The organism is Roseburia lenta (assembly GCF_014287435.1).
Lineage (GTDB): Bacteria > Bacillota > Clostridia > Lachnospirales > Lachnospiraceae > Pararoseburia > Pararoseburia lenta.
Genome location: NZ_JACOPG010000001.1, coordinates 460,420 through 518,090, shown reverse-complemented (window position 1 = coordinate 518,090; position 57,671 = coordinate 460,420). Strand labels below are relative to the sequence as shown.

General features: G+C 45.5%; 48 protein-coding genes (2 of these 48 only partly in view). 42 read left to right on the top strand and 6 right to left on the bottom strand.

What is annotated here, in order from left to right; genetic code table 11:
• From H8R94_RS02565 to H8R94_RS02550, 4 genes are all read left to right on the top strand, one after another.
• Window positions 1-1,894, top strand: the 3' portion of a protein-coding gene (locus tag H8R94_RS02565) for a glycoside hydrolase family 2 protein (RefSeq protein WP_186853780.1). It extends 551 nt beyond the left edge of the window; 1,894 of the gene's 2,445 nt are visible here — the last part of the coding sequence; its start codon lies beyond the left edge, outside the window; the stop codon is at window positions 1,892-1,894.
• Window position 1,895: 1 nt separating this feature from the next.
• On the top strand, window positions 1,896-3,365 hold the full coding sequence (locus H8R94_RS02560) for a DUF6937 domain-containing protein (protein ID WP_178009585.1): 1,470 nt from the start codon (window positions 1,896-1,898) through the stop codon (window positions 3,363-3,365).
• Window positions 3,366-3,395: 30 nt separating this feature from the next.
• Entirely contained in the window at window positions 3,396-4,799 is a 1,404-nt protein-coding gene (locus H8R94_RS02555) for a glycoside-pentoside-hexuronide (GPH):cation symporter (protein ID WP_118280899.1), read from the top strand.
• Between the two features lie 100 nt (window positions 4,800-4,899).
• Window positions 4,900-7,233 (top strand): alpha-galactosidase, encoded by a 2,334-nt coding sequence (locus H8R94_RS02550; protein WP_186853779.1) that lies wholly within the window; start codon window positions 4,900-4,902, stop codon window positions 7,231-7,233.
• A 478-nt stretch (window positions 7,234-7,711) separates the two neighbouring features.
• Here H8R94_RS02550 and H8R94_RS02545 read toward each other — a convergent pair whose 3' ends face one another.
• Window positions 7,712-8,992: a chloride channel protein gene (locus tag H8R94_RS02545; RefSeq protein WP_118280901.1), complete on the bottom strand. Its 1,281-nt coding sequence runs from the start codon at window positions 8,990-8,992 to the stop codon at window positions 7,712-7,714.
• A gap of 126 nt (window positions 8,993-9,118) precedes the next feature.
• On the opposite strand from H8R94_RS02545, the gene H8R94_RS02540 reads away from it, so the two are divergent.
• The 9 genes from H8R94_RS02540 to rnhA all read left to right on the top strand — a co-directional run bounded on the left by H8R94_RS02540 (window position 9,119) and on the right by rnhA (window position 18,075).
• On the top strand, window positions 9,119-10,048 hold the full coding sequence (locus H8R94_RS02540) for a diacylglycerol/lipid kinase family protein (RefSeq protein ID WP_118280902.1): 930 nt from the start codon (window positions 9,119-9,121) through the stop codon (window positions 10,046-10,048).
• Between the two features lie 74 nt (window positions 10,049-10,122).
• Window positions 10,123-11,226, top strand: a complete 1,104-nt coding sequence (locus tag H8R94_RS02535) for a GGDEF domain-containing protein (RefSeq protein ID WP_186853778.1) — start codon at window positions 10,123-10,125, stop codon at window positions 11,224-11,226.
• Window positions 11,227-11,277: 51 nt separating this feature from the next.
• Window positions 11,278-12,756: a stage IV sporulation protein A gene (gene spoIVA, locus H8R94_RS02530; RefSeq protein ID WP_118280904.1), complete on the top strand. Its 1,479-nt coding sequence runs from the start codon at window positions 11,278-11,280 to the stop codon at window positions 12,754-12,756.
• Window positions 12,757-12,867: 111 nt separating this feature from the next.
• Window positions 12,868-13,053 carry a hypothetical protein gene (locus H8R94_RS02525; RefSeq protein WP_186853777.1) on the top strand — a complete coding sequence of 62 codons (186 nt, stop codon included), beginning with the start codon at window positions 12,868-12,870 and terminating at the stop codon, window positions 13,051-13,053.
• 301 nt (window positions 13,054-13,354) lie between these two features.
• Window positions 13,355-14,464, top strand: a complete 1,110-nt coding sequence (locus tag H8R94_RS02520; protein ID WP_118280906.1) for a DUF5692 family protein — start codon at window positions 13,355-13,357, stop codon at window positions 14,462-14,464.
• A gap of 117 nt (window positions 14,465-14,581) precedes the next feature.
• Window positions 14,582-15,418 (top strand): purine-nucleoside phosphorylase, encoded by an 837-nt coding sequence (locus tag H8R94_RS02515; RefSeq protein ID WP_186853776.1) that lies wholly within the window; start codon window positions 14,582-14,584, stop codon window positions 15,416-15,418.
• A 59-nt stretch (window positions 15,419-15,477) separates the two neighbouring features.
• Window positions 15,478-16,776 carry an amidohydrolase family protein gene (locus tag H8R94_RS02510; RefSeq protein ID WP_186853775.1) on the top strand — a complete coding sequence of 433 codons (1,299 nt, stop codon included), beginning with the start codon at window positions 15,478-15,480 and terminating at the stop codon, window positions 16,774-16,776.
• A 19-nt stretch (window positions 16,777-16,795) separates the two neighbouring features.
• Window positions 16,796-17,548 carry an MBL fold metallo-hydrolase gene (locus H8R94_RS02505; protein ID WP_186853774.1) on the top strand — a complete coding sequence of 251 codons (753 nt, stop codon included), beginning with the start codon at window positions 16,796-16,798 and terminating at the stop codon, window positions 17,546-17,548.
• Window positions 17,549-17,559: 11 nt separating this feature from the next.
• Window positions 17,560-18,075 carry a ribonuclease HI gene (gene rnhA / locus H8R94_RS02500; RefSeq protein ID WP_118280909.1) on the top strand — a complete coding sequence of 172 codons (516 nt, stop codon included), beginning with the start codon at window positions 17,560-17,562 and terminating at the stop codon, window positions 18,073-18,075.
• 16 nt (window positions 18,076-18,091) lie between these two features.
• On the opposite strand, the gene H8R94_RS02495 is transcribed toward rnhA, so the two are convergent.
• Together H8R94_RS02495 and H8R94_RS02490 are read right to left on the bottom strand one after the other, a co-directional pair.
• Window positions 18,092-19,420, bottom strand: a complete 1,329-nt coding sequence (locus H8R94_RS02495) for an MATE family efflux transporter (protein WP_186853773.1) — start codon at window positions 19,418-19,420, stop codon at window positions 18,092-18,094.
• Complete coding sequence (locus tag H8R94_RS02490) at window positions 19,417-19,884, bottom strand: MarR family winged helix-turn-helix transcriptional regulator (RefSeq protein ID WP_118280911.1); 468 nt, start codon at window positions 19,882-19,884, stop codon at window positions 19,417-19,419. Before H8R94_RS02490 ends, H8R94_RS02495 begins: the two co-directional genes overlap by 4 nt.
• A gap of 205 nt (window positions 19,885-20,089) precedes the next feature.
• On the opposite strand from H8R94_RS02490, the gene H8R94_RS02485 reads away from it, so the two are divergent.
• The 4 genes from H8R94_RS02485 to holA all read left to right on the top strand — a co-directional run bounded on the left by H8R94_RS02485 (window position 20,090) and on the right by holA (window position 24,339).
• The gene (locus H8R94_RS02485) at window positions 20,090-20,248 is read left to right on the top strand and encodes a vanadium nitrogenase (protein ID WP_118280912.1); all 159 of its coding nucleotides are present in this window, start codon (window positions 20,090-20,092) and stop codon (window positions 20,246-20,248) included.
• 19 nt (window positions 20,249-20,267) lie between these two features.
• Window positions 20,268-22,952 carry an alanine--tRNA ligase gene (gene alaS / locus H8R94_RS02480; RefSeq protein WP_186853772.1) on the top strand — a complete coding sequence of 895 codons (2,685 nt, stop codon included), beginning with the start codon at window positions 20,268-20,270 and terminating at the stop codon, window positions 22,950-22,952.
• A gap of 151 nt (window positions 22,953-23,103) precedes the next feature.
• On the top strand, window positions 23,104-23,280 hold the full coding sequence (gene rpsU, locus H8R94_RS02475) for a 30S ribosomal protein S21 (protein ID WP_118280914.1): 177 nt from the start codon (window positions 23,104-23,106) through the stop codon (window positions 23,278-23,280).
• A gap of 81 nt (window positions 23,281-23,361) precedes the next feature.
• Window positions 23,362-24,339, top strand: a complete 978-nt coding sequence (gene holA / locus H8R94_RS02470) for a DNA polymerase III subunit delta (protein WP_118280915.1) — start codon at window positions 23,362-23,364, stop codon at window positions 24,337-24,339.
• Window positions 24,340-24,411: 72 nt separating this feature from the next.
• Here holA and rpsT read toward each other — a convergent pair whose 3' ends face one another.
• Complete coding sequence (rpsT, locus tag H8R94_RS02465) at window positions 24,412-24,675, bottom strand: 30S ribosomal protein S20 (protein WP_118280916.1); 264 nt, start codon at window positions 24,673-24,675, stop codon at window positions 24,412-24,414.
• A 187-nt stretch (window positions 24,676-24,862) separates the two neighbouring features.
• Between rpsT and gpr the strand changes: the two genes are divergently transcribed.
• From gpr to H8R94_RS02420, 9 genes are all read left to right on the top strand, one after another.
• Window positions 24,863-25,768 carry a GPR endopeptidase gene (gene gpr, locus H8R94_RS02460; protein WP_178009302.1) on the top strand — a complete coding sequence of 302 codons (906 nt, stop codon included), beginning with the start codon at window positions 24,863-24,865 and terminating at the stop codon, window positions 25,766-25,768.
• Window positions 25,769-25,872: 104 nt separating this feature from the next.
• A complete protein-coding gene (gene spoIIP / locus H8R94_RS02455; RefSeq protein WP_330592969.1) occupies window positions 25,873-26,985 on the top strand; it encodes a stage II sporulation protein P in 1,113 nt (370 codons plus the stop codon).
• A 75-nt stretch (window positions 26,986-27,060) separates the two neighbouring features.
• Window positions 27,061-28,872, top strand: a complete 1,812-nt coding sequence (gene lepA / locus H8R94_RS02450; RefSeq protein WP_118280918.1) for a translation elongation factor 4 — start codon at window positions 27,061-27,063, stop codon at window positions 28,870-28,872.
• 5 nt (window positions 28,873-28,877) lie between these two features.
• Window positions 28,878-30,080 carry a radical SAM family heme chaperone HemW gene (gene hemW / locus H8R94_RS02445; protein ID WP_186853771.1) on the top strand — a complete coding sequence of 401 codons (1,203 nt, stop codon included), beginning with the start codon at window positions 28,878-28,880 and terminating at the stop codon, window positions 30,078-30,080.
• A gap of 202 nt (window positions 30,081-30,282) precedes the next feature.
• The gene (gene hrcA, locus H8R94_RS02440; RefSeq protein WP_118280920.1) at window positions 30,283-31,311 is read left to right on the top strand and encodes a heat-inducible transcriptional repressor HrcA; all 1,029 of its coding nucleotides are present in this window, start codon (window positions 30,283-30,285) and stop codon (window positions 31,309-31,311) included.
• 20 nt (window positions 31,312-31,331) lie between these two features.
• Entirely contained in the window at window positions 31,332-31,973 is a 642-nt protein-coding gene (grpE, locus tag H8R94_RS02435; RefSeq protein WP_186853770.1) for a nucleotide exchange factor GrpE, read from the top strand.
• Window positions 31,974-32,043: 70 nt separating this feature from the next.
• Entirely contained in the window at window positions 32,044-33,936 is a 1,893-nt protein-coding gene (gene dnaK, locus H8R94_RS02430; RefSeq protein ID WP_118280922.1) for a molecular chaperone DnaK, read from the top strand.
• Between the two features lie 5 nt (window positions 33,937-33,941).
• The gene (gene dnaJ / locus H8R94_RS02425) at window positions 33,942-35,111 is read left to right on the top strand and encodes a molecular chaperone DnaJ (protein WP_186853769.1); all 1,170 of its coding nucleotides are present in this window, start codon (window positions 33,942-33,944) and stop codon (window positions 35,109-35,111) included.
• Between the two features lie 77 nt (window positions 35,112-35,188).
• Window positions 35,189-35,728 carry a histidine phosphatase family protein gene (locus H8R94_RS02420; protein WP_118534647.1) on the top strand — a complete coding sequence of 180 codons (540 nt, stop codon included), beginning with the start codon at window positions 35,189-35,191 and terminating at the stop codon, window positions 35,726-35,728.
• A gap of 71 nt (window positions 35,729-35,799) precedes the next feature.
• Here H8R94_RS02420 and H8R94_RS02415 read toward each other — a convergent pair whose 3' ends face one another.
• Window positions 35,800-37,086 (bottom strand): helix-turn-helix transcriptional regulator, encoded by a 1,287-nt coding sequence (locus tag H8R94_RS02415; RefSeq protein WP_186853768.1) that lies wholly within the window; start codon window positions 37,084-37,086, stop codon window positions 35,800-35,802.
• Window positions 37,087-37,259: 173 nt separating this feature from the next.
• On the opposite strand from H8R94_RS02415, the gene H8R94_RS02410 reads away from it, so the two are divergent.
• The 9 genes from H8R94_RS02410 to thiI all read left to right on the top strand — a co-directional run bounded on the left by H8R94_RS02410 (window position 37,260) and on the right by thiI (window position 51,821).
• Window positions 37,260-38,732: an MFS transporter gene (locus H8R94_RS02410; protein WP_243238436.1), complete on the top strand. Its 1,473-nt coding sequence runs from the start codon at window positions 37,260-37,262 to the stop codon at window positions 38,730-38,732.
• Window positions 38,733-38,752: 20 nt separating this feature from the next.
• Entirely contained in the window at window positions 38,753-41,167 is a 2,415-nt protein-coding gene (locus H8R94_RS02405) for a beta-glucosidase (RefSeq protein ID WP_243238435.1), read from the top strand.
• Window positions 41,168-41,212: 45 nt separating this feature from the next.
• Complete coding sequence (locus H8R94_RS02400) at window positions 41,213-43,798, top strand: family 78 glycoside hydrolase catalytic domain (protein ID WP_456300140.1); 2,586 nt, start codon at window positions 41,213-41,215, stop codon at window positions 43,796-43,798.
• 166 nt (window positions 43,799-43,964) lie between these two features.
• Entirely contained in the window at window positions 43,965-45,311 is a 1,347-nt protein-coding gene (locus H8R94_RS02395; protein WP_186853766.1) for a glycoside hydrolase family 1 protein, read from the top strand.
• A 190-nt stretch (window positions 45,312-45,501) separates the two neighbouring features.
• On the top strand, window positions 45,502-47,544 hold the full coding sequence (locus H8R94_RS02390) for a methyl-accepting chemotaxis protein (protein WP_186853765.1): 2,043 nt from the start codon (window positions 45,502-45,504) through the stop codon (window positions 47,542-47,544).
• A 138-nt stretch (window positions 47,545-47,682) separates the two neighbouring features.
• On the top strand, window positions 47,683-48,639 hold the full coding sequence (gene prmA, locus H8R94_RS02385; RefSeq protein WP_178009960.1) for a 50S ribosomal protein L11 methyltransferase: 957 nt from the start codon (window positions 47,683-47,685) through the stop codon (window positions 48,637-48,639).
• A 29-nt stretch (window positions 48,640-48,668) separates the two neighbouring features.
• Window positions 48,669-49,403 carry an RsmE family RNA methyltransferase gene (locus H8R94_RS02380; RefSeq protein ID WP_186853764.1) on the top strand — a complete coding sequence of 245 codons (735 nt, stop codon included), beginning with the start codon at window positions 48,669-48,671 and terminating at the stop codon, window positions 49,401-49,403.
• A gap of 68 nt (window positions 49,404-49,471) precedes the next feature.
• Window positions 49,472-50,626, top strand: a complete 1,155-nt coding sequence (locus H8R94_RS02375; protein ID WP_186853763.1) for a cysteine desulfurase family protein — start codon at window positions 49,472-49,474, stop codon at window positions 50,624-50,626.
• Window positions 50,627-50,639: 13 nt separating this feature from the next.
• Window positions 50,640-51,821, top strand: coding sequence for a tRNA uracil 4-sulfurtransferase ThiI (gene thiI / locus H8R94_RS02370; protein WP_118280958.1), 1,182 nt, complete (start codon window positions 50,640-50,642; stop codon window positions 51,819-51,821).
• Between the two features lie 50 nt (window positions 51,822-51,871).
• Here thiI and H8R94_RS02365 read toward each other — a convergent pair whose 3' ends face one another.
• On the bottom strand, window positions 51,872-52,105 hold the full coding sequence (locus H8R94_RS02365; protein WP_118280959.1) for an HPr family phosphocarrier protein: 234 nt from the start codon (window positions 52,103-52,105) through the stop codon (window positions 51,872-51,874).
• A gap of 116 nt (window positions 52,106-52,221) precedes the next feature.
• Between H8R94_RS02365 and mtaB the strand changes: the two genes are divergently transcribed.
• The 7 genes from mtaB to H8R94_RS02330 all read left to right on the top strand — a co-directional run.
• Entirely contained in the window at window positions 52,222-53,610 is a 1,389-nt protein-coding gene (gene mtaB / locus H8R94_RS02360; RefSeq protein ID WP_186853762.1) for a tRNA (N(6)-L-threonylcarbamoyladenosine(37)-C(2))-methylthiotransferase MtaB, read from the top strand.
• A 100-nt stretch (window positions 53,611-53,710) separates the two neighbouring features.
• A complete protein-coding gene (locus tag H8R94_RS02355) occupies window positions 53,711-53,977 on the top strand; it encodes an IreB family regulatory phosphoprotein (RefSeq protein ID WP_118280961.1) in 267 nt (88 codons plus the stop codon).
• An 18-nt stretch (window positions 53,978-53,995) separates the two neighbouring features.
• Entirely contained in the window at window positions 53,996-54,421 is a 426-nt protein-coding gene (gene ruvX / locus H8R94_RS02350) for a Holliday junction resolvase RuvX (protein ID WP_186853761.1), read from the top strand.
• Between the two features lie 16 nt (window positions 54,422-54,437).
• Entirely contained in the window at window positions 54,438-54,695 is a 258-nt protein-coding gene (locus H8R94_RS02345; protein WP_118280963.1) for a DUF1292 domain-containing protein, read from the top strand.
• Window positions 54,696-54,722: 27 nt separating this feature from the next.
• Window positions 54,723-56,396: a ribonuclease J gene (locus H8R94_RS02340; protein ID WP_118280964.1), complete on the top strand. Its 1,674-nt coding sequence runs from the start codon at window positions 54,723-54,725 to the stop codon at window positions 56,394-56,396.
• 1 nt (window position 56,397) lies between these two features.
• Window positions 56,398-57,039 carry an O-methyltransferase gene (locus H8R94_RS02335; RefSeq protein ID WP_118280965.1) on the top strand — a complete coding sequence of 214 codons (642 nt, stop codon included), beginning with the start codon at window positions 56,398-56,400 and terminating at the stop codon, window positions 57,037-57,039.
• A 42-nt stretch (window positions 57,040-57,081) separates the two neighbouring features.
• Window positions 57,082-57,671, top strand: partial view of a peptidase U32 family protein gene (locus tag H8R94_RS02330; RefSeq protein ID WP_178009853.1) — the 5' portion only. The gene runs 640 nt beyond the window's last position; only the first 590 of its 1,230 coding nucleotides appear in the window; it begins with the start codon at window positions 57,082-57,084; its stop codon lies beyond the right edge, outside the window.

The window sequence follows — 57,671 nt, the reverse complement described above, 5'->3', positions numbered from 1 at the left end:
CGCACAGATGCAGGTATCCGGTATCTTGGCATCGGAAGTTACTTACTCGGTCAAAGCACAGGAAGCGATCAGTGCCGGTCAGGTCGGTATCCGTCAGATCGTGGATGATCAGGTCGTTTTGGAAGCCCCGATCGCAACGACATCCTTTAGCACACCAGTTGCGGATGTCATGCTCTGGGATATTGAAAGCCCAAAGGTCTATGAGGTGACCACCCAGTTGCTCTACCAGGGACAGGTCGTGGATGAAAAGAGGGTGACGGTCGGATTTCGGGAAGCCCTGTTTCGAAAAGACGGCTTTTACCTAAATGGCAGAAAGGTCAGGATCCGTGGTCTCAACCGCCACCAGTCTTATGCCTATGTCGGATATGCTATGCCGGAATCCATGCAGCGGCTGGATGCCAAGATTTTAAAGGAAGAACTTGCCGTCAATGCCGTGCGTACATCACACTATCCGCAGTCGCACTACTTTATGGATGCCTGCGACAGACTGGGACTTTTAGTCTTTACGGAAATGCCGGGCTGGCAGCATATCGGTGGTCAGGCTTGGCAGGATCAGGCAGTGGAAAATATCAAAGACATGATCGTGCAGTATCGCAATCATCCGTCCATTATCCTTTGGGGCGTGCGCATCAACGAGTCGCAGGACAATGATGCTTTTTACGAGAGAACCAATGCCACGGCACATGCCTTGGATGATACGAGACAGACCGGCGGTGTCCGTGCTATGAAAAAGAGTCATCTTCTGGAAGACGTTTACACCTACAACGATTTTGTCCACAGTGGTGCCAATGCCGGTTGTGAACCAAAGGAAAAGGTCACTTCCGATGTAGAAAAGCCTTATCTGATCACAGAGTACAACGGACACATGTATCCGACCAAGATGTTTGATTGGGAAGAACACAGACGCGAGCATATGATCCGCCATGCAAATGTCCTCGATGCTGTTGCAGGACAGGAAGATATCGCAGGTTCCTTTGGCTGGTGCATGTTTGACTACAACACCCACAAGGACTTTGGCAGCGGAGACCGCATTTGTTATCACGGCGTTTTGGATATGTTCCGAAATCCAAAACCGGCAGCTGCTGTTTATGCAAGCCAAGAAGACAGGAATCCGGTCTTGGAACTGTCATCGACTATGGATATCGGCGAGCATCCGGCTTGTAACCGGGGCGATACCTATCTGATCTCCAATGCAGACAGTGTACGGATGTATAAGAACAACATCCTGATCAAGGAATACAAACAGAGTGATTCTAAGTATCAGAATTTAAAACATGGACCGATCCTGATCAATGATTATGTGGGGGATGCCATTGCAAAAGAAGAAGGCTATTCCAAGAGACAGGCAAAGATCGTCAAGGATTGTATGAACCATGTGGCAATGCATGGTATGCAGATCACACCAAAACTTGTCTGGAATGCTTTTCAGTTGATTTGTATCTACCATATGAACCCAAACGATGCGGTAGGTCTTTACAATAAATATGTAGGCGATTGGGGAGGCGAGTCCAAGCAGTATCGCTTTGACGCGATCAAGGATGGCAAGGTTGTCCGTTCTCTGATCAAGACACCGATGAAAAAAGCATCTTTGGCGGTTAGCCTGTCGGCAACGACACTGGTGGAAGATATTACCTATGATGTCATAGAGGCGCGCGTGCGAGCCGTCGATGAATATGGCAATCAACTTTATTATATGCAGGAATCACTTTCTGTCACAATAAGCGGTCCGGTCGAACTGATCGGTCCAAATGCAGTGCCACTTCGCGGAGGAGCCACAGGGCTTTATATAAAATCCATGGGGGAGCCGGGAGAAGCATCTGTCACGATAGCGTGTGCAGGCTTGGATCCGGTCACGATCAAATTAGAAGTGCAAAGCACAAGGGAGGATAATTAATATGGAAGAAAAATCAAAAGTAATCTTTGGCAATGTCATGAGCGACAAGGTTTACAAGAGCGCTGTTAAATCTAAGAAAAAGTTTATCAAGAAGTTTGGAGATGACTCCAATGTAGATTACCCAATCTACATTCAGAAGAATGAGCATATCGGCGATTCACTTGGTGTCTATGACATCCTTTTAAAAGAGGGGGACAGCCCTGAAGAATTTGATCATGAAAAGGGTATCATTGTTGGGAATATCCGTATGGGATTCGGCCATTACCGTATTTCTATGGCAATGGCATCCGCTGCAAAAGCTATGGGATATACCCCGTACTGGATGGATCTCAACGGCTATCCACAGACCACCTGTACCAAGGTGATCAGTGCACAGAACGATCTCTATTCTTTGGGATCACGTCTTTCAAAAAATGCACTCTTTAACAAACTGGTCTGGGAGCCGACCAACTATGAGACCTTCCGTCAGTTGAAGTACAATGCATCCGATCAGAAGAATGCAGAACTGATGGCTCCGGTTTACCGCAATGTGCCAAAGGATATCCCGGTGATCGGTACACACGTATGGCCGGCACAGGCAGCCATTCATGCAGGCATGAAAAACGTTGTCAATGCCATTCCTGACAATTGGCCAATGGCACTGCATTTCGCAGAGGGAAGTGTACATACCATCCAGTGTAAAAATGCTTACATGGGCTACCTTATCTGTAACGGCATGAACGGCGATGAGGTCTGCAAGGAGATGCCAAATGAAGATCTGGTCTACACCGGACATTATATCGATCATGAACTGGTATCGAATATCGAGGCAGATTGCGATGCGAGAATGGCAAGAAAGGCAAAGGGAGCACCAATGCGTTTTCTTCTTACCATCGGTGGTGCAGGCGCACAGAAAGAGATCTTTGCAGCCATTATCAAATATCTGCTTCCGATGATCAAGGACAACAAGGCAGCCCTTTATGTCAATGTCGGAGATTACAAGAATGTCTGGGATGATCTTTCCAAGGATATCCCGGAAATGGCAGGCGTGGCAACCGAGCACTTTAATGAGTTTGAGGCAACAACAAAGTTTGCAGAAGAGGCACTGACCGGTGAGGTGACAGGCATCCATGCTTTCTATCATGAAAACATTTTTGAAGCCGTATATTGCACCAACCTTTTGATGCGCAGTGCGGATGTGCTTGTGACAAAGCCAAGTGAACTTGCTTTTTATCCGGTGCCAAAACTTTTTATCAAGCGTGTCGGAAAGCATGAAATGTGGGGAGCTATCCATTCTGCAGAGATGGGTGACGGAACACTCGAATGTCGCGATATCCCACATACTTTGCAGATGATCGACATCTTTATGAAGGATGACAAACTGCTGGGAGAAATGTGCGACAGTATCAGGTTGAACAAGTCCGTTGGTCTTTATGACGGTGCATATAAAGTAGTAGAGATCGCTATGGGCTTAAAAGAGAAGAATAAATAATCAAAGGGGTTTTTAAGGAGGTTTTCTAAAATGGAAGAAAAGAAGAACTTGAATGGCAAAGAGAAATTTGCTTACGGTATCGGTGCCGTTGGAAAAGACATGGTCTATATGCTGTCCGCGGCTTATATCCTTTATTACTATCAGGATATCATGGGCGTAAGTGCCATTGCCATGGGTATCATTTTGCTGGTGGCTCGTGTGTTTGATGCCTTTAACGATCCGATCATGGGCGTTATCGTTGCAAAGACCAAAACAAAATGGGGCAAATTCCGTCCGTGGCTGATGATCGGAACCCTTACCAATGCCATCATGCTATATCTGATGTTTGCAGCACCGCCTGCATTGAATGGTGGTGGACTCGTAGCATATGCAGCCGTTACATATATCTTATGGGGAATGACATACACCATGATGGATATTCCTTACTGGTCTATGATCCCGGCTTTCACCGAAGCAGGAAAGGAACGTGAAGGTTTATCAGCACTCGCAAGATCTTGCGCCGGTGTTGGTTCCGCATTGATCTCTATCGTGACAGTTATGGCAGTATCTGCCCTTGGTCATGCTTTTGGTACAGATGCAAATTATGAGCAGGTAGGTTACAAGTACATGGCACTTATCGTTGCAGTCCTGTTTGTTGTATTCATCACGATTACCTGTGTGACGATCAAGGAAAAGTCCTCTGTAGAAATGCAGTCCGCATCTGTTAAAGATATGTTCAAGGCTCTGATCCAGAACGATCAGGCAATGACCGTCGTTGTTGCGATCGTTATGATCAACACGGCACTTTACATTACCCAGAATCTTTTGATCTACTTCTTTAAGTATGATTTCAGCCCGGCAAACTGGGAAGCAAACTATACATTGTTCAATACCTGTGGTGGAGCATTCCAGATCCTGGCAATGATGATCCTCTTCCCATTGTTCCGTAAGTTCATGAACACAATGAAGATCTTTACACTGAGTTTTGCTATGGCACTTGCAGGTTACGTGATCATCCTTGGAATTTCTGCAAGCGGATCCAGCAATGTATATCTGTTACTGATCCCGGCATTCCTTATCATGGCTGCCATCGGTATGTTGAATGTCATTATCACGATCTTCCTTGCAAACACAGTGGATTACGGTGAGTTAAAGAATGATCGTAGAGATGAATCCGTTATCTTTTCTATGCAGACATTCGTTGTAAAATTAGCATCCGGTCTGTCAGCATTGGTAGCATCTATCGTTCTTGCCGTATTTAACATCAAGAAGAATGAAACCGGTACACTGACACAACTTGCCAGCGGTCAGAGAGTAGGACTCCGTGGCTGTATGACCCTGCTTCCGATCGTTGTTCTGATCATCGGTTATATCGTATATAAGAAGAATTACAAGTTGACCGATGAGAAACTGGAAGAGATCACCCAGGAATTAGAGGCGAAAAAGCAGGCATAAAACGAAAAAAAATAATTAAATTTTTGCAATCCGAGCGGCTTTCCTATTATAATGATAGGAGAGTCGTTTTGGACTAAAAGGATTAGGAGGTAGGAGAACTATGATAGAAATTCGGGATGGTTTTTATGCCCTGCACACCCTGCATACGACCTATGCCTTTCGTGTGATGGAGACAGGACAGTTAGAACATTTGTATTATGGCAGAAAGATTTCCTTGGGGGATGGCAGCAGCCTTGTAGAAAAGCATGCCTTTGCTCCGGGAAATACGATTGCCTACGATCAGGAACACTTGAATTTTACACTGGAAGATATGTGCCTGGAAGTTTCCGGCTACGGCAAGGGCGATATCCGCGAACCTTTTGTTGAGGTGATCTGTGACAATGGCAGTTCTACAACGGATTTTGTCTTTGTAGATGCGGCAGAAAAGAAGGGAAAAGCGGCACTTGAGACCCTGCCGAGTACCTATGACGTTTCCAAAGAAGCGGAACAACTCGTGGTGCATCTGCGCGATAAGAACGAGGGCTTTTTGCTGGAACTGGTCTATAGCGTATTTCCAAAGGAAGATGTCATCACGCGTTCCGCCAAGTTCATCAATAAATCAGATAAGCCGGTACGCCTGACGCGTCTTATGAGTATGCAGTTAGATCTCAACCAGTCCGGTTATGTCGTCACCTCTTTCCATGGCGGCTGGACAAAGGAGATGAACCGCTATGATACGACCGTCAATATCGGTAAGTTCGTCAATGCGTCCTATACGGGATCTTCTTCTAACCGTTGCAATCCCTTTATCATGGTAAGCGAGCCGGATACGTCAGAGACCATGGGCGATTGCTATGGATTTAACCTGGTTTACAGTGGAAACCACTATGAGGCTGTCGAGGTCAACAGTTTTGAAAAGACCCGTATCGTTACCGGCATCAATCCGACCAACTTTGCCTTTTTGCTGGCACCGGGAGAGTCTTTTGAGTCACCTGAGGCGGTCATGACATTTTCACACGAGGGATTTTCCGGCGTGAGCGCGCATATGCATCCTTTTGTCAGAGAGCATGTGGTAAGAGGAAGTTGGCAGCACAAGGAACGTCCGGTACTGCTCAACAGTTGGGAGGCTTCTTATTTTGATATTTCAGAGTCCAGTTTGCTTCGTCTGGCAAAGATGGGAAAAGACGTTGGCGTGGAACTCTTTGTCATGGATGACGGCTGGTTCGGCGAGCGTAACAACGATACACGTGCTCTGGGTGATTGGACACCAAATACCAAGAAACTGCCAAATGGTGTGGCAGGACTTTGCAAAAAGGTAAATGATCTGGGACTGGCTTTCGGTATCTGGATCGAGCCGGAAATGGTCAACACGGATAGCGACCTTTACCGTGCACACCCGGAGTGGAGCATGGAGATCCCGGGAAAGGACCATTCCGAAGGACGTAATCAGCGTGTACTTGATTTTGCCAATCCGGCAGTGGTAGATCATATGATCGAGCAGATGAAGCAGGTGATCGGTTCTGCAAATATTGCTTATGTAAAATGGGATATGAACCGTATTATCTCGGATTATTATTCGCAGTATCTGCCGAAGGACAGACAGCAGGAAGTAGCACATCGCTATATTCAGGGCGTCTATCGTCTGGCAAAAGAACTGACACAGGCATTCCCGGAGGTCCTGTTTGAGGGTTGTGCAGCAGGCGGCAACCGTTTTGATCTGGGGATGCTCTGCTATTTCCCACAGATCTGGGCGAGTGACAATACGGATGCCGTATGCCGTCTGAACATCCAGAATGGCTATTCCTATGGCTATCCGATGTCCTGTGTATCTGCCCATGTATCGGCATGTCCGAACCATCAGACCCTGCGTGTGACACCGCTGGAATCCCGTTTTGCAGTGGCATCCTTTGGGGTACTGGGCTACGAGTGCAATCTGTGTGATATGTCAAAAGAAGATCTGGAGAGCATCAAGGCGCAGATCGCACTTTATAAGGAATACAGAAAGGTATGGCAGTTTGGCGATTTTTACCGGGTAGAAAGCGGAAATCATTACCAGTGGAATGTGGTATCCCAGGATAAAAAGACGGCTATCGGTATGATCATGCAAAGAGAAGTGCAGCCAAATACCATGTTCAAGAAATATCAGGCAAGAGGATTAGATCCGGCAAAGACCTATCATTTTGTCGGGCTGCCGCGCAAGTATAATATCAAGGAATTTGGCGATCTGGTCAATACGGCAGCGCCGATCCATGTAAAACCGGATTCACTGGTACACAATGTGCTTGCTAAGTTTGTCAAGATGGATGGAGAGACAGAAGACTATCTGTGCAGTGGAGATTCCATCATGTACGATGGTGTGAAACTGAAGCAGTCCTTTGTGGGAACCGGCTACAGTGATGAAGTCCGTCACTTCCCGGACTATGCGTCAAGACTCTACTTCATGACAGAGGAGTAAACGCGGCAGGACAGATGTGGGATATGGTAAGAAGGCGGGAGGCACTCCGGTTGGCGCAGGCACGTAACAGGAGATAGAGGCACGGCACATTTTATCATGTAAAAAATTGGGAGCCAATTCGTCGCGTCTCTGAAAGAGGCAATTTGTTTGAATAGGAACTGTCTCTTGCACGGCTTCGACAGCCGGCAGGATGTGTCCGCCTGTGCCAGATATTCAGGGGCGCCACTTATAAGAGGTTCTAAGAACCTCTAATGCGTTTTGCATTCATATCTGTCAGCAGGCGAACATCATCCTAGACGGTTGTCTAACCTTGCAAAGACAGTTCTAATATAGAAAAACAAATGCCTCTTTCTTAGAGACGCAGAATTGCGCGACTTTTTATATGATAAAATGTGCCGTGCTGAATGTCTGCTGTTACGTGCCTGAACCAACCGGAGTGCCCCTACGAAATCTGCATGCATCCCGCGTCTGCCCTTGTCTACTTGGCACTCTTGTCGATGAAGTTGGATTTGTACTTGGAGTAGACGATCTTCTGGCTGCTGTAAAGGCTGTAGTAACCGGATACGGTATAACTAAAGCCGATGGCAAGCAGGAAGAAAGGTGTCCCTTCAAATCCAAACAACTCAAAGCATATGAGCAGGGATGTGATCGGACTGTTGGTCACACCGCAGAAGAGTGCGCCCATACCGACAGCCGCACACAAAGATGGAGAAAAGCCGATCAGGTTGCCAAACATAGATCCAAAGGAAGCTCCGATGAAAAAGGTCGGTACGATCTCGCCGCCCTTGTAACCGCATCCAAGGGTCAATGCTGTAAAGAGGATCTTTAGCAAAAAGGCGAGGGAGGAAATGTCTCCCGCCATACAAAAGGTGATCATGGATGTACCGGTGCCGTTATAGGTCTGGTTGTCAATGCCGCCAACGGCAAAGGACAGTGCCAATACCGCACAGCCACCGACAAAGGCACGCAGGTAAGGATTGGCAAACAATTTCTGATAGAGGGCGCTGGTCTTATGCAAAGAGACACAGAAAAAGATACTCAGCAATCCGCAAAGGATGGAAAAACCGGAAATGATAAGTCCGGTATTTAAGTCAAAGGCTGGCAGTTCCAAGATTTCATAGGACGGCGATGCAATGCCAAAGACATACAGGGCAATGGCGCGCGCAATGAGCGAGGAGATCGCGCAAGGAAGCAGGGCTGCATAATGCATGATTCCGACGCTGACGACTTCCATGGAAAAGACAGCGGCTGCGATTGGTGTTCCGAAAAGAGCAGAAAAGGCAGCACTCATGCCGCACATGATCATAATGTTGCGGTCTTCTTTTTCACGAAATCCCAGATATTCACCAAAGGCATTTCCGATACTGCCACCCAGCTGCAGGGCAGCACCCTCTCGTCCGGCAGAACCACCGACCAAATGGGTCAAAATGGTGCTGATATAGATGAGGGGAGCCATGCGAAGGGGAATACGGTCATCGGAATGGATCGCAGAGATGACAAGGTTGGTTCCGGGATCTTTTTCGTGCAGGATCAGATGGTACATGGCAACGATCGCCATGGCACCGAAAGGCAGTCCGAACAAGAGATAGGCATGGCTGAGACGAAAAGCCGTCACTGCCTGTAAGAGATAGCCGAAGGATCCGCTGATCAGACCGACAACGATCCCAATGAGCACAGAGACTAAGAGCCAACGCAAAGTAGAGTTGAAACGTCTGACATTGTGCTCGGATTTTTGAAAGAAAAGTGATTTATTAAACATAGTTTTATTCCTAACTTATTTATAGTAAAATGATAGTAACAAAGCAACTTGCGGATGCGAAGATGCATATGTATGTTATCACGTCTGGCACTATAATTCAAATGAGAAGATATAAGAGGAATACAAATGGATAAAACATACGATTTTATTGTCAATTTACATTCCAGGACAGGAAAGGCAAAGGAGATCTGGGAGTCTTTAGAGGAGATCTTAACCAAAGATGGGGTTTCCTACCGGGTCCACATTACAGAATATGTCGGTCATGCGACAAAGATCGCCGAAGATCTGACCGCAGATGATGCATATCATTTTCTGGTGGTTGCCGGAGGGGACGGCACGATCAATGAGGTCTTAAACGGTATCCGCGATCTTTCAAAGGTCAGTTTTGGCTATCTGCCGCTTGGCTCTGCCAATGATTTTGCCAGAGGCTTACATATTACGGCAGAACCGGAAGTGATCTTAAGACAGATTCTGGCATCGGAGACAGAGGATGCCTATGATCTGGGGCAGGTCTGCTGTGGCGGACAGACGAGACGCTTTGCCATCAGTGCAGGCGCAGGCATTGATGCCGCGGTCTGCAGGGAAGCACTGACCTCAAGGCTCAAGGTCTTTTTGAACCGTTTTCATCTGGGTAAACTGACCTATGGACTGCTTACCGTAGCAGAACTTTTCCGTGCGCCTTTTGTATCCGGTAAGGTAGAACTGACGGACGGCAGAGAGTTTCATATGAAGAATATCATTTTTACGGCAGCCATGAACTTCCCTTGCGAGGGAGGCGGTGTTCCCATGGCACCTTCTGCGGATGCGCATGACGGTAAGTTATCTGCCTGTCTGGTCTATGGCATACCAAGATTTCTTTGTCTGTGTGCCTTTCCATTTCTGATCGCAGGCAAGCATGAAAATATCCGCGGCTTTGAGATCGTAGAAGCGGAGGAGTTGCATGTCGTTTTTGACAAGCCTATGGTGGTGCATGCGGACGGTGAGGACTGCGGTGACCAGACAGATGTGACTTTCCGCTGTCTGCCCGGAGCACTTCACATGCCACATTTAGATTAGTTTTACATGACAAAAGACATCTTTAGATGTATGGTATAAGAATAAGGGAAAATGACATCAATAGGGGGAATTTGATGGAATTACTATATAAGATCAAGGATCGTGTGCAGCAGGAGAGCATTGATTACATTGAGGAAAACAGATCCAGTGTTGTCAAGAACAACCAAAAGACCCTGTTTGCACTGAATATTATTTATTTCGTGGTCGTTGTCGGATATCTTCTGGCATCACTGACCGTATTTTCAGAATGGCAGGTTACAGGCGTTTATGCCAGAGCCGTAGCCGTACATCTTGTTGTACTGCCGATCGTTATCATCCGTTATCGGAAAAAGACGAGATCCTATAAGGAAGTTTCGATCGTCTGCAAGGTCTTTCAGTTGTATGTGATGACCTTTGCCGGGATCATGAGTATCGTGCCGATCGAGATGAACCAGCCGGCAGTCTACTATATGCCGATGGCAGTAGCATTTGTCGTGGCATTTACTTATACCTTTTATCAGGCGCTGGGACTGGTACTTTTAGAGATGGCAGTCTATGTGCTGGCGTCCTTTTTGACCAAATCGATCGAGGTCTTTTCGGTTGACCTCTTTAGTTGTATTTTTGGTATTGTTCTTGCAGGCTATGTGGCAAAGATCTTGTATTCTTATCGCGCCAGCGAGAATGAGGCAAAACAGCGGATCCGCCGTATGGGTATGATGGATCGCCTGACCTCGACCTACAACAAGGCAAGTACAGAGTTCCTTTGCAAGGAGTTTATGCGTTCTCATCCGCAGTCGGATTGTGTTATGCTGATTTTGGATTTTGACAATTTTAAAATGGTCAATGATACTTACGGACATCAGGCAGGGGATGAGGTCTTACGCAGTTTTGGCAAGATCCTGCGCCATTCGATCGGGACAGATGATATCGCCGGACGTTTTGGCGGCGATGAGTTTTTTTTGTTTTTCAAGAAGAAAGATATTACGGATGCCTTGATGAGCGTGGAGCGTGTCATGGAGCAGACCAGAGCCATGCGTGCACCGGATGGCAGACAGCCGTTTTCCTGTAGTGTGGGTATCGCCATCCGCCGTGCGACGGACGATACCATGGAGTCTTACGACCAACTTCTCGCCAGAGCAGACCGTGCGCTTTATGATGTCAAGCGCAGCGGCAAGAATAATTACAAGATTGATTCATAAATATAAGCCTCATCCCATATATTAGAGTAAATATGGGAGGGGCTTTTTCTTATGGGAGAAACAAGGTTTTCTTTATATAACGATATACAGAGCAGGACAAACGGAGAGATATACATAGGAGTTGTAGGACCGGTGCGTACCGGTAAGTCTACCTTTATCAAACAGTTCATGGAGCAGATGGTGCTTCCGAATATCAAAGAGGAAAATGCCCTGCGACGCACGGTGGATGAATTGCCACAATCAGCACAGGGGCGTACCATCATGACGACGGAGCCTAAGTTTGTGCCAAAAGAGCAGGTAGAGATCGAACTGGAGCATGACCTGACCTGCAAGATCCGCCTGATCGATTGTGTGGGATTTTTGATCCAGGGAGCCAAGGGGGCCATGGAGGGCGATAAGGAGCGTATGGTAAAAACGCCATGGTCAACCCGCGAGATCCCTTTTGAAAAAGCGGCTACGATCGGGACAGAAAAGGTCATTTCGGATCATGCAACGATCGGGGTGGTCATCACCTGTGACGGCACCTTTGGAGAGTTGGATCGCGAGGCATTTGTGGAGGCAGAAAGACGCACGGTGGAAAAACTGCGTGCCATCGGAAAGCCCTATGTTATGATCATCAATTCCGGGCATCCCCACAGCGAGGAGACCAAAAAACTAGCAGAAGATCTGGAAGCGGAATACCGGTGCAGTGTGCTTCCTATGAATTGTCAGCAGATGGTCAAAAAAGATTTTGAAGAACTTTTGTCGCGTGTCTTATATGAATTTCCGGTCAGTGGCATCTCTTTTTCCATTCCAAAATGGGTGGAAATGCTGCCGGCAGATCATGAGATCAAGCAGAGCATTGCTTCTTATGCAAAGAGGATCTTAGCCGATACGACAAAAGTGCGGGATATTTTTGCCATTGATTTTTCCCAGCCGGAGGACTACATAGAAAAGACAACATTGACGGGTGTGGATCTGGCAACCGGACGGATCTCCATTTCCATCAGTCTGGAGGAGTCTTTCTACTATGAAAATATCTCGCAGTTAGCGGGCATGCCGATCACAGGCGAATATCAACTCTTATCCTACATTGGCAATCTGTCAAACCTGCGCAGATCCTATGAAAAGGTGGCAGATGCCATGCAGTCCGTGGAGCAAAAGGGCTACGGGGTGGTATCGCCGGAACTGTCTGATATCACCATGGAAGAACCGGTGCTGATTCGCCATGGTAATAAGTTTGGGGTCAAGATGAAAGCCTTATCGCCGTCCATTCATATGATCCGTGCCAACATTGAGACAGAGATCGCGCCGATCGTCGGCAGTGAACAGCAGGCGCAGGATCTGATCGACTATATCAAGGAGGGACAAAAGACCAAGGAAGGTGTCTTTGAGACCAATATTTTTGGTAAGTCGGTTGGTGAACTGATGGAGGACGGTATGCGCAGTAAGATCGCCGCCATGGATGATGAATGTCAGTTGAAGTTGCAGGATACCATGCAAAAAATCGTCAATGACAACAATGGTGGATTGATTTGCATTATTATATAGGTACAAATTCCAACTTTTGTGGTAATACGGATTTAATATATACTTTATGATACGGAATACAAATGAAAAATGCGTTCTCTTGTGCAAAAGATTGCGCAGGAGGATGACAAGATGGATCTGATGATCCGCGTTCATGACACCGGCATCGGTATGAACCATGAATTTATCACAAGGATCTTCCGTCCCCTTGAACAGGAGTCCATGGAGACGGCAAAGATATTATGTGCAGAGTGGATCGCTGATTGGAAAGGATGCATTTTCGGATGCCGGTCGTGTAAAGACATTGGTACTGCCTAAGAGTGCAGATGTGACATTGGAGAAAGCAGGATTTTTTGGAAAAGGGGTGCATGATCGTAAAATGTGGCTGAAATTGCGATACGCACCCATCGCTTATGTGTGCAAAAATTAGACATAAAACCCCGCGTGTCGTACAAAATTCGACAAATTATTACACAATTCTAAACGAATGAGGAAGATTGTTTATATTTATTAAAAAAGTTTGAAATTATATAAACTAAGTGTTAAAATCATAACGAAATGAGGGATAAGTCCTCAAGATAGAACAACGTATAAATACAAGTAAGGGAGGAATGTAATTATGTTGTTTCAGATTTACGGCAGCACATCTGCTACACAGCTTTTAGGCTGGGTACTTGTGTTTGCAGGACTCATTATCATGAATGAGATTGGTCGTCGTACAAAGGCCGGCGGAATTTTAATTTTCGTTATCATTCCAATCATTCTGACAGTTTACTTTATTGGTATGCATTTAGGCGCATTTGGCGGTGCATCCAATACAACTATGGAGTACATGGATGGATGGTTCCATTACTTCAAACTCTATGCAGCAGATATCGGATGTGTCGGCTTCATGATGATCAAGTACAAGTGGGGCATTGGTGCCAAAGATTGGTTCAAGCCATTCCCATGGTTGATCGTAGCAGCCAACATCATGATCGCAGTTGTTTCTGACCTTGAGTCAGCAGTACATGCTTTCGCAATCACAGGCGACCTTTCAGGTGCTTGGTGGGCATCCAACGAAGGTGTATTCCTTTATGGTGGATGGTGGAACGTACTCAACGCTATCGCTGGTCTCATCAACATCTTCTGTATGACAGGCTGGTGGGGAATCTACTCATCAAAGGACAAGAACACAGAAGATATGTTGTGGCCTGATATGACTGTATGGTTCATCGTTGCATACGATATTTGGAACTTCCAGTATACATATGCTAACTTACCTACACATACATGGTATTGTGGTGTTGCACTTCTTCTTGCTCCTACATTTGCTAACGCACTTTGGAACAAGGGTGGTTGGATTCAGAACCGTGCTAACACACTTGCAATCTGGTGTATGTTCGCTCAGGTATTCCCATTGTTCCAGTTGAGCAAGACTTTCTCAGTTCTTCCATCTGTTTACGGTGGAGCAGCAGCAAAGGGTTACTCAGCACTTGATCTTTATGACAAGGCAATCGCTGTTTACAACAGTGGCGTAAATACTTCTAACGAAGTTATCGCTGACATGGGAATCACAGCAAACCCAACAGCACAGGGTGTTGTCTCAATCCTTGCACTTGTAGCAAACGTAATCTGCATCTCTGTTATCATCAAGAGATCTATCGAGCAGAAGAAGAACCCATACAAGAACGATATCTGGGTTGGTACAAGAGATTACGAGCAGGCTATGGCAAGAGCAGCAAAGTAATTTACTTTGTATAAGATACGATAAGTATGACGAGAGGTCGGGCAGTATTGCCCGGCTTCTTTTTTTATGTTAGACTTAGAAGTAAATTTGAAGAAGATGGAAAGCGGAGGAGAAGGGATGAATCCAGTATATGAAAAACTATGTGCCTGCTATGAAAGTATCCGTGCGCGTATTCCGTTTACCCCGGAAATAGCATTGGTACTTGGCTCCGGGCTAGGTAATTATGCCAGCAAAATGGAAGTGGTCGAGCAGATCCCTTATGGGGATATTGCGGGATTTCCGGTATCGACAGCACCGGGACATGTCGGACAGTTTGTCTTTGGCTATGTTGAGGGGGTGCCGATCGTTGCCATGCAAGGACGTGTGCATTATTACGAGGGCTATGATATGACGGATGTGGTGCTGCCGATCCGTCTGATGAAGATGATGGGGGCAGAAATCTTATTTTTGACCAATGCAGCAGGCGGTATCAGACAGGGATTTTCTGCGGGAGATCTGATGATGATCACCGGGCAGATCGCGACCTTTGTGCCATCGCCGCTGCGCGGTGCCAATATCGCAGAATTGGGAAATCGCTTCCCGGATATGAGCCATATCTATGATGAAGACTTGCAGCAGATCATCCGCAAGTCCGCCTGTCAGTTGGATATTCCTTTGCGGGAGGGTACTTATATCCAGTTGCCGGGACCAAATTATGAGTCGCCGCAGGAGATCGGTATGTGTCGCGTTTTGGGGGCAGATGCTGTAGGTATGAGTACAGCTTGCGAAGCCGTCGCTGCCAATCATATGGGCATGAAGATCGCTGGAATCTCCTGCATTTCCAATCTGGCGGCAGGGATTTCACCACACCCTCTGACAGAGGAAGAAGTGATTGAAGCCGGTAAGATGGTTGAGCGTGATTTTTCTGCACTTGTGACCTGTGCCATCGGTCATATGCATGAAGCGGGTAAATAAGGACGGATCCGGTGGGGATTTAAGGATCCGATAAAATAGGAGAAAGGATATTTAGGGGAATGAATATACGTTTTTACAATGCAAAGATGCTCTTGCCGGGACAGGGGCACGGCTTTGAGATCAAAGAAGGGGAATTGTGGGTCAGGGACAATGCAATCTGCTATATTGGGGATGGCAAGGATCTGTCGCATGTCTTTTCAGGGGACGAGATCGTGATCTGGGATCGTGAGATCGATGCCAAAGGCAATCTTTTGATGCCGGGATTTAAGGATGCGCATACGCATACGGCAATGACCTTCCTGCGCTCTTATGCAGACGACCTGCCCTTACAGCGCTGGTTAAATGAGGCAGTTTTTCCAAGGGAGGGACAACTGACGGCAGATGATATTTACTGGCTGGATATTTTGGGTATCATGGAATATCTGACGAGCGGAATCACCGCGAATTTTGATATGTATTTCTTCCCGGAGTCAAATGCCAAGGCTTCGATCGATTGCGGTTTCCGGACGGTGCAGACCTCGGGCTTTAATAACTTTTCCAGCAGTCTGGAAGAACTGGAAGAAGACTATTACCGCGTAAATGAGATGGGAGAACTGGCTTCCTTTATCCTTGGTTTTCATGCGGAATATACGACTTCAAGAGACCGTATGGAGGGACTGGCGGCACTTGCCAATAAGGTCAAATCTCCTGTCTTTTTACACAATGCCGAGACGGCACTTGAGGTAAAAGAATGTAAGGAAAGATGGGGCATGACACCGACCGGTCTGACGGATGCCCTGGGTATGTATACTTACGGCGGTGGCGGCTATCATTGCATCCATATGGAGGATGGCGATTTTGAGATCTTTAAGAAGCGGCAGCTGACCGCGGTGACCAATCCGGCATCCAACCTAAAACTTGCCAGCGGCATTGCACCGATCAAGCGTTATCTGGATGAGGGGATCGCGCTTGCCATCGGAACAGATGGTCCGGCAAGCAATAATTGTCTGGATATGTTCCGGGAAATGTTCCTTACAACAGCACTTGCCAAGGTAAAGGAGCAGGATGCGGCTTGTGTCCCGGCAGAAGAGGTACTTTATATGGCAACGGCGGCAGGCGCGCAGTGTATGGGACTGGCGGATTGCGATAGTCTTGCCGTGGGCAAGAAGGCAGACATTATCATGATCGATCTGATGCAGCCTAATATGCAGCCGGAAAATGATATTGCAAAGAATATCGTTTACAGTGGCAGCAAGCAGAATGTGATCATGACTATGGTAAACGGACGGATTCTTTATGAAAACGGACAGTTTGAGATTGGTTTTGATCCAAAAGAGATCTACGCCAAGGCGAATGCCGTTATCGGGCGTATGAAATAAAGAAGAAAGAGGACAGATTATGTTACGGGTTACTTATGTTTGGCACTCGTGTTTTGTAGTGGAACTGGATAAGAGCATTCTGGTCTTTGACTATTTCCCCAAGGAAGCCGTAGAGACAGTGCACTTTGAGGGAAAGATGCCGGAACTGGATGCGAATAAGCATATTTATGTCTTTGCCAGCCACAGCCACAAGGATCATTTTTCTCTGGAGGTCTTGCGCTGGCGGGAAAAATATTCGCAGATCAGTTATATTTTTTCCAAGGATATCCGCTTGGGACGAGCATATCTTTTACGAAATGGCTTTGACCCGGAGATCAAAAAGCAGATCCATTTTGTATCGGTTATCGAGAAGTATGAGATCGGCGATCTGGTGGTAGAGACGCTGCGCTCGACGGATGCAGGCGTGGCATATCTGGTGCAGGCAGAAGGACTTAGTATTTATCATGCAGGCGATCTGCACTGGTGGAATTCCGGTATGGAAGGCGAACTTTACACCAAGACTTACGGGGATGCCTACAAGCGTGAGCTGAACCGCATCAAGAACCGTCACATTGATCTGGCATTTGTGGTTTTGGATCCGCGTCTGGGGGATGCCTATTATCTGGGCATGGAATATTTCCTTAAAAATATGGATGTGGATCTGGTATTCCCGATGCATATGTGGAAGCAGTATGACCTGATCGACCGCTTCAAGCGCAGACCGGAACTGGTAGGACTTTCACAAAAGGTTGTGGATATTGACCGGGAGAATATCATATTTGACTTGAATTAGGAGAAAAGAAAATGCATGTTACAATTTTTACAGACGGCGCAGCAAGAGGCAATCCTGATGGACCGGGAGGCTATGGTGCGATCTTACAGGTGAGAGACAGTGCGGGAAATCTGCATGAAAAGGAATTGTCCTGTGGCTACAAGAAGACAACCAATAACCGAATGGAACTTCTGGGCGTTATCCGTGCTTTGCAGGCACTCAACAAGCCTTGTCAGGTGACCATTTATTCTGATTCCAAGTATGTTGTGGATGCCTTTAACCAGCATTGGGTCGACAATTGGCTGAAAAAGAACTGGGTGAAATCAGATAAGAAGCCGGTCAAAAATGTCGATCTTTGGAAAACTCTTTTAGAGGCAAAAGCACCACATCAGGTGCAATTTGTCTGGGTCAAAGGTCATGACGGACATCCGGAGAATGAGCGGTGCGATCAACTCGCAACCAGTGCGGCAGACCAGCCGGAAGCATATTTATTAGATGATGTGCCACTCATTGCTGCAGATGAAAAACAGATGGCTCTGCCATTTTAAAGAAAAGATCCTGCTATCAGTAGTGATAGCGGGATCTTTTTGTGATAAGAAAGAAACTGGTCACACACAAAGCAAGTGCTTCGGCGACTAATACGGCAGACCAGATACCGTCGATGCCAAAGTAGACCGGCAAAAGCAGAATGCAGATGACTTCAAATACAAGCGTGCGCAGAAAGGATATAGTAGCAGAGACCATGCCGTTGTTCAGCGCTGTGAAGAAGGAAGATCCGAATATGTTAAAGCCGTTAAGCAGATATACAAAGGCATAGATGCGGAATCCGTGTATAGTCATGGCTAAAAGTTCGGAGTCGTAACCTACGAAGAAGCGGGCAAAAGGCAGGGCGAAGATATGGGAAATAATGGTCATGCCGATGCCCCAGACTGCGATGAGACGCAGGCTTTTTTTGCGCATATTTTTGAGTTCGTCGTGATTACCGGCACCATAATGGAAACTGATGATCGGCGCACTGCCGAGGGAGTATCCTAAAAATATGGCTACAAAGATGAAGTTGACATACATGATCGTACTATAAGCAGCAACACCATTTTCTCCGGCAATCTTCATCAACTGCGTATTGTAGAGTACAGTAACGACGGAGGAGGAGAGTTCTGTCATAAGTTCGGAGGAACCATTGGTGCAGGTCTTTAGAATGGATCCGGCATCAAAAGAAGTCCGTCCCAAGCGTAGAAGACTGTGATTTCTTCCAGCAAAATACAGGATAGGAACCAGTCCGCCAATAATCTCGCCGCAGACGGTTGCAATCGCAGCACCTTTTAAACCAAGTCCGAAAACAGCGACAAACAAAAAGTCTAAAACCATGTTGGTGATGCCGGCAGACAGGACGACGTCTAGTCCGAGTCGCGGCTTTTCAGCAGTAATAAAGAAACACTGGAAAACATTCTGCAACATAAAGCAGGGCATGGAGAGAAAGCAGATTCTTCCATATAAAATGCAGTAATCCAGTAACTGTCCGGAGGCTCCAAAGAGTCTGGATACTGTTGGAACCAGAAGAAAAGCCAGAGCGGACAGGAGAATGCCTGCTATGGCTGTCGTATATACAATGAGGGAGAAGGTCTTGTTGGCTTTTTCTTTTTCTCCCTCACCAAGCAGTCTGCCGACGAGAGCGCTGCCGCCGGTTCCCATCATGAAGCCGAGTGCCCCGACAGCCATGATAAAAGGATAGATGATATTGATGGCGGCAAGGGCGGTCTTGCCGGCAAAGTTTGATACAAATAATCCATCAATGACACTATAGATAGAGGTAAAGATCATCATGATGATGGATGGAAATGTAAAACGGAGTAATTTGCTATAAGTAAAATGTTCTGAAAGTTGAATCTTCATTGTTTCGTGTCCTTTCCTAATAGATCTGAAAAAGCGGCGCGCAGATGCGAAATATAGGTGTTACTTGATTGGAGCAGGACTTCTGCGTCCGCGGGTGTCATGGTATCGAAGGAGCGGTTCTCACAGTCGATGACAGGACGTATTTTTGCATAAATGATGTCCTGACCGAGTGGGGTGAGATAGATGTTTCTACTACGTCCCTTGCCCGGACGCAGGGTAATCAGTCCGTCTTTTTCCATCTGATGAATGGTGGAGTTGATGGTCTGTTTGGAAAGGAAGGTATGGTCTGCAATATCTTTTTGACGGCAGCCGTCGCCCAACTGGCAGATGGCATAATAGATATCAAAGGCACTGTGGGAAAGTCCAAGGCTTTGCGCAGTTTCCTGATAAATTAAATTGATCTCCCGAAAGATGCGATTGTATTCTTTGAGAGCAGTATTCATGGTTATAGATGAATTTTGCATCGTAGATCACTCCTTAAGTCTGATTTCGTACTTGGAAGATCATAGTCCGATTTCGTACTTATGTCAAGGAATTTTGATGCGATAGAAAAAATGGCAAAGACCAAGTTGGCAGAAGTAAAATAATGGATAGAGCATCTTGAAATGAAGATATGATTTCTATATAATAGTAATGTTACAAATACCATGTCATAAGGAGGCATAAGATATGATCGTAAGCAGTTTTTTGTCTTATCTGATATTATTCGTTATATTGGTAGCCATCGCTGTATGTGGAGCGATGCTTGGCGTTAAGTTAGCCAAGAGAAAAAATGCGAAGAATGCGCAGCAAAATACAGTAGCAGAAGATACAACTGCTCAAGAATAGAGTTTCGGAGGAAGATACGTTGAAGAAGTATGGAGTAAACGAATTAAGAAGAATGTACTTGGAGTTCTTCGAGAGCAAGGGACATCTTGCCATGAAGAGTTTTTCCCTAGTACCACACAATGACAATAGTTTATTACTGATCAATGCCGGTATGGCACCACTTAAGCCATATTTTACAGGACAGGAGATCCCACCAAGACGTCGTGTGACAACATGTCAGAAGTGTGTAAGAACAGGAGATATTGAAAATGTTGGTAAGACAGCACGCCATCTGACATTTTTTGAGATGCTTGGTAATTTCTCTTTTGGGGATTACTTTAAGGAAGAAGCGATCACATGGTCATGGGAGTTCTTGACAGAGGTTCTCGGCATGGAGCCGGACCGTCTCTACCCATCTATCTATGGAGAGGATGACGAGGCATTTGAAATCTGGAACAAAAAGATCGGTGTACCTGCAGAAAAGATCACTCGTTTTTATCGTGACCCGGAGACCGGAGAATGTGATAACTTCTGGGAGCATGGTGCAGGACCTTGCGGACCGTGTTCTGAAATCTATTATGATCGTGGAGAAAAATACGGCTGTGGCAAACCGGATTGTAAGGTCGGCTGTGAATGTGACCGTTTCATGGAAGTATGGAACAACGTATTTACACAGTTCTACGGCGATGGCAAGGGTGGCTACAGCGAGTTAGAGCAGAAGAATATTGATACCGGTATGGGACTGGAGCGTCTGGCAGTTGTTATGCAGGATGTAGATTCCGTATTTGATATTGATACCATGAAGGCTATCCGTGACCGCATCTGCGAACTCTGCGGCAAGAAATATCAGGTAGATGCCTTGGATGATGTTTCCATCCGTCTGATCACAGACCACATCCGTTCCTCAACATTTTTGGTATCTGACGGTGTTATGCCATCCAATGAGGGACGCGGCTATGTGCTCCGTCGTCTGATCCGTCGTGCAGCACGTCACGGCAGAATGCTTGGCATCAAGGATTCTTTCCTTGCAAATCTTTCCAATACGGTTATTGAGGAATGTAAGGACGGTTATCCGGAATTAGAAGAAAGAAAAGAGTTCATCTTCAAGGTACTGACCGAAGAAGAAGAAAAGTTCAATAAAACGATCGATCAGGGTCTTGCCATCTTAGCACAGATGGAGCAGGACATGGTCGCAGCGGGATCCAAGGAACTTTCCGGCGAGAATACTTTCAAGTTGTATGACACTTATGGATTCCCGGTAGATCTGACACAGGAGATCCTGGAAGAAAAGGGATTCTCTTATGATGAAGCAGGATTTCAGGCCTGTATGGAAGAACAGCGTCAGAAGGCAAGAGCCGCTCGTAAAGCAACCAACTATATGGGCGCAGACGCATCTGTATTTGAAAATGTAGACCTTTCCATCACATCCGAATTTACCGGATACGACAAGTTGGAGGATATCGGTAAGGTGACAGTACTGGCTACGGCAAAAGAAGATGCCGAGGGCAAGGTGGTATCTGAACTTGCAGACCGCATCGCTGAGGGCGAGAATGGAACCATCGTATGTGATGTGACACCATTTTACGCTACCATGGGTGGTCAGCAAGGTGACAAGGGCGTGATCTATACAGATGGCGGCAAGTTCATCGTAGATGACACCGTAAAACTTGTCGGAGGCAAGTATGGTCATGTCGGACATATGGAACAGGGCATGATCGAGGTTGGACAGGAAGTGACCCTGTCTGTGGACAAGACCAATCGTATGAATATCTGCCGCAACCATTCTGCAACACACTTATTGCAGAAGGCTTTGCAGGAGGTATTGGGCAACCATGTAGCACAGTCCGGTTCTTTCCAGGACGGTGAGCGCACCAGATTTGACTTTACGCATTTCTCTGCTATGACAGCGGAGGAATTACAACAGGTCGAGGATATGGTAAATGCCAAGATCGCAGAGCATCTGCCGGTCGTAACAGAGATCATGACACAGGAAGAAGCCAAAAAGACCGGTGCTATGGCACTCTTTGGCGAAAAGTACGGCGAGAAGGTCCGTGTGGTTTCCATGGGCGATTTCTCCAAGGAATTCTGCGGTGGTACTCATGTTGCCAATACCGGAGATATCATGGCATTCAAGATTCTTTCTGAAAATGGCGTTGCTGCCGGTGTCAGACGTATCGAGGCACTGACCGGAGATAATGTACTTGCTTACTATGCAAATATGGAAGCAGAGATGCAAAAGGCTGCCAAGACCGTAAAGGCGACTCCTGCAAATCTGGTAGAGCGTCTGGAAAAACTTATGGCTGAGGTCAAGGAACTCCAGAGCGAAAACGAATCCTTAAAGGCAAAGGCAGCACAGAGTGCTCTTGGTGATGTTATGGATTCCGTGGTAGAAGTATCCGGTGTGAAACTTTTAGCAACATCTGTTGACGGTGTAGATATGAATGGTCTGCGTGATCTGGGCGATGATCTTAAGAATAAACTGGGCGAGGGCGTGATTGTACTTGCATCTGCAAAGGACGGCAAGGTCAATCTCGTTGCTATGGCAACCGACGGTGCCATGAAAGCCGGTGCTCATGCAGGAAACCTGATCAAGTCGATCGCAGGTCTTGTAGGCGGTGGCGGCGGCGGTCGTCCAAATATGGCCCAGGCAGGCGGTAAGAATCCGGCAGGCATTCCGGATGCTATCGCAGCAGTAGCAGATGCACTTGCAGGGCAGTTGGGTTAAGGCTGATCTGCTGTTGAAGAAATTGACAGTTTCTGAAGAAAACTGTTGACGTGTCGCTATTTTATGCTATAATATTTTACTGTGCAAAGATATTTACCCAAACAGTTGAATATGCACAATACCCAACTGGAGGGAGGTTAGGTGTAAGACTATGTCAAGTGTAACAGTTAAAGAGAACGAATCTTTAGATAGCGCATTACGTAGATTTAAGCGCAATTGTGCTAAGGCAGGTATCCAGCAGGAGATCCGCAAGAGAGAGCACTATGAAAAGCCAAGCGTAAAGCGTAAGAAGAAGTCTGAAGCTGCTAGAAAACGTAAATACAACTAAAATTGAAATTGCGTTTAGTAAGAGATGTGATGCAAGTCACATCTCTTTTTTTTTCGAGCGTTATCGGGTATAATAATAATCATGAAAACAATCGATGAAGATATCAAAACAGGACAATTTAAAGCAGCCTATCTTTTATACGGAGATGAGGATTATCTTAAGAAGCAATATCGGGACAAATTAACCAAAGCCCTCATGGGGCAGGGCGATACCATGAACTTTGCCAAGTATGAGGGCAAGGATTCATCCATAGAGGAGATCATCAGTTTTGCGGATACTATGCCTTTTTTTGCAGACAGACGAGTGGTACTGGTTGAGGATTCCGGTTTCTTTAAGTCTTCACAGGAGACTTTGGCAGATTATTTTTCCAATATCCCGGAGACGACCTGCATGGTCTTTGTGGAGAGTGACGTGGATAAACGTTCCAAGGCTTACAAAGCGATCGCAAAGGCAGGCAGTGCGGTGGATTTTTCCATGCCGGATGAGAGGATGCTGACTTCCTGGATGATGGCGCGTGTCAAGGCGGCGGGAAAGACGATGACGCGGGATGCTTGGAATGAGTTTTTTGAGCGCAGCAATGATTCCATGGATCACATGGATATGGAAATGGAAAAACTTCTTTCTTATGTATATGATAAGGATGGAATCACTTTGGAAGATGTGGAGGCGATCTGTACCAAACAGGTGCACACCAAGGTCTTTGACATGATCTCTTTTGTGGCATCCAAGAATCTGCCAAAGGTATTGGATCTATATCATGATATGCTGGCAACAAAGGAACCGCCGATCCGTATTCTGGCGCTGATCATCCGACAGTTTGACCAGATGTACGTCATGAAGGATATGGCATCGCAGGGGATGAATGTACAGACGATCGCAGGCAAGATGGGCATCCGTGATTTTATTGTGCGAAAGAATCTGGGACTTGCAAGGAATTTTACCATGGAACAGATCCGGGCTTTATTGGAAGATGCGGCAGATCTGGATGAGAGAGCAAAGACAGGACGGATCAACGACCAGTTGGCAGTCGAGATGCTGATGATCAAATGGGCGGGTTGAACCGGGAAAATGCGTAAAGAAAAACACCAGTATGACGGTACTGGTGTTTCTTTTTGTTTATGTTCAAAAAAATTAAGCAATAGAATTAACAGCCTTGGTAAGACGAGATACCTTTCTTGCTGCATTGTTCTTGTGGTAGAGACCCTTGCTTGTTGCCTTGTTGATCTCAGAAATAGCAACGATGAGTGCTTCATTAGCAGCTTCCTTATCCTTGTTAGCAACGGCTGCTTCTACCTTTTTGATACAAGTCTTAACCTTAGACTTGATTGCTTTATTTCTAGCAGTCTTGATCTCTGTAACTAATACTCTCTTCTTAGCAGATTTAATGTTAGCCAATCTGTACACCTCCAATGTCTTGATATAAAAATAATAGTAACTCTGTTGTAACAAAGCCGGACACGGACAGTCTGTTACAAACATACTAGATTATTTTAGAGCAGTAAGCCTTGTCTGTCAATACATATTTCATAAAAAAGTGCAAACAATAAGGAAAAGATTTGAAGAAACGAGGGCATGATGCGGGATGTTTCAGATTCGAACAGACCTTGCGGTGGAAACATCGGAAAAACGACCGGATGGGAAGGAAGTATCCGGGATCCGGGTGGAGAAGAAAAAGAGAGGCGAGGATGTGGTCATCACAAAAGTATGCATTGACACACAAAAGGCGGCAAAGACATTGGGAAAGCCGCGGGGGACTTATGTCAGTATCGAAGCGGATCAGATGATGGAAGAAGACAGCGGCTACCATCGGGAAATCTCGGAAATCTTTTCCGAGCAGTTGAAGACCTTTTTGCCAAAAGATTATAGAAATGCCAAGATCTTAGTCATTGGTTTGGGAAACCGGGAGGTCACGCCGGATGCCCTGGGTCCGAAAGTGATCGATCATCTGTTTATCACCAGACATTTGTTGGAGGAGTTCGGAAAATATCTGGTGGAACTGGATCAGTGCTGCAGTATCAGTGGCATTGTGCCGGGGGTCATGGCGCAGACAGGCATGGAGACCGTGGAGATCCTGCGTGGAATTGTTGCCGAAACCAAGCCGGATCTGGTCATTGCAGTGGATGCGCTTGCTGCGCGCAGCATCAAAAGGCTCAACCGGACGATCCAGATCACAGATACAGGCATCATTCCGGGATCCGGTGTTGGCAATTACCGTAATGCCATTACCGAGGAGCATCTGGGCATCCCTGTGATCGCGATCGGCATTCCGACAGTCGTTGATGCAGCGACCATCATTGCGGATTTTTGTATGGGGCTCATGGAGGAAAACAAATCAGAACCGGAGGAGATGGAAGCCTCTGTGCGTAGCCTGATCTCGCCCAAGTTAAATACCATGTATGTGACATCCAAAGACATTGACGAGGCGGTCAACCGCCTGAGTTTTACGATATCGGAAGGACTCAACATGACTTTTGTCCCAAGAGTCTAGTCACAGGGACGTTCCTTTTGCCATAAGGAGCGTCCCCTTTGGCATAGGCAGGCATATCTCGAAAAAAAACGCATATATTGGTGCGTGGGGAAAAGGAGAGATTTGTGAGTGCCAAGTGGTCTTTGTATTATCAATTATTAAAATTATGTGTGCCGGTGTTCTGCTTTCAAACGACAGAGGCATCTTTGTCAGACCTGCTCTTACAGCAGATGGAATTGGCAACACCGGTCATGGCATATGTCTATGGGGAAGATGAGGCAAAAGATGAACTGACTCTGCTGGCTGCCATAGAAAATTCCGGCAAGCAAGAAGATACAAAAAATGCCGACATAGAAATCAGTGCGGATGCGCAAAAGGCAAATGGGGATGAGGAGGAGACACAGGATCCGATCGCTGCGGCCGGGGCAGAAAATGTGGCTGCTACAGCGACACCGGTTTGGACAAAGCAGGCAGAGGTTAATCGGGATAAACTGCTGGACTTTGATTATCTGGTCAAAAACTTTTATCGGATTGACCGCACAACGACGATCGATTCCTCGGAACTGAATCCGGGGCAACTTTTAGCAAAAGACCTGACCATTGATACAAATGTGGGAGGACCGGTCATTTTGATCTATCATACACATTCACAGGAAGGATTTGTGGACTCGGATGGATCGGAAGGGATGACGGTCATGGGGCTGGGGGATCGCCTGACAAGCCTTTTGCAGGATACCTATGGGATTCCTGTCTTGCATCATCGGGGCAAATATGACGTGGATGGGCGCGATTATGCCTATTCCAACGCGGAACCGGAGATCAGGCAGGTCTTGGCGGACAATCCGACCATACAGGTTGTGATCGATCTACATAGAGATGGTGTGGGGGATGATGTCCATCTGGTGACGGATATAGGTGGCAAGCAGACGGCAAAGATCATGTTCTTCAATGGGCTGAGCAGAACGACATCGACCGGTCCGATCGATTATCTGCAAAATCCGAATCTGCAGGATAATCTGGCAACTTCTCTGCAAATGCAGATCGCGGCGGCAGAACTGTATCCGGGCTTTACCAGACCGGTCTTTTTGAAGGGCTATCGTTATAATATGCATATGTGCCCCAAGTCCATGCTGATCGAGGTGGGGGCGCAGACCAACACCTTTGAGGAGGTCTATAATGCCATGGATCCGCTCGCCAATATCCTTGCCTATGTACTATTGGGACAATCGCACACTTGAGAAGACGCGTATTCCTATGGTATAATCTTACCAAATGAGCAAATTTTCGATAGGAAATGCGGAGGATAAATTTTCATGGCAATAGATCAGAGCAAAATTCGTAACTTTTGTATTGTAGCCCATATCGATCACGGCAAGTCAACACTGGCAGACCGTATCATTGAGATGACGGGCCTGCTTACCGATCGTGAGATGCAGGCACAGGTCTTGGATAATATGGATCTGGAGCGTGAGCGTGGTATCACGATCAAGTCTCAGGCGGTGCGTATCATCTACAAGGCAAAAGACGGGGAAGAATATATTTTCAACTTGATCGACACACCGGGACACGTGGATTTCAACTATGAGGTATCGCGTAGTCTGGCGGCATGTGACGGCGCTATTCTGGTGGTGGATGCGGCACAGGGAATCGAGGCACAGACGCTGGCAAATGTCTATCTGGCATTGGATCACGATCTGGATGTCCTTCCGGTCATCAACAAGATCGATCTGCCAAGTGCGGAGCCGCAGCGTGTCAAAGACGAGATCGAGGATGTGATCGGCTTAGAGGCGCAGGATGCACCGCTGATCTCTGCCAAGACCGGTCTGAATGTAGAGGAAGTCTTAGAGCAGATCGTTAGCAAATTGCCGGCACCGACCGGTGATCCAAAGGCACCGCTGCAGGCATTGATCTTTGACTCTTTGTATGATGCATACAAGGGCGTGATCGTTTTTTGCCGTATCAAGGAGGGAACGCTTCGTCCCGGAGATCAGGTGCTGATGATGGCAACAGGCGCGACAGCGGATGTTGTAGAAGTCGGTTATTTTGGAGCCGGACAATTTATCCCTTGTGATGAACTTTCTGCTGGCATGGTCGGCTATATGACAGCCAGCATCAAGAACGTCAAAGATACCCGCGTGGGCGATACGATCACACACAAGAAGCATCCGTGCAAGGAACCTTTGCCGGGCTATAAAAAGGTCAATCCTATGGTCTACTGTGGTCTGTATCCGGCGGATGGAGCCAAGTACCCGGATCTAAGAGACGCATTGGAAAAATTGCAGTTAAATGATGCATCTTTACAATTTGAACCGGAGACATCGGTAGCCCTTGGTTTTGGTTTCCGCTGTGGTTTCCTTGGACTTTTGCATCTGGAAATCATCCAGGAGAGACTGGAAAGAGAGTATAATCTGGATCTGGTGACAACGGCACCGGGCGTTGTTTATCGTGTGTATAAGACGGATGGCACCATGATCGAGTTGACCAATCCATCCAATCTGCCGGATCCGTCAGAGATCGAATACATGGAAGAACCTGTCGTAGAGGCGGAGATCATGGTGACGAGCGAGTATATCGGAGCCATTATGGATCTGTGTCAGGAGCGGCGCGGAACTTACATCAGTATGGAGTATATGGAAGAAACGCGTGCCCTGCTCAAGTACACCCTGCCTTTGAATGAGATCATCTATGATTTCTTTGATGCCTTAAAATCCAGATCCCGCGGCTATGCATCTTTTGACTATGAGATGAAGGGCTATGTCAAGTCTGATCTGGTCAAACTGGATATCCTCATCAATAAGGAAGAAGTGGATGCCCTTTCCTTTATCGTATTCAGTGGAACGGCATACGAACGTGGGCGCAAGATGTGTGAAAAATTAAAAGAAGAGATCCCGCGTCATTTGTTCGAGATCCCGATCCAGGCAGCGGTCGGCAGTAAGGTCATTGCCAGAGAGACGGTCAAGGCTATGCGAAAAGATGTGCTTGCCAAGTGTTATGGCGGTGATATTTCCAGAAAGAAGAAATTGCTTGAAAAACAGAAGGAAGGAAAGAAGCGTATGCGCCAGGTGGGCAATGTAGAGATCCCGCAGGAGGCGTTTATGAGCGTGTTAAAATTGGACGAGGATTAGTAAATATGAAAGAGGTCAGTCTTTATCTACACATTCCATTCTGTGTAAAAAAATGTGATTACTGCGATTTTTTATCAGGAGCCTATGATAATGACATACAAAAAAGATATGCCGAAAGCCTCTGTAAAGAAATCGCTTACATGGGACAGCAACTGCGATCAGTTGCTGTTTCTTCTATATATATTGGTGGCGGTACCCCATCCTGGCTGGATGCATCGGACATGGGAAAGATCATGGATGCCCTACATAAAAATTTTACTATCGGTCAGGATGCTGAGATTTCCATGGAATGTAATCCGGGAACGGTAACGATGGAAAAATTTAGTGCATACCGTAAGATGGGGATCAATCGTTTAAGCATCGGTCTGCAATCGGCTAATGATGACGAACTGCGTCTCTTGGGACGGATCCATAGTTACGAACAGTTTTTGCGGACTTTTGACATGGCACGCAAAAACGGATTTTACAATCTGAACGTGGATATTATGACAGGATTGCCGAGACAGACCCCGGAAAAATTGATGCATACTTTAGAGCAGGTCATTGCCCTGCGACCGGAACATGTCTCTGCCTACTCTTTGATCGTGGAAGAAGGAACCCCTTTTTATGATCGCTATAAATTTGATGCGGTCAAGCAGCATGCTGGGATGAAAACAGAATTTTTGCCGGACGAGGACGAGGAATACCGCCTGTCCAAGATGGCACAAAGCGTTTTGATCGCACACGGCTATCAGCAATATGAGATATCCAACTATGCCAGGGAAGGTTATGCCTGCTATCACAATACCGTTTATTGGCGGCGGGGCGACTATCTGGGACTTGGCATTGGAGCAGCCTCCATGGTAGGCGACCGTCGTATGGCAAATGTGCGGGACATCTATCAGTATATGGATCTGTGTGCGGACAAATTGTCTTCTAATAATATAGAAGAAACAGAAAATCTGACGTCGCCTTTATGGCAGGAAGTAACGAGTCTTTCTAAAAAAGATGCCATGGAAGAATTTATGTTTTTGGGACTGCGCATGAATGCAGGAGTTACCAGAGAGGATTTTGCCAAGTGCTTTTCCTGCTCGATAGAGTCCGTCTATGGCGAGACCATCAAACATTTGCGGCAGGAGGCTTTGCTAGAAGTGGCAGAGGGGCGGATCTTTTTGACCGACAAGGGAATGGATCTGAGCAATTATGCCCTGGCACAGTTCCTCCTGTAAGATCATCTGCGCCAAAGGGGACAGTCCATGTGGCAAAAGGAGCGTCCCTGCACCACAAAAAATTCACAAAAATAAATAAAAAAAATTGTGAGAAGTGTTGACAAAGCAAAAGGGCAGTGATACATTAGGTTTAAAGATATTAGCACTCTAAGTTAATGAGTGCTAACAATCTTAGAAACAAGGAAATCAGATGAGGTATCCGATGGACGAATTAGGTGAGAGAAAAGAGAAAATTTTAAACGCCATCATACAGAACTATCTGGAAACCGGAGAGCCGGTTGGTTCCCGTACCATTTCCAAGATGTCAGATCTGAATCTGAGTTCTGCTACGATTCGTAATGAGATGTCGGATCTTGAGGAACTGGGCTACATCGTACAGCCGCATACTTCTTCAGGGCGTATTCCTTCCGATAAGGGTTACCGTTTCTATGTAGATCACTTGATGGAAGTCAAGGATCGGGAAGTGACCGAGATGAAGGATCTGATGATCGAAAAGACGGAGAAGATGGAACAACTCTTAAAACAGGTCGTCAAGGTACTTGCCAACAATACGCAGTACGCCACGATGATATCTGCACCGAGTGTCCAGCGCAACCGTCTCAAGTTCGTACAGTTATCTGCCGTAGATGAACACCAGATCTTATCGGTGGTCGTTATGGAAGGCAACATCGTAAAGAACAAGATCATTCCGGTTGAGGAACCTCTGAGCAATGAGACTATGTTGAAACTCAACATGCTCTTGAACACCAACTTAAACGGACTTACCGTCGATGAGATCAACTTAGGGCTCATCACCAAGTTAAAAGAGCAGGCGGGTATTCACGAAGAGATCATTGCACAAGTCTTAAATACCGTGGCTGAGACGATTCACGAAGACGACGATCTGGAGATTTACACGAGTGGAGCAACGAATATTTTCAAATATCCGGAACTTTCCGATTCCCAGAGAGCGAGTGAGTTGATCAGTGCTTTTGAAGAAAAGCAGGCGCTGGCAGATCTGATCTCTGAGACACAGGGAGATGAAGAAACCGGCATTCAGGTATATATAGGAAATGAGTCACCGATCCAGACAATGAAAGATTGCAGCGTCGTGACAGCCACCTATGAATTAGGTGAGGGCGTGAAGGGCACGATAGGAATTATCGGACCAAAGCGTATGGATTACGAAAATGTCATGGATAACCTGAAAAATCTTAAGTCGCAGCTTGACAAGATCATGAAAAGGGAATGACATAGGAAGGAGATGTAAAAGTGGCAGAGGAAAAGAAGCAGGAAGATAGGGAAGAAGTCAAAGTAGACGAGACCGTCGAGACAGAGACTTCCGAAGAAAAAGATACAGAAAGTACAGAGGCAGGAGAAGCCGCTGCTACCAAAGAGGAGGCGGAGGAAAAAGAAGAATCCGCAGAAGAAGCTGAGGAAGAAAAAGGAAATGGAGGCTTTTTCAAAAAGAAAGAAAAGAAAGACAAAAAGGATGCACAGATCGAAGAACTGACCGACAAGGTCAGACGCCAGATGGCCGAGTTCGAGAACTTCCGCAAACGTTCTGAGAAAGAAAAATCACAGATGTATGAAGTGGGAGCAAAGAGCATCTTGGAAAAGATCCTTCCGGTCGTTGACAACTTTGAAAGAGGTCTTAAGGGCATGGAAGAGAGCGAAGATCCATTTGCACAAGGTATGCAGATGATCTACAAACAACTGATGACTTCCTTGGAGGAAGCAGGCGTGAGTCCGATCGAGGCGCTCGGCAATGAATTTGATCCGAATTTCCACAACGCAGTGATGCATGTGGAGGATGAAGAAGCCGGCGAGAGCGAGATCGTAGAAGAGTTCCAAAAGGGCTATATGTATCACGATACAGTGCTTCGTCATAGCATGGTCAAGGTTGCAAACTAGTCAAATTGGTAGCAATGCTAATTTAAAATAAAGACAATAACAATGTGATGATAAATAGGAGGAAAAAATCATGGGAAAAATTATTGGTATTGATTTAGGTACAACAAACTCTTGTGTAGCAGTTATGGAAGGTGGTAAGCCAACCGTTATCGCCAACCAGGAAGGTGCAAGAACAACACCGTCTGTTGTAGCATTTACAAAGACAGGAGAGAGATTGATCGGTGAGCCTGCAAAGCGTCAGGCAGTTACAAATGCAGAAAAGACAATTTCTTCTATTAAGAGAGATATGGGTACAGACAATGGTCGTACCATCGATGGTAAGAAGTATTCTCCACAGCAGATCTCAGCAATGATCTTACAGAAGTTAAAGAGCGATGCAGAGAACTATCTGGGTGAGCCTGTCACAGAAGCAGTTATCACAGTTCCTGCATATTTCAATGATGCGCAGCGTCAGGCAACAAAGGATGCCGGAAAGATCGCTGGTCTTGATGTAAAGCGTATCATCAACGAGCCTACAGCAGCAGCACTTGCTTATGGTCTTGACAATGAAAATGAGCAGAAGATCATGGTTTATGATTTAGGTGGTGGTACATTTGATGTATCTATCATTGAGATCGGTGATGGCGTTATCGAAGTTCTTGCAACAAGTGGTGATAACCGTCTTGGTGGCGATGACTTCGACCAGAAGATCACAGATTGGATGCTGGATGAGTTCAAGAAGGCAGAAGGCGTTGACCTTTCTACTGACAAGATGGCTCTCCAGAGATTAAAAGAAGCAGCAGAGAAGGCTAAGAAAGAACTTTCCGCTGCAACAACAACAAACATCAACTTGCCTTTCATCACTGCAACAGCAGAAGGACCAAAGCATTTTGATATGAACTTAACACGTGCTAAATTCGATGAATTAACACATGACCTTGTAGAAAGAACAGCCATTCCGGTACAGAACGCATTAAAGGATGCAGGTCTTACAGCAAGTGAACTTTCAAAGGTTCTCCTTGTTGGTGGATCAACCCGTATCCCAGCCGTACAGGATAAGGTAAAGGCACTTACAGGACATGAGCCAAGCAAGTCTTTGAACCCGGATGAATGTGTAGCCATCGGTGCTTCTATTCAGGGCGGTAAGTTAGCAGGTGATGCCGGTGCCGGTGAGATCTTGCTTTTGGATGTTACACCACTTTCTCTTTCTATCGAGACTATGGGTGGTATTGCAACCAAGTTGATCGAGAGAAATACAACGATCCCTACCAAGAAGAGCCAGATCTTCTCTACTGCTGCTGATAACCAGACAGCCGTTGATATCAACGTAGTACAGGGTGAGAGACAGTTTGCTAGAGACAACAAGTCCTTAGGACAGTTCCGCCTGGATGGTATTCCTCCAGCACGTCGTGGTGTTCCACAGATCGAGGTTACTTTCGATATCGATGCCAATGGTATCGTAAATGTATCCGCTAAGGATCTTGGTACAGGTAAGGAACAGCACATCACCATTACAGCAGGATCTAACATGTCTGATGAAGACATTGAGAAGGCTGTTAAGGAAGCTGCTGAGTTTGAAGCACAGGATAAGAAGCGTAAGGAAGCCATCGACACCAGAAACGATGCTGATGCATTTGTATTCCAGACAGAGAAGGCTTTGGAAGAAGTTGGCGACAAGATCGATGCGGCAGATAAGTCAGCAGTTGAGGCTGATATCGCAGCGATCAAGACAATCCTCGAGGCACATCCGGAAGCAGAGGCTATGGATGATGCAACCGTAGCAGAATTAAAGGCTGCACAGGAGAAATTGCAGGAGAGTGCACAGAAGGTATTCACCAAGATGTATGAACAGCAGGCTCAGGCAGCAGGCGCACAGGGTGCAGGTCCTGACATGGGTGCCGGTGCAGGCCCTGATATGGGAGCAAACACCACTTACAATGCGGCAGATGATGATGTCGTAGATGCAGACTTCAAGGAAGTATAAAAAACATGGCAGAACAGAAGCGAGATTATTATGAAGTCCTTGGCGTAGATAAAAATGCCGATGACGCAACGATCAAAAAAGCATACAGACAGTTGGCAAAGAAATATCACCCGGATATGAATCCGGGTGATAAAGAAGCAGAGGTAAAGTTCAAAGAAGCCTCTGAAGCCTATGCTGTTTTGAGTGATCCGGATAAGAGAAGACAATATGATCAGTTTGGTCATGCTGCTTTTGACGGCGGTGCCGGTGGCGGCGGATTTGATTTCTCAGGCATGGATTTTGGAGATATCTTTGGAGATATCTTCGGTGATTTCTTTGGCGGTGGCGGCAGCAGACGTACCAACAATGGACCGATGAAAGGGCAGAATGTCCGTGCAAGAGTCAATATCAAGTTTGAAGAGGCAGCATTTGGTTGTGAAAAAGAGATCGAACTGGTATTAAAAGATGAGTGTGCAACTTGTCATGGATCCGGTGCAAAGCCTGGAACTACAAAGGATACCTGTCCGAAGTGTGGCGGTAAGGGAAAGATCGTAGTTACACAGCAATCATTCTTTGGAACCGTACAGAATGTAACGTCTTGTCCGGAATGTCAGGGAACAGGGCAGATCATCAAAGAAAAATGTAGTGATTGCCATGGTACCGGATACATTTCCCGTAAAAAGAGAATTTCTGTATCTATTCCTGCTGGTATTGATAACGGTCAGAGTGTTCGTATCCGTGAAAAGGGAGAGCCGGGCATCAACGGAGGACCTAGAGGAGACCTTTTGGTTGAGGTTCGTGTGGCCCCGCATGCGATCTTCCAGAGAAGCGAATACGATATTTATTCTTCTGCTCCGATCTCATTTGCACAGGCAGCACTGGGCGGTGAAGTCATGATCGATACCTTGGACGGAAAGGTCGTATATGAAGTGAAGCCCGGCACACAGACCGATACCAGGATCCGCTTGCGTGGAAAAGGTATTCCGTCCTTGCGTAATAAGAATATGCGTGGTGACCATTATGTTACTTTGGTGGTACAGGTTCCGACTTCTCTTAGTCATGAAGCAAAAGAAACTTTGCGTAAGTTTGATGATGAGACAGGAAAGACCTTGAAAGCCGGAGGAACAGCGGTTAAGGAAGAAAAGAAGAAAAAAGGATTTATGGGCAAACTTAAGGATGCCGTAGACGATTTATAAAATGCGAAGAAGCGATGGCTTGGTATAGAAATATATCCCATCGCATTTTTGCGTATAAGAGAAAGAGGATAACATACATGAAAGTTTGGATTACAAGACATGGGCAGACAGATCTCAACAAAAAGCAGTTGATGCAGGGCGTTTATGACGAACCACTGAACGAAACAGGAATTGCGCAGGCAGAGGAAACACGGAAAAAGATTGGTGATATGAAGTTCGACGCTGTTTACTGCAGCCCATTGAAGCGAGCAAAGAAAACAGCCATGATCATCGGAGGTGTATCCGAAGAGGAATTGATCGTGGATCCGCGTATCATCGAGGTAAACTTTGGAAAATACGAAAAAAAGAGTTATAAAAAATTAGGACCATTTATGACCTTATACTGGATGCTTCCGGAAATCATACCGGCACCTAAGACGGTGGAGCCTGTTTCATCTATGGTGAAAAGAAGTCGTTCTTTTATCGAAGATCTCAAAAAAGAGGACTATGAAAACGTGCTTGTGGTCTGTCACGGTGGCATTATCCGGGCTCTTTGTGGAGTTCTTGAAAACCGTAGAAATGGAATCAAGTGGAGACCAAGACCACAAAATTGTGAAATTAGAAAATACGAGTTGTAGTTTGTAGGGACGTTCCTTTTGCCACAAGGAGCGTCCCTTTTGGCATACCGACAGGTGCAGAGCGGCGTCTTCTATTGATTTCGGTATTCTTTCGGCGTCATACCGGTCAATTTCTTAAATACATTCTGAAAATACCCCTGTGAGGAAAAGCCTAAATAAGTTGCTATCTCTAAAATAGAGCGATCAGTCGTTTTTAACAGAGACTTCGCTTTTTCGATTTTTTGTTCTTGAATATACTGTGACAAGGTCATACCGGTTTCTTTTTTGAATTTGGTTGACAGATAACTGCGACTTAAAAAAAGATCCTGAGCCATTTGATCCACAGAAAATTCTTCCGTTAAATGCTCCCGGATATATCCCGTTACAGAACGCATAAATTTGTCATAACGATCTCCCTGGCGGATTTCATTTACAAGTGTGGTGTAGTCAATGACCATGTGATACTGCAAATTCATGACTTGTTCCGGATTGTTGTAACTCTCTGCGTGTTGGATATACTTGTCGCTTAAGGTTAGAGCTTCTTCTACAGGAAGTCCACCATCAATGGCAGCACGTGATAAAAGTGTAGCAGATGATATGAAAATATTTTTTAACTGTCGCAAGTAAGTTGGTGCTACTTTGCCAGCACGACCAGCTGAATTTAGCTTAAAAAGTTCGTTGAGACGGTCGAGATCGCCATCACGGACGCAGGAAAACAGTTCTTTTTCAAAAAGATAGGCCGTGTGTTCAGGTAATATAGCAACGTTATAGTCATCAATAGAAGCATGTGCATTTGCAATGTCGTGAATGCTGTGGATGTCGTTTTCGCTCATAGGGCGCTTTTCCATAGGAGAAATATTTGTTATTTGCGCATTTGTTTCAATCGCTGTCTGGTTATCAATATTTTGTTTGGAAATATTGCTATAGGAATCATATATAGCAACATCGGATAATTCTAGTTTTTTGTCACTGATATAGTAATAAATCAGGCAAAGTTCGTGTAAAAATAGTTCAAGCGGCATAGGAGTTATACTGCTGAGCAATTGTTGATATTGTTCCATGTAATTCATTTTTAAATCAAGCGAAAACATGAATTCCCGAATCTGATTTTTAGGCGGCGTAATCTGAAAAGTAGGACCTAAAATGAGGGTGTATTCATCATGTTTTATGATGCCATAAAAATGTTCATAGGGTGAAATATAGTAGTTAACCCCTTCGTTTACCTGTAAAAGTGTATCAATATAGGGTGACGCGGGATCTTTTGGAAAATTAGATAAGTCATAATGAATGATTTCTTTGTTATTTTTGTAAACGCGTATGGCAATCAACGATAATGAAGAAATATTTTTTGCAATATAATCATAATCAATTTTTCTCATAACAACCTCCAATGACAGATGTACATATAACTGTAGCAATCTCTTTATGATTTTACAAAATATCATACATAATTACAAGAAAAATAGCATATGGACGAATATAATACCTATAGAATAAAAAAATCTATAGGTATTTTTTAAAACAAGGGTTTTTTAATGAAGGAGAAGAACGAATGAAAACAATTAGAGCAAAATTTATGGATGCGAGTGCATGCAATAGCCGGATTAAATCACCGGATATGGAAAAGAAAGAAAAATGGATGGGGTATCTGATAGGACCAGCAGGAGCACTACTTTTGAATGCAGTTATGGCATCATACCTGAATGTATACTACACGGATGTATTGAAACTGACGACTGTGTGGGGCGGAATGTTTCTTATGGTATTCCCGATTTTATCAAAGATTATTGATGCCATCACAAACGTTTTGATGGGATATATCATTGACCACACAAAAACGAAACAAGGAAAAGCAAGACCATATCTGCTTCTTGCAGGGGTACTGCTTCCAATTACCGGAATTCTGCTTTTTACCGTTCCGGAATCCAATGAAACATTAGAAGTAATCTGGGTAATGCTTTCTTACAACCTTTTTTATTCATTTGCATTTACCATTTACAATATGAGTCACAATCTGATGGTTCCATTGTCTACAAGAAATTCAGAACAACGTGGCGTTTTGGCAGTGTTTAACAATGTTGCAACCATTATGATTTCAGGAATCATTGTAGCATTGATTTTTCCAATGCTGATTTTGCCAAGATTGGGTGTCGATAAGAGCAACTGGATTCATATGGCAGTTATTTTGTCGATTCTTGCTTTGCCATTAACACTTTTGGAATATTACTACACAAAAGAACGTGTTACAGAAGAAAGTGCTGTGGATGAAGAAGTAAGTACGGTCACATTTAAGGAACAAATGAGAGCCGTGTTTGCGGATCGTTATATGTTCTGTTTATTATTTTATTTCCTTGTATATACCGTTGGATCAACGATGAAAAACATATCCCTTGTGTACTACTGCAATTATGTATTGGGATCTTACAATGACGGAATTACGCAGACAATGGTATCTGTGATTGGCGGTATCCCAATGGGAATCGGTATTTTTGCTGTATGGCCATTGGCAAAAAAGTTTGGTAAGAGAAATCTGACGATGGCAGGTTTTGTTTTATATGGTATTGGAAGCGCAATTTGCTGTCTGGCTCCAACCAATATGGTTATTGTACTTGTTGGACAGTTTGTAAAGAATATCGGTGGACTTCCTTGCGCTTATGTATTTATGGCATTGATGGCAGATACCTACGATCATCTGGAATGGAAGAATGGATTCCGTGTGGATGGTGCAGCAATGTCTATTTATTCGATTATTACAGTGACAATGTCAGGTGTTTGTACAGGTGTGTTTAATTTGTTGTTGTCAACATCAGGATATGTTGCACCAAGCCTTGTTGATGGCGTGACGGTAGCAGCAACGCAGGCTGATTCGGTAAAGAATATGCTGACTTTTTGTTTTGTAGGATTGGAAATAATAACTTCTATTATTGTGGTTGTTCTGCTGTCTTTCGTTAATGTAGAAAAGGGCTTGCAGGAAAAACAGGAAGAAATTGCAGCTCGTAGAGAAGCGAAGAATGCAAATAAGTAAACGGGATACAAGGAGAAAATATGAAGCATCAGGATATCATCAAAAAAATGACACTAGAGGACAAGATTGCGCTTTGCAGTGGTAAGGATTTCTGGCATACAAAGGATATGCCACAATACGGTCTTCCATCCATCATGATGAGCGATGGACCACATGGGCTTCGTAAACAGGAAGCGGAGGCAGATATGTTAGGCGTGAATGCGTCTGTACCAGCCACTTGCTTTCCAACGGCAGTGACAACGGGCAGTTCATGGAATGTTGCATTGATGCATAAAATTGGACAGGCAATCGCAGAGGAGGCCATTGCCTATCAGGTTTCTATTGTTTTAGGTCCTGGTGTAAATATCAAGCGGAATCCATTGTGCGGACGTAATTTTGAATATATCAGTGAAGACCCATATTTGGCAGGTAAAATGGCGGCAGATTTTATTCGCGGTGCAGAAGAGAAAGGTGTTGCAACATCGCTGAAACACTTTGCGGGAAATTCGCAGGAAACAAAGCGTTTTACATCAGATAGTGTCATTGATGAGAGAACATTGCGTGAAATTTATCTCACAGCATTTGAAATTGCTGTCAAAGAGGGAAGACCAAAGACAGTTATGTGCGCTTATAACAAACTAAATGGTATTCATTGTAGTGATCATAAGAAACTGTTGACGGATGTATTACGTGATGAATGGGGACATCAGGGAATTGTAGTGACAGATTGGGGTGCTATGAATGACCGCATCGAAGGATTTAAGGCGGGATGCGATTTGTCTATGCCTGGAGGAAGTGACTATATGGAAGCGGATGTCGCAAACGCAGTTCGTTCCGGTGCTTTAGAGGAAGCTGTCATTGATGAAAATGTAGATCGCATGATTGATTTGATTTTACAAAGTGCAGCGCGTTTGCAAAAGGATGCGGCATTTGATCAGAAAGCACATCATGAGCTGGCAAAAGCTGCGGCAGGAGAAGGTATTGTACTTTTGAAAAATAAGGACAACATCCTACCTTTGCAAGAAGGAACAAAGGTTGCATTGGTTGGTAAGATGGCAGAAAAAATCCGTTATCAGGGAGCAGGAAGTAGTCATATCAATCCTACAAAATTGACACAGCCAAAGAATGTGATTTCTCATACGGCATTTGCAGTGGGATGTGATGAGCGTGGAAATACAAGTGAGGAAATGCTAAAGGAAGCAGAGCATGTAGCACATACGGCAGATGTTGCCATTGTTTTTGCAGGACTGACAGAGGTTTATGAATCGGAAGGATTTGACCGCAAAGATATGAAAATGCCAGAAGGGCATGTGCGCATGATTGAGGCAGTTGCATCTGCAAATCCAAATACCATTGTGGTATTGATGTGTGGTAGTGCAGTGGAGTGTCCTTGGGCAGACAATGTGAAAGGAATCTTATATGCAGGATTGTCTGGTCAGGCAGGAGCAGAAGCGATAGCAGATATCTTATATGGAAAAATAAATCCGAGTGGAAAACTGGCAGAATCCTGGCCGATGCGGTACGAAGATTGTATTTCTGCAAAAGAGTATGCAAACCAGAGGGATGCTCTTTATAAGGAAAGTGTTTATGTAGGATATCGTTATTATGAAAGTGCTGAAGTAAAAGTCCGTTTTCCTTTTGGTTACGGATTGTCGTATACCACCTTTTCTTATGACCATTTGCAGGTGCAGCCACTTGCAGATGGAATGTATCAGGTTATTTGTGATGTTACCAATACAGGAAATATTGCTGGAAAGGAAGTCGTACAGACCTATGTTGCGGCAGTAAATTCTGAGATCTTTCGTCCGGCAAAAGAATTAAAAGCATTTGCGAAGATTGATTTGGAACCGGGGCAGACAAAACAGGTGGCGTTTGTGTTGAATGAGCGCAGTTTTGCGATTTATCTTGGAAAAACATATATGGATGCAATGGATGCGGGACAAGTTTTAGCGGAAGGATGGTATGTGCCAAAGGGTCGTTATAACATCATGATTGGTAGCAGTAGTCAAAAAATAGAATTGATGCAGACGATTTCTGTTGATGGTATGGAACTTAAGAGTCCAAAGTGGCAAAAAGATTCCTGGTACGAGACTCTTGTGGGAGAACCACAGCAGACAACGTTTGAAAAAATGATAGGTTATTCCTATACCTGTAAGCAGCATCATAAGGGTGAATTTACGATGGAAGATACCGTTGAGGAGATGAAAAATGAGTCATTTGTTATGAAACTCATGTATAACGCGTCTGCAATGGTTATAAAAAAAGGCGTGGGTGGAAAGATTACAGAGGATAATGAGGCGGATTATCGAATGATGCTTTCATCTTCGGTAGGAAGTCCGCTGCGTTCTATGATGATTAGTTCTGATATGAAAGGAGGTCTGTTTTATGGACTTCTGGATATGGCAAATGGGCACGTCTTCCGTGGACTTGGTAAATTGATTGGCATTGTTAAGTGAAAATAGGAAACAGGTAGACATAGTTTTGGCAAAGGTAGGAAAAATATGAAAGCGACAAATTTAAGAGTAGAATATATGACGAATCCGATAGGTATAGATTATGTATGCCCACGTTTTAGCTGGATATTTGAACAGGGGACAAAGCAAACGGCGTATCAAATCATTGCAAAAGATGATTTGGGCAATCTGTTGTGGGATTCCGGAAAGGTTGCATCAGAGCAGATGCATCTAATTCCGTGGGGAGCAGATGATCTTACAAGTCGTGCTCGTGTAATCTGGAGTGTGACGATATGGGACGATAATGATATCCCAGAGACATCGGAAGAAGCCTATTTCGAAATAGGGCTACTGCATGGAAGCGACTGGAAGGCAAAATGGATTACAGGTGATTATGTTCCGAAGAAAAAAGAACGTTACCCGGTGGATTGCTTCAAAAAATCATTTTGCGTTACAGGCGATAAAAAGATAAAAAAAGCCAGAGCATACATGAGTGCCTGTGGTGTTTATGAGGGAAAAATCAATGGAAAAAAGATAGGCGAATGTATTCTCGCGCCTGGAATTACGGATTATAGAAAACGTGTACAGTATCAGACGGTTGATGTGACGTCTTTGCTTGCAACAGGGGATAATGAACTGTCTTTTATGCTTGCAGATGGATGGTATCGTGGTTCTGTTGGGGCATGGGGTATGAAGAATTATTATGGCTCTGAAACGAAATTGCTGGCACAGCTGGAGATTACCTACGAAGATGGCAGCATGGATGTTGTTGCCACAGATGATCGTTTTGTCTGGACAAATGATGGCCCAATTCGTTTTGCTGATAATAAAGATGGTGAAATTTATGATGCCACCAAGCAGGATTTTTTGCATGCCCAGTGGAAAAAGGCGAAGGTGACAAAACATCCTGTTGTTCCAACAGCATCAGATAATTTTATCATGAAAGAACAGGAAGTTTTCTCGAATCCAAGGCTTATCACGACACCATCTGGAAAAACAGTGCTCGATTTTGGACAGAATATAGCAGGTATTGTAGCTTTTTCGGTAAATGCGAAAGCGAGACAACGCATCTATCTTCGCATGGGTGAGCTTATGAAAGATGGAGAGTTTACGCAGAAAAATATTCAGTGCGCGAGAAAAAATCTGATAACGCCTTTGCAGGAAATCACGTATTTCTGTAAGGATGGAAAAAATGATTACAAAACCACATTTGCAATCTTTGGTTTTCAGTATATTGAAGTGGAAGCAGATATGGAAATAAACCCGGCTGATTTCAAGGCAATCGCAGTATACTCTGATTTTGAGACAACATTTACGTTTGACTCCTCAAATGAATTGCTGAACCAATTTGTGAAAAATACACTTTGGTCTTTGAAAAACAATTCAGCAGATATTCCTACAGATTGTCCGACGAGAGAACGTCACGGATGGTCTGGCGATGCACAGATTTTTGTAAATACAGCATCTTACATGGTTAATTATGCACCATTTGCTTTAAAGTATGAAAATGATCTTTGTGATTGGCAGAAAGCAAATGGTAATTTTCCACAGATTGCACCAGAAGGTGGAACGGATCCTTATATGCGTCCAATGAATGGTTCTGTGGGTTGGTCTGATGCAGGAGTGTTGCTTCCGTATCTTTTGTGGAAAAAATATGAGGATCAGCGCATAATTGAAACCTATTATGAACCAATGCGTCGTTATGCCAAATATATGATAAGCCGCACAGGCAAAACAGAGCCATTTATTTCAGTAAAGACGGGATTATCAAAGGCAGATAAAAAGTATTTATATAATTTTGGTCAGCATTATGGTGAGTGGGCAGAACCATCAGATGTGCATAAAATGTGTTGGAAGGACTTTGCAACGTCACGTCCAGAAGAAGCAACAGCATATCTTTCATATATCATGGGAATTATGGTAGAGATTGCCGAGGTATTAGGCCATACAGAAGATATTCCACTTTATGCAGAATATCGTGATGGTGCCAAAAATACATATCGTAAATTAATGCAGCAAGCGGAGTTTTCACTTGATACGGACCGGCAGGCAAGATTAGTCCGACCATTGTATTTTGATCTGTTAGATGAGAAAGGTACGGCATTTGCTAAAAAACGGTTGATTCAGGCGTTGGACAATTATCATTGGCGCGTAGGTACAGGATTCCTTTCTACTCCATTTATCTTATATGTACTGGCAGAGATAGATCCGGAATATGCCTATCGATTGTTGGAAAATGAAGAAAAACCAGGATGGCTTTGTATGCCAAAGGCAGGTGCAACGACCATCTGGGAAGACTGGGAGGGTCCAAATTCAGATAATGGAAAAGGCGGCGGTATTGCGTCTTTGAATCATTATTCTAAGGGAGCTGTCTGTGAATGGGTATTTGATGAGATGTGTGGTATCAAGATGGCAGGAGAGAATCGTTTTAAGATCGCACCTGTGCCGGGCGGACATTTCAGTCATGCCGGTATGACTTATGACAGCGTCTACGGTAAGGTGGGATGCTCTTGGAAAAAGTACGCGGATGGAACGTATGCCTATCACATTCTTGTTCCACCCAATACAACGGCGGAGGTGAGCCTGCCGGGCTGCAAGGCGCAGACGCTTCCTGCTGGGGAATATGATCTGTGATTTATGGAAAAAAACTTAAAATCAATCTAAAAAAATAACAAAAAAGCGAATTTCCTATCGTGGGAATTCGCTCTTTTACGTTATACTGTAGACAGAATAAAAGAGCCAAAAGGGACACTCCATGTGGCAAAAGGAACGTCCCTACCAGACAAGGAGGATACAAAAAATGAGTAAATTTCCACAGGGATTTATGGTAGGTGCTTCTACCGCAGCACACCAGGTAGAAGGTAACAATATTCACAGTGATTACTGGGTACAGGAGAATGTAGAACATTCACAGTTCGTCGAGCCATCCGGCGATGCAGTCGATCATTACAACCGCTATGAAGAAGACATCAGGATGATGGCAGAAGCAGGGCTGACGGCATATCGTTTTTCCATCGAGTGGGCAAGGATCGAGCCAAAGAAAGGCGAGTTTGATGACAAGGAGATCGAGCATTATCGCAAGGTCATCGCCTGCTGCAAGGAAAACGGCATCGAGCCGATCGTGACCATGCATCACTTTACTTCTCCGGCATGGCTCATTTCCATGGGCGGCTGGGAAAATGAAGAAGTCGTTGATCTCTTTGCGAATTATGTAAAATATGTCGTAGAACGTCTGGGAAGCGAACTTAACTATATTTGCACCATCAACGAGGCAAACATGCGCTTACAGTTGGCTGCCATCATGAAAAAGTACATGGGCAGCATGGGCGGCGGAGCAAAAGATGCAGCAAATGCAGATGCCATGAAGAAAATGGCTGAGGCTCCAAAGCAGGATGCACCAAAGGAAGGCGATGTGCAGGTTGGACTCAACCTTGGACAGGGTATGAATACCATGATGATGGGCATGATGGAATGTGCAAAGGCATTTGGCTTGCAGGATCCAAGAGGCATCCATACTTTTGTTTCCATGTGCACACCACAAGGGGATATTCTGGTCATGAAGGCGCATCAGGCAGCCAAGAAGGTCATCAAGGAATTATATCCGGACATCAAGGTCGGTATCACTTTATCTTTGCATGATATGCAGCCGGAAGCAGGCGGCGAAGATGCAGCAGCAAAAGAATGGGATGAAGAATTCCGTCATTATCTTCCATATATTGCAGATGATGATTTCTTTGGCGCACAGTCTTACACCAGACAGTGCTTTGATGCTGAGGGCAACAAATATACACCGGACGGCGTGGAATTGACCCAGATGGGATATGAGTTCTATCCACAGGCGATCGCCAATGTAGTGCGTGCCGTTGCAAAAGATTTCAAGGGAGACATCATTGTCACAGAAAATGGTATGGCAACCGCTGACGACAGCAGACGTCAGGAATATATCAAAACAGCAACGGCAGGTCTTCAGGAGTGTATCGCAGACGGTATTCCACTCAAGGGCTATATGCACTGGTCACTCATGGATAACTTTGAGTGGCAGAAAGGTTTCTCTATGCAGTTCGGTCTGATCGCAGTAGACCGCAGCAATATGAAGCGTACCGCAAAAGAAAGTCTTTATCTTCTTGGAAGTATGGCAACAAAATAAATAATACCATTAGGAAAAATCCTCTTGCAGATTTCTGCAAGGGGACTTTTTTCGACCTGTGTAAAATGGTGAGGACAATTTTGCCGAAAAGGCAAAGAAAATCAGAAATTATGCATAATTTTCAGAAAAATCTTGTGTGATATGTCGAAAAAGTGCTATGATGGAAAAAGTAAAGGAGGAACGGAGTCCTATGAAAAAGAAAAAACAACAGAGGAAAAGAGGAATCGCGGAGGAGATACAGGTCAGTATCTTGTCAAAGGTAGTCATCGTATTTGTTATCGTTGCGGCAGTGGTTACCTTTATGGTGGGCAACATCAGTCTGAGTGCCCAGAAGAACGACCTGGAGATGCAATCCAAAGCAGCAGCATACCAGTTGGAGATATTCTTTGAGGAATACACGACGGTCGCAGAACAGATGGCACTGAACACAGATGTGCAGACTTTATTGGAGGAGACCGGACCGGGAGCCAATATTACAGAGTCAGAGCGTTATGCAACCGTATTCAATACTATGAAAAAGACCGCGGCAGCAGACAGTGACAACATTCAGGCAGTCTGGGTCGGCGATATTGATGCCAATGTTCTGACACAGTCAGACGGCTATACCAGTGGCAGTGATTTTGAGATCACAGAGCGTGCATGGTATAAGGCAGTAGAAGAAGAAAAGACCATCCTTACGGATGCATATGTAGATGCCAGCACAGGTAATGTGATCCTGAGTGCGGCTACTCCGGTATATGACCAGAGCGGACAAAATATCATCGGTGTTGCAGGGGTGGATGTGGCACTGGATCATATCGATGAACTTTTACCGGCATACAAGATCGGAAACAATGGATTTGTTATTCTGGTTACTTCTGAAGGCAATGTGATCTATCATCCGAACACGGACAACCAGCAGAAGAGTTTGAGCGAGTTGAATGTAGACAAGACCTTGATCCAGACAGTTGAGGGAGGTAAAGATACTTCCGTACATTATTCCGCAGATGGAAAGAGCAAATACGGTTATGTCGGAAGAATTGGTTCGACCGATTATCTGACCATTTCCTGCTTACCGGCAAGTGAATATTTTGCAAGTCTGATCCGTTGTATCATCATTGTATTGTTGCTTGTCATTGCAGGTATTGTCGTTATCATCATCACGATCCGTCATCTGGCAACCCAGTTGACTAAGCCGATCGTTGCTTTGAATGATGTGGCACAGGAACTGGCAGAAGGCAATCTGGATGTGACTCTTGATATCGCATCTGAAAATGAGATCGGGGAACTTGCAGATTCTATTCAAAAGACAGTAGATCGTCTGAAAGAATATATCAATTACATCGATGAGATTTCTTCGGTATTGGATCGACTGGCAGATGGTAAGTTGAAGTTTACCTTGAAGTATGATTATGCAGGAGAGTTTGCAAAGGTTAAGACCGCCCTGCTTCATATCTCAGGATCCTTTGAGCAGATGATCGAAGATATCATTGACAGTTCTACGCAGGTATCTATCGGTGCGGATGAACTTTCCAAGGCTGCACAGAATATCGCAGAGGGTGCTATGACGCAGGCTGCATCTGTGCAGGAACTTGTTGCAACAACCGAATCCGTATCACAGCAGGTAGAGGAAAATACCGAGGATGCGCAGAAGTCTGCAACAGAGACATCCCGTGTTACCCATATGATGCAGGATAGCAGAGAACAGATGAATCAGATGATGGAGGCAATGAACAAGATCACGGAGACATCCAATGAGGTTGTCAGTATCATCAAGACGATCGAAGATATTGCAGACCAGACCAACCTTTTGGCACTCAATGCTTCTATTGAGGCTGCCAGAGCCGGAGAGGCAGGCAAAGGTTTTGCAGTCGTTGCATCTGAGATCGGATCTCTTGCGGATGACAGTTCTAAGGCTGCAAATAATACCAGGGATCTGATCGAGATCTCCTTGCAGCAGATTGATCGTGGTTCCAGTCTGGCACAGAATGTTGTGCAGTCTATGCAGGATGTACTGGATGCCGTCGAAGAAGTCAATGGCATGATCGGTAAGAGTGCAGAGAACAACGAAGCACAGAACCAGAGCATGGAGCAGATCCGTGTCGGCATTGAAGATATTTCCAAGGGCGTTGAGGACAATTCCGCATCTGCCGAGGAGACATCAGCAACTTCTCAGGAGTTGGCAGCACAGGCGGCTACATTGGAGGAACTGGTTAAGAGATTTGATCTTAAGGATCATGGTAGAGAAGAATAAAAGAACTTTAGTAAAATGCGGTTGCCCGGTGTGGTGACCGCATTTTTTGCGCGTATTCACGCATTGTCAAAACGGGCAATCCATGGTACAATACATTAGTTTAGCAAGGCTATATGTTATAGAAAATGGAGAATAGATATGCGGTGGAATAAATACACGATAAATACAAGAACGGATGCAGAGGAATTGGTCTGTGCCATGCTATCGGAACTGGGCATTACCAGTGTAGAGATCGATAACCTTATCCCGGTTCCGGATGCGGACAGACAGGGCGGTGTATTTGAAGAACTGCAACCGGATCTGCCGGAGGACGATGGATCTTCACGCATTAGTTTTTATCTGGAAGAAGATGAGGCAGACGCATCCGAGATCTTGGAAAAAGTAAGACAGGCTTTGGACGATATGTCAACGTATGCCCAGATCGGCGAGGGTACGATCACGACTGAAATCTCAGACGAGGCGGATTGGCGTGACAACTGGAAAGCCTATTTTTCTTCTTTTTCCATCGGCAATATTTTTATTAAACCTACCTGGGAAGACATGCCGGAGGACAAATCGGACATGACACTTGTGGAGATTGATCCGGGCGTATCCTTTGGTACGGGAAAGCACGAGAGTACCCAACTGGTGATTCGCCAGTTACAAAAATATCTGCAAGAAGGCGATCAAGTCCTTGATGTAGGATGTGGCAGTGGTATCCTTTCTATCGTGGCATTAAAACTCGGCGCACAGCATGTGGTAGGCACAGATATTGATGAGGATTGCATTGCATCCTCTTATGATAATTTTGCAGTCAATCACTTAGACAAGTCTCTGGGCGATTTTTATGTAGGAAATCTCATTGATGATGAGGCATTGCAGGATAAGGTGGGAAAGGAAAAGTATGATGTCGTGGTAGCCAATATTTTGGCAGACATCATTATCCCGATGGCTCCGGCACTGGCAGCAAGCATGAAGCCGGGGGCAAAACTGATCACTTCCGGTATTATTGATTTCAAGGAGCAGGAAGTAGCGGATGCGCTGATTGCGGCAGGACTACAGGTGGTAGAAAGCAATGCGCAGGGAGAATGGCGCAACATCACGGCTTGTAAATAGAGCCGATGTTATGAGAATAAGGAGTTAGGATGCAACAGATTTTTGTGGATCAGTCGGTCAAGATCGATGATACATTTATGGTAGAGGGCGAGGATGCCAGACATTTGCTACAGGTGCTCCGTATGCGCCAGGGAGAGCAGCTTCGTGTCAGCACGCATGAGGGCGACAATTATCTGTGTCAGATAGAGTCGGCGGACAAAGGACAGGTCACGCTTCGGGTCTTGGAAGAAGTGGCATCCACCGAATTAGAAAAACGTATTTATCTTTTTCAGGCAGTGCCAAAGGGTGACCGTATGGAAACGGTGATCGAAAAGGCGGTGGAACTTGGTGTTTATGAGATCATCCCGGTGGAGATGAAATATTGTGTGGTAAAACTGGATGCCAAGAAAAAGGCTGCGCGCCTCAAACGTTATCAGGCGATCGCAGAATCTGCGGCAAAGCAGTCCAAACGCAGCCGCATCCCGGTCGTACATGATTTCATGACTTACCGTGATGCCATGGCTTACGCAAAAGAGTGTGATCTATGTCTGGTGCCTTATGAATGTGCTAAGGGCATGGAGGCGACAAAAGATGCTCTGACAAAGATCCGGGATGCAAAGACGATCAGCATCATGATCGGACCGGAAGGTGGATTTGCAAAAGAAGAGATCGATGCAGTAAAAGATTGCATGCAGGTCGTCTCTTTGGGAAGCAGGATCCTGCGCACCGACACAGCGGCGATCACGACCATGTCCATGGTCATGCTTGCGACAGAAATGCAATAAAATGCCTGTGGATTCTGGCAGGTATATGAATAAACTAAGAGTAATAGAATGATAGAATAGGAAAAAAGATGGAAGCATATTTAGACAACTCAGCGACCACGCAGTGCTCACAGGAAGCAGCAGATCTGATGATGCGCCTGCTCCGGGTGGATTACGGCAATCCATCCTCTCTGCATAACTGTGGTATGGAAGCCGAAAACTATGTAAAAGAAGCAAGAAAACGGATCGCGCAGACACTCAAGGTAAATGAAAAAGAAATTTATTTTACCTCCGGGGGGAGCGAGAGCAATAATCTGGCGATCGTGGGAAGTGCGCTTGCCAATAAAAGATCCGGCATGCATGTGATCACGACGGCGATCGAACATCCTTCGGTGGCAAATCCTTTTGCCTATTTGGAAGAACAGGGATTTGCCGTTACTTATCTGCCGGTGGATGCTTATGGCTGTATTTCCTTACAGGATCTAAAAGATGCCATGTGTAGCGATACCATTCTGGTATCCATCATGCATGTAAATAATGAGATCGGAGCCGTACAGCCGGTGGAGGAAGCGGCGCGTCTGATCAAGCAGACCAATCCAAACTGTCTCTTTCATGTGGATGCCATCCAGTCTTATGGCAAATTCCGCATTTATCCGAAGCGCATGGGAATCGATCTTTTATCCGTCAGTGGGCACAAGATCCACGGACCAAAGGGCAGCGGATTTTTATTTGTAAGAGATAAGGTCAAGGTGCATCCATTGATCCTTGGCGGTGGTCAGGAGAGAGGACTCCGTTCCGGTACGGAAAATGTACCGGCAATCGCAGGTCTGGGGCAGGCAGCCATGGAGATCTATCAGAATTTTGATGCCAAGATCATGCAAATGTATCGTCTGCGTGATTATTTTATCGCAGAAGTAGAAAAGATTGACGGCGTCAGTGTCAATGGTCACAAGGATCACAGTAACGCACCGCATATCGTCAGTGTCAGCGTATCCGGTGTGCGCAGTGAAGTGCTCCTGCATGCCCTTGAGGACAGAGAAATCTATGTCTCTGCCGGAAGCGCATGTTCTTCCAACAAGCCGGCGGTCAGCAGGACTTTGCAGTCGATCGGATTGAAACGCGAGTTGTTGGAGTCTACGGTACGGTTCAGTTTTTCCGTACACACAACAAAGGAAGAAATTGATTATGCATTGGAGGCTATGGCAGAACTGGTTCCAATGCTGGCAAAATACAGAAGAAGTTAAAAAGGAGAAAATTATGTATAAGGCATTTTTGATCAAATATGCAGAGATCGGTATCAAGGGCAAGAACCGCCATCTTTTTGAGGATGCACTGGTGCGCCAGATCTGTTATGCTCTGCGCAGTGTGGATGGCACTTTTCATGTGCACAAGCAGCAGGGACGTGTGTTTGTGGAAACCGAAGGTGACTATGATTATGAGGAGACCATAGAAGCACTCAGCCATGTTTTTGGTATCACAGGCATCTGTCCGGCTGTCATGGTCGAGGACGAGGGCTTTGATAAATTGGCAGAACAGGTTGTTTCCTATATGGATCAGATCTACCCGGATAAGCACATGACTTTTAAGGTAAAGGCACGTCGTGCCAGAAAGAATTATCCGATGGATTCCATGGAACTCAATGCAGCCTTGGGCGAAAAGATTCTGGATGCGTTCCCGGATATGAGCGTGGATGTGCACGATCCGAATGTGATGCTTTATGTGGAAATCCGTGAGCAGATCAGTTTTTATTCCGAGGAGATCCCGGGACCGGGCGGTATGCCGGTCGGCACAGGCGGAAAGGCAATGCTCCTTTTATCCGGTGGTATCGACAGTCCGGTTGCAGGCTATATGATCTCCAAACGTGGTGTTGCCATTGATGCGACTTATTTCCATGCACCGCCTTACACTTCCGAGCGTGCAAAGCAAAAGGTCGTTGATCTGGCAAAGGAGATTTCAGCCTATACGGGTCCGATCGATCTGCATGTGGTCAACTTCACAGATATCCAGTTGGCTATCTATGAAAAATGCCCGCATGAGGAATTGACGATCATTATGCGCAGATACATGATGAAGATCGCAGAACATTTTGCAAAAGAAGATGGCTGTTTAGGATTGATCACAGGCGAGAGTATCGGACAGGTGGCATCCCAGACCATGCAGTCTTTGATGGCGACCAACGAAGTGTGTACCATGCCGGTATATCGTCCGCTGATCGGATTTGACAAGCAGGAGATCGTAGAGGTGTCCGAGAAGATCGGTACTTATGAGACATCCATCCTGCCGTATGAAGATTGCTGTACGATCTTTGTGGCAAAGCATCCGGTGACAAAGCCGAATGTGAATGTGATCAAAAAGTCAGAGGAGAAACTGGCGGATGTGATCGACGATCTGATGGATCAGGCGATCAGTACCGTCGAGACGATCCATGTAGAAGCATAGAAAAAAGCATCCTGCTATATGCAGGATGCTTTTAAAAGTAGTCAAATGAATTATTTGATGATGTATGGCTCAAGTGCTGCCATAACTTCTGTCGTGTCTTCATCGGTATGGATGGTAAGATCGATCGGCTTAGAGAGGTCTAAACTGAAGATACCCATGATAGACTTGGCATCGATCACGTATCTGCCGGAGATGAGGTCGAAATCGAAATCATACTGGCTGATCGTATTTACGAAAGATTTAACTTTATCAATTGAATTTAAAGAAATCACAACTTTTTGCATGTCATATGCCTCCTTCAATGTATTGATTTTATACGCTTATCGTAATTCATTGCATGGGAAAAGTCAATGAAAAACATGCACAAAAGGAACGGGTGATCTTAGCAGGGAAAAGGACAATGACAACAAGAAAAAGAGCCGCGCTTCACAATTTGGGGTGCAAGGTAAATGCATATGAGACGGACGCGATGCAGGAGTTATTGGAGCATGCCGGATATGAGATCGTAGCCTTTACAGATGTGGCAGATGTGTATGTGATCAATACCTGTTCGGTAACGAATATGGCAGACCGCAAGTCGCGCCAGATGATCCACCGGGCAAAAAAGAAAAATCCCCACGCTATTGTCGTGGCGGCAGGCTGCTATGTGCAGACAAGCACAGAAGAAGTCTTGGCAGATCTGGCAGTGGATATCGTCATCGGCAACAACCAGAAAAATCATCTGGTGGAGCGCATCGCAGAATTTGAAGCCAAAAATCCAATCAATCTTGCAGAGGGCGCCGAGAAATCGGCAGATGCCGGAGCGGTGGAAGAAAAGGTCGTCGACTGCGTGGACATCAATCAGGATGGGCAGGATTATGAGTATTTTCTGGTCAATAAGACTGCCGAACATACCAGAGCCTTCATCAAGGTGCAGGATGGTTGCAATCAGTTCTGTTCTTATTGCATCATCCCTTATGCCAGAGGACGTGTGCGTAGCCGCGCGATCGAGGACGTGGTAAAGGAAGTGGAAGGGCTTGCAAAAAGCGGCTACCGCGAAGTGGTTCTGACCGGGATCCATCTGAGTTCCTATGGTCTGACAGAAAATTATAACAGTGGATTTGAGCACAATCACTTATTGGAATTGATTGAAGCGGTTGCAAAAGTGCAGGGCATTGATCGCATCCGTCTGGGTTCTTTGGAGCCGCAGATCATCACGGAAGCATTTGCGTCCCGCCTGGCAAAGGTGGACAAGATCTGCCCGCATTTTCATCTTTCTTTACAGAGTGGATGCGATGCGACCTTAAAGCGCATGAACCGCAAATATACGGCGGCAGAGTATGAGGCAGGATGTGCCATGCTTCGCAAGTATTTTGATGCGCCGGCGATCACGACCGATGTGATCGTGGGATTTCCGGGCGAGACAGAAGAAGAATTTGAGACCACAAAAGAATATGTAGACCATATTGGCTTTTATGAAATGCATATTTTCAAATATTCCAAACGCAAAGGCACAAAGGCGGCAGTCATGCCGGATCAGGTGGATGAGAAGATCAAGGCCAGGCGCAGTGACATCCTGCTGACCTTGGAAGATGTCATGTCACATGCTTACCGCCAGTCCTATGTGGGGCGGGAGGTAGAAGTTCTGTTCGAGACCCCATGGGAGTGGGATGGCAGATCCTATTATACAGGATATACGAGAGAATACATCCGCGTGGCTTATCCGACAAATGAGGATCTTTCCAACCAGATCAAAAAAGGTATTTTAGGCGAGCAGATCGCGGAGAATATTTATCTTTTGCGGGAATAATACAAGGGAAAGACGCAGAGTTCTTTACAAATTTGTTACAATATACTAAAATGTAGTTAATTAGCTTGATAACAAAAGAGCAGATAGGTGCGGATTTATTATGCAGAATTTAAGTAACACACAGTATTTCAGAGTTGAAAAGGAGACACCGACTTCCGTTAAGGAGATCCTTCGTATTGTCTATGAAGCATTGGATGAAAAGGGATACAATCCGGTCAACCAGATCGTAGGTTATATCATGTCCGGCGATCCGACTTTCATCACCAGTCATAAGAATGCGCGTAGTCTCATTATGAAGGTAGAACGCGACGAACTCGTAGAGGAGCTTCTCAAGGAGTACATCGCAGGAAAAGCATGGGAACATTAGGAAGCGGTAGGCGTTAGATTGAGTAGAGTACTTGGATTAGATTATGGAACAAAAACGGTAGGGGTCGCTATCAGTGACCCTTTACTTTTGACTGCCCAGGGTCTTGAGATCATTCGAAGGGAAAAACCGAGTAAACTTCGTAAGACCTTGGCAAGGATTGATGAGCTAATTGCATCTTATCAGGCAGATAAGATCGTGTTGGGATACCCCAAGAATATGAATGGCACAGAGGGAAAGCGTTGTGAAGAGACGCTCGCTTTCAAGGAGATGCTGGAGAACCGCACACACCTTGAGGTTATCCTATGGGACGAAAGATTGTCGACCGTCACCGCGGACAAGACGATGATGGAGACAGGCATCCGCAGAGAACATCGGAAAGAATATGTAGACGAGATCGCAGCCATGGTGATCTTGCAGAGCTATTTGGACTCGCTACAGGTATAAGTGGAAGGAAGATCATATGGAAAGCATTACATTAGTTGCCCCGGATACAGCAGAGGAGATTACTGTTTATGTGTTAGAGGAGACGACTTTAAATCAGCAAAAGTATTTACTGGTGACCGAGGACAGTCAGGGAGATACAGACGCTTTTATTTTAAAAGAAGTTGCAGCAGATGACACAGACTCCACTTATGAAGTGGTAGAGGACGATGTGGAGTTTGAAGCGGTCGTAAAGATTTTTCAAGAGTTGGTGGAAGATACTGACTTTGAGATGTAAAGAAAACAAAACAACAGGAGGTATATTTTGAACAAAAAACAACAACAGAATACAGGGAAATTAAAGATCATTCCATTGGGCGGACTGGAACAGATTGGAATGAACATCACTGCTTTCGAATATGGCGAAAGCATTATTGTCGTGGATTGCGGACTTGCATTCCCAGAGGATGACATGCTGGGAATCGACTTGGTTATCCCTGACATTTCTTACCTGAAAGAGAACGAGGACAAGGTCAAAGGTTTCTTTATCACCCATGGTCACGAGGATCATATCGGTGCTATTCCTTATGTTATGAAGGAACTCAATGTGCCGATCTACGCAACCAAACTGACCAATGGTCTGATTGAGAACAAGTTAAAAGAGCACAATCTTTTGACAAAAGTAAAACGCAAGGTCGTAAAGTACGGACAGCATATCAATCTGGGCGATTTCCGTGTAGAGTTTATCCGTACCAACCATAGTATCCAGGATGCAGCGGCACTTGCTATCTACTCACCGGCAGGTATTGTGGTACACACCGGTGACTTTAAAGTGGATTACACACCGGTTTATGGTGATGCGATCGACTTGCAGCGTTTCGGAGAACTTGGCAAAAAGGGAGTTCTGGCACTCATGTGTGATAGTACCAATGCAGAGCGCAAGGGCTTTACCCAGTCAGAGCGTACTGTAGGAAAGACGATTGAGGCGCTTTTTGCGGAACACACAAATTCCCGCATCATCATCGCGACGTTTGCGTCCAATGTAGACCGTGTGCAGCAGATCATCAATATTGCCCACAAGTTTGACCGAAAGGTAGTGGTGGAAGGACGCAGTATGGTCAATATCATTGCCACGGCATCAGAACTCGGTTATCTGAAGGTGCCGGACAACACTTTGGTCGATATTGAGATGTTAAAGAATTACCCGGATGAAAAGACGGTACTGATCACGACCGGCAGCCAGGGCGAGTCTATGGCAGCTTTGTCGCGTATGGCAAATGGCACCCACCGCAAGGTATCCATCAAGCCAAACGATACCATCATTTTCAGTTCCCATCCGATCCCGGGAAATGAAAAGGCGGTGACCAATGTCATCAATGAACTCTGCAAAAAGGGAGCCAACGTGATCTTCCAGGATGTGCATGTTTCCGGACATGCCTGCGAAGAAGAGATCAAACTGATCTATTCTTTGGTACATCCGAAGTATGCGATCCCGGTACACGGAGAGTACAAGCATCTGATCGCACAGGCAAAGATCGCAGAAAATCTTGGCATGGATAAGGACAATATCTTTATCTTATCTTCCGGCGATGTTCTGGAACTGGATGAAAACAGTGCAAAGGTGGCAGGTCATGTGCACACAGGTGCGATCATGGTCGATGGACTCGGCGTTGGTGATGTCGGCAATATCGTATTGCGTGACCGCCAGCATTTAGCAGAGGATGGTATCATTATCGTAGTGCTTACCTTAGAGTCCGGCAGCGGACGTGTCCTGGCAGGACCGGATATCGTGTCCCGTGGATTTGTCTATGTGCGTGGCGCAGAAGATCTCATGGACAGCGCAAGAGCCGTATTGAATGAGACCATGGATCGCCTGCAGGATAAGAATGTGACAGACTGGACAAAGATCAAGAGCGAGATCAAGGATTCTCTGGGAGATTTCGTATGGAAAGAGACACAGAGACGTCCGATGATCATGCCGATCATTATGGAAGTGTAAGATGATAGTAGATGAACGTTTCCTGACCTATCTAAGATCCTTAGAAGGTCAGGAGATTGATTATATTGCTGCAATAGAAAAAGAGGCATTGGAAACCTATGTGCCTATCATCCGCAAAGATACGCAGACTTTTATGAAGTTCTTAATGCAGACCCTGCGTCCTGAGCAGATCCTAGAAGTCGGTACGGCAGTCGGGTTTTCTGCGCTTTTGATGGAGGCATATGATCCCGCCGATTGCCAGATCACGACGATCGAGAATTATCCGCCGCGGATACCGATCGCGCGGGCGAATTTTGCGCGGGCAAAAAAAGAGGAGTGTATCCATCTGATCGAGGGGGATGCGCAGGAGGTTCTGCCGACCCTGACAGGTTCCTATGATTTTATCTTTATGGATGCAGCCAAGGGACAGTATCCCATTTTTTTGCCGGAGATCAAGAGGCTGATGCATTCCGGCAGTGTTCTGGTGACGGACAATGTTTTGCAGGACGGAGATCTGATCGAGTCCCACTATGCGATCGAACGGCGCAACCGCACCATCCATAAGCGGATGCGGGAATATCTTTACAGCCTGACGCATGACGAGGATCTGGTATGCAGTATTCTGCCGGTCGGTGACGGACTTGCCGTCTGTACCATGAAATAAGAACGAGTGGGATAGAATAGAATTTTAAAATTGGAGTCATACATGAGAAACATTGAGTTGCTGGTGCCAGCCAGCAGTCTGGAAGTATTAAAAGTAGCCGTGATCTTTGGAGCGGACGCGGTATATATCGGTGGCGAGGTCTACGGGCTGCGCGCCAAAGCCAAGAATTTTTCAAAAGATGACATGGCAGAGGGCATCGCTTTTGCTCATGCGCATGGGGTTAAGGTTTATGTGACAGCCAACATCCTGGCACATAACGGAGATCTGCCCGGCGTGCGCCGCTACTTTGAAGAATTAAAGGAATTAAAACCGGATGCACTCATCATTGCGGATCCGGCGGTCTTTACGATCGCGCGCGAGGTCTGCCCGGAGATTGATGTCCATATCAGCACGCAGGCGAACAATACCAATTATGGCACTTACAATTTCTGGCATGGACTTGGCGCTACCCGTGTGGTATCAGCGAGGGAGTTATCTTTGAAGGAGATCAAGGAAATTCGTCAGAATATCCCGGATGATCTGGAGATCGAGACTTTTATCCATGGGGCTATGTGCATTTCCTATTCCGGCAGATGCCTGCTCAGCAATTATTTTACCGGACGAGATGCCAACCGTGGTGCCTGTACCCATCC

What these genes read in the sequence shown, in the direction of transcription:
- H8R94_RS02495 (WP_186853773.1), bottom strand. Translation starts at nt 19,420, where the DNA reads ATGAAGATTCAACTTTCAGAACATTTTACTTATAGCAAATTACTCCGT.
- holA (WP_118280915.1), top strand. Translation starts at nt 23,362, where the DNA reads ATGAAAACAATCGATGAAGATATCAAAACAGGACAATTTAAAGCAGCC.
- prmA (WP_178009960.1), top strand. Translation starts at nt 47,683, where the DNA reads ATGCGGTGGAATAAATACACGATAAATACAAGAACGGATGCAGAGGAA.
- spoIVA (WP_118280904.1), top strand. Translation starts at nt 11,278, where the DNA reads ATGGGAGAAACAAGGTTTTCTTTATATAACGATATACAGAGCAGGACA.
- dnaJ (WP_186853769.1), top strand. Translation starts at nt 33,942, where the DNA reads ATGGCAGAACAGAAGCGAGATTATTATGAAGTCCTTGGCGTAGATAAA.
- H8R94_RS02420 (WP_118534647.1), top strand. Translation starts at nt 35,189, where the DNA reads ATGAAAGTTTGGATTACAAGACATGGGCAGACAGATCTCAACAAAAAG.
- H8R94_RS02365 (WP_118280959.1), bottom strand. Translation starts at nt 52,105, where the DNA reads ATGCAAAAAGTTGTGATTTCTTTAAATTCAATTGATAAAGTTAAATCT.
- rnhA (WP_118280909.1), top strand. Translation starts at nt 17,560, where the DNA reads ATGCATGTTACAATTTTTACAGACGGCGCAGCAAGAGGCAATCCTGAT.
- H8R94_RS02515 (WP_186853776.1), top strand. Translation starts at nt 14,582, where the DNA reads ATGAATCCAGTATATGAAAAACTATGTGCCTGCTATGAAAGTATCCGT.
- H8R94_RS02490 (WP_118280911.1), bottom strand. Translation starts at nt 19,884, where the DNA reads ATGCAAAATTCATCTATAACCATGAATACTGCTCTCAAAGAATACAAT.
- mtaB (WP_186853762.1), top strand. Translation starts at nt 52,222, where the DNA reads ATGACAACAAGAAAAAGAGCCGCGCTTCACAATTTGGGGTGCAAGGTA.
- H8R94_RS02520 (WP_118280906.1), top strand. Translation starts at nt 13,355, where the DNA reads ATGTTGTTTCAGATTTACGGCAGCACATCTGCTACACAGCTTTTAGGC.
- H8R94_RS02335 (WP_118280965.1), top strand. Translation starts at nt 56,398, where the DNA reads ATGATAGTAGATGAACGTTTCCTGACCTATCTAAGATCCTTAGAAGGT.
- thiI (WP_118280958.1), top strand. Translation starts at nt 50,640, where the DNA reads ATGTATAAGGCATTTTTGATCAAATATGCAGAGATCGGTATCAAGGGC.
- H8R94_RS02505 (WP_186853774.1), top strand. Translation starts at nt 16,796, where the DNA reads ATGTTACGGGTTACTTATGTTTGGCACTCGTGTTTTGTAGTGGAACTG.
- gpr (WP_178009302.1), top strand. Translation starts at nt 24,863, where the DNA reads ATGTTTCAGATTCGAACAGACCTTGCGGTGGAAACATCGGAAAAACGA.
- H8R94_RS02345 (WP_118280963.1), top strand. Translation starts at nt 54,438, where the DNA reads ATGGAAAGCATTACATTAGTTGCCCCGGATACAGCAGAGGAGATTACT.
- H8R94_RS02510 (WP_186853775.1), top strand. Translation starts at nt 15,478, where the DNA reads ATGAATATACGTTTTTACAATGCAAAGATGCTCTTGCCGGGACAGGGG.
- hrcA (WP_118280920.1), top strand. Translation starts at nt 30,283, where the DNA reads ATGGACGAATTAGGTGAGAGAAAAGAGAAAATTTTAAACGCCATCATA.
- H8R94_RS02375 (WP_186853763.1), top strand. Translation starts at nt 49,472, where the DNA reads ATGGAAGCATATTTAGACAACTCAGCGACCACGCAGTGCTCACAGGAA.
- H8R94_RS02390 (WP_186853765.1), top strand. Translation starts at nt 45,502, where the DNA reads ATGAAAAAGAAAAAACAACAGAGGAAAAGAGGAATCGCGGAGGAGATA.
- lepA (WP_118280918.1), top strand. Translation starts at nt 27,061, where the DNA reads ATGGCAATAGATCAGAGCAAAATTCGTAACTTTTGTATTGTAGCCCAT.
- H8R94_RS02400 (WP_456300140.1), top strand. Translation starts at nt 41,213, where the DNA reads ATGAAAGCGACAAATTTAAGAGTAGAATATATGACGAATCCGATAGGT.
- H8R94_RS02395 (WP_186853766.1), top strand. Translation starts at nt 43,965, where the DNA reads ATGAGTAAATTTCCACAGGGATTTATGGTAGGTGCTTCTACCGCAGCA.
- H8R94_RS02550 (WP_186853779.1), top strand. Translation starts at nt 4,900, where the DNA reads ATGATAGAAATTCGGGATGGTTTTTATGCCCTGCACACCCTGCATACG.
- H8R94_RS02355 (WP_118280961.1), top strand. Translation starts at nt 53,711, where the DNA reads ATGCAGAATTTAAGTAACACACAGTATTTCAGAGTTGAAAAGGAGACA.
- H8R94_RS02540 (WP_118280902.1), top strand. Translation starts at nt 9,119, where the DNA reads ATGGATAAAACATACGATTTTATTGTCAATTTACATTCCAGGACAGGA.
- H8R94_RS02410 (WP_243238436.1), top strand. Translation starts at nt 37,260, where the DNA reads ATGAAAACAATTAGAGCAAAATTTATGGATGCGAGTGCATGCAATAGC.
- H8R94_RS02560 (WP_178009585.1), top strand. Translation starts at nt 1,896, where the DNA reads ATGGAAGAAAAATCAAAAGTAATCTTTGGCAATGTCATGAGCGACAAG.
- hemW (WP_186853771.1), top strand. Translation starts at nt 28,878, where the DNA reads ATGAAAGAGGTCAGTCTTTATCTACACATTCCATTCTGTGTAAAAAAA.
- H8R94_RS02405 (WP_243238435.1), top strand. Translation starts at nt 38,753, where the DNA reads ATGAAGCATCAGGATATCATCAAAAAAATGACACTAGAGGACAAGATT.
- H8R94_RS02545 (WP_118280901.1), bottom strand. Translation starts at nt 8,992, where the DNA reads ATGTTTAATAAATCACTTTTCTTTCAAAAATCCGAGCACAATGTCAGA.
- dnaK (WP_118280922.1), top strand. Translation starts at nt 32,044, where the DNA reads ATGGGAAAAATTATTGGTATTGATTTAGGTACAACAAACTCTTGTGTA.
- H8R94_RS02525 (WP_186853777.1), top strand. Translation starts at nt 12,868, where the DNA reads ATGGATCTGATGATCCGCGTTCATGACACCGGCATCGGTATGAACCAT.
- H8R94_RS02380 (WP_186853764.1), top strand. Translation starts at nt 48,669, where the DNA reads ATGCAACAGATTTTTGTGGATCAGTCGGTCAAGATCGATGATACATTT.
- H8R94_RS02415 (WP_186853768.1), bottom strand. Translation starts at nt 37,086, where the DNA reads ATGAGAAAAATTGATTATGATTATATTGCAAAAAATATTTCTTCATTA.
- rpsU (WP_118280914.1), top strand. Translation starts at nt 23,104, where the DNA reads ATGTCAAGTGTAACAGTTAAAGAGAACGAATCTTTAGATAGCGCATTA.
- H8R94_RS02535 (WP_186853778.1), top strand. Translation starts at nt 10,123, where the DNA reads ATGGAATTACTATATAAGATCAAGGATCGTGTGCAGCAGGAGAGCATT.
- H8R94_RS02485 (WP_118280912.1), top strand. Translation starts at nt 20,090, where the DNA reads ATGATCGTAAGCAGTTTTTTGTCTTATCTGATATTATTCGTTATATTG.
- H8R94_RS02555 (WP_118280899.1), top strand. Translation starts at nt 3,396, where the DNA reads ATGGAAGAAAAGAAGAACTTGAATGGCAAAGAGAAATTTGCTTACGGT.